The following is a 57,207-nucleotide window of genomic DNA, read 5'->3' as shown; positions in this document are numbered from 1 at the left end:
ACGTACGAGAACCAGCGGGCCGAAGAGATCATCGGCCTCCCCGAGAACGAACAGGAGTCGGAGGCGATCGGCACGGATATTCGTGACCTGCCGTCGATCGCCGAGACCGGGCAGGCCGACCTCTTTACGCGGCTCAAAGACGGCGAGACGATCGAGTTCGAGTTCCCGTTCGAATCCATCTACGGCAAGGAAGCGTACTTCACCGGGCGTGGCGTCCCGCTGTACCGGGACGACGAGTTCGAGGGTGCGATCCTGATGGCCATCGACATCTCGGAGCGCAGACGACGCGAACGGCAACTCGAGCGCCAGCGCGACGAACTCGAGACGCTCAACCGGATCAACGAACTCCTCCTCGAGATCACCCGTGACCTGTTCGCGTCGCCGACGCGGACCGAGATCGAACAGACGGTCTGCGATCGACTGGCCACCTCCGATCTCTACCAGTTCGCCTGGATCGGTGCGCCCGAAACGGGCGGGCAGCGGATCGTTCCCCGTGCCAACGCCGGAATCGACGAAGGGTACGTCGAGACCGTGACGGTCACGACCGCGGGGGAGGAGACCGGGCAGGGGCCGGCCGGCCGCGCCTTCCGAAGCGGCGAGGTCCAGGTGAGCCAGAACATCCGGACCGATCCGACGTTCGAACCGTGGCGTGACGCGGCCCTCGAGCGCGGCGTCGAGTCCGCCGCCGCGGTGCCGCTGGTCCACGGCGACCGGACGTACGGCATCCTGGCCGTCTACGCGACTCGTCCGCTCGCGTTCAGCCGGCGCGAGCAAAGCGGGTTCGAGGTTCTCGGCGAGGCTGTCGGCTTCGCCATCAACGCCATCGAGGAGCACGCGCTCCTGTTTGCGGACACGATCGTCGAACTCGAGTTCGAGGTCACCGACTCCGGGCTGGTGTTCGTCCGGGCGTCCGATCGCCTCGCGTGTGAAATCGACATCACCGGCTACGTCGAGTCGGCGTCGGGGACGTGGAGCGTGTACCTCACCGTCGACGGCGCCGAGCCGGCGGCCGTCCGCGAGGTCGCGACGGCGGATCCGGACGTGGAGCGAGCGCGGGTCGTCGCCGACGAAGGCGAGACCGGACTGCTCGAGTTCGCGATGAACGGCCCGGCGGTCACCGAACTCGCAGAACACGGGGCGATGCTCACCTCGGGATACGCCGACGACGGCCGGGGGCGGTTCTGTATCGAAGCGCCGCAGACGACCGACATCCGACAGCTGTCCGATCGGCTACAGACCGCGTACCCGAAGTCGACGCTGGTCGCCCAGCGGGAATTCGATCGGCCCGTCCAGAAGCCGATCGAGATCCGCCAGTCGATCGCGGACCGACTGACCGACCGACAGCAGGAAGCGCTACAGCGCGCCTACCACGCCGGCTACTTCGAGTGGCCGCGTCGGAGCACTGCGGGCGACATCGCCGACTCGATGGACATCTCCGAGACGACCTTCCACTATCACCTGCGGAACGCGCTCGAGACGCTCGCGACGGCCTTCGTCGGGGAACTACACTAACTCCGCGGGGCGAGTTCACCCACCTCGGCTCGAGGGGCCCGGAAAAATGTTGGTTCGCTCCTAGTCGTCGGAGTCGGTCCTGAGCGGGGTCCCGTCCGGTCGGAGGACCCACCACACGTCGTTGACGCCCTGTCCCTGGACGTCGCCCGGCTCCTCGTCTCGCGAGAAGTAGTACAGGGGCCACCCGTTCGCCGTCACCTGGCGCTCGCCGGTGTCCCGCTCGAACGTCTCGAGGTCTGCGGTCACGCCATCGCCGGCGACCGGCTCCCTGTCGCCGTCGACAGTTAGTGGCGGCCAGGCGTCCGCACAGTCACCGCTACAGGCGCTTTCGCCGGCATTCCGTGTATCCTGGTCGAACATGTAGACCGTCATTCCCTCGGGGCCGACCAGGAGCTCGCCGTAGTCGGGATGGTCGCGGACCCGGACGGTCGGTTCACCCACTTCCGAGGGTGGTCCCTCGGGCGCTTCGATCAGTTCGTAGCCGAGTTCCTCGACGACTGCGCTGAACGGAACCGTACCCGCTCTCTGGATGGTCATCGCGTCCAGCGCGTCCGTTCCGAGGATCCCGGCGGGCATCAGGTTCGGCCACTCGCAGCCCTCGTTTTGCTCGCTCATCTCGTTGAGCCCGGCACTGACGTCCTCCCTGCTTGGCAGGTCCTCGACCGTCCTCGCGTACTCCGGCAGTTCCGCTTCCTCGAGGGTTCCGACGACGACCCGCATCACCATGCCGAAATCGAGGTGGGGAGCGCAGTAGATGTCGTACACTCCCTCGTGGTCGAAGCGGTACAGCCAGGCCGACCCCGGCCCCTGGACGGGCGACGAGAACGGCTCGGCCCCGTCAGGAACCCGCTGGGGCAGTCCGATCTCGGGATGCATGGCGGTGACGGTGTGGTCGGGGCTGGCGAACGTGAACTGCACGACGTCACCGGAATCGACACGAAGCCCGGTGGGGTCGAAGTAGAGGAACGGCGGCTGATCCGGTCCGGGTGGAGCGACGTCCAACGTGATTTCGTGGTCCGGTTCGATGGAGTCCGGAATCGCTGCGGCGTCCCTCGCCGGATAGCCGTACACGGGATGGATCTCCCGGGTCTCGGACGCCGTGTCGGTGCCGTCGCCCTCGTCGGTCCCGTCGTACCCGTCGTCTTCGTGGGATTCGTCGTCTTCGTCCCCTCCAGCAGTCGTGATACCGGCGCCGGCCGCGAGTGCGGTGCCGGCACCGACCGCTTTCAGGAGCGGTCGCCGTTCGAAACCGAGCCGGTCGCCGGTCGGTTCCTCGGTCGATTCGTCCGTTTTCTCCGCGTTCGAGCGTGTCATCGTACCACCGTTTTCGATCGTTGGCAGGTCGTGCCGGACGAATCCCACGCCGATTCAGCCGAGTCCGCATGCTGGGATCCGTGCGACACGACGCGTGTTCAGTACCGCCTAATGGCCTTGACAAACCCCCCTCTAGATAGTGCTAGGACCGTCGGAGAAGGGCGCTCGACCGCTCGCGTGCCATCGTGTCTGGTCCTTCGATGGTCCTCGAACGGGAGTCGAACCCATCCCAGATAGGGGTCCGATACCTAGTACTAATTTGAACGGTGCTTTTCGGTTCCGCCGATCGGACCACCACCTGCTCTCCACAGGGGAGCGTGACTACCCATGGCAACGGAACCACAAACCGCGAAAGCCGTCGTTCGGCGATACACCGAAGAGGGGTACAACGAGGAGAACCCGGCGGTCATCGAGGAGACGGTAGCGGACGACGTCGTCGTCCACGGACTCCACGGGGTCGACGGGTCCCTGCACGGCAGCGACGCGTACCTCGAGTGGGCGGGCGACCTCTTCAGAGCGATGCCGGACGCGGAGGTCGAGACGGAGGCGTTGATCGCCGAGGGGGACATGGCGGCGGTCCACTGGACGATCAGCGGTACCCAGGAGGGGCAACTGGGGGAGCTGCCGGCAACGGGTGAATCCTTTACCATGCGCGCCCTCGCGTTCTTCCGGATCGAAGACGGCGAGATCGTCGAGAAGTGGTACAACCCCGACGAACTGAGCATGTTAGAGCAACTCGGCCTGGCGGACTGATCGCACGCGAACGGCGAGGCGACGACGCCGGCCATCACGATCCGACCCCAGCACACGCTCGCCCGGGCGGGCCTGGTCGCCAACCGCTAGACGGCGGCCGGCGCTCGTGAGGGGGGTTCCGGCCTCACCGCGTCGAACTCCGTCGAAGGGGCCCCATTTCGTCCCGCGTGTAGGTGGCTTCGTACCCGAGCAGGCGCCCGATCGGCGCGAGCGTGGCGACCATTGCCCGCTGGAGGATCCGAGGCTGGTCGGTCGAATAGAAGTACCCAGGGTACGCGTCCTGGATCACCGCGAACTGAAGCGGATTCGGGACCCCCTCCTCGTCGGTCCGACCGGCCTGTGCGAGCGTGTACAGCGTCTCGAGGGCCTCGGCCGCTCGAAGCCCCGGACGCGCTTCGTAGCGTACGCGGGCCGGCTCGGGGGTCGGGTTCCAGTGACGGTGGGGAACGGTAGCGGGAATGACGACGTCCTCGCCCTCGGTGAGCGTCGTTTCGGTTCCGTCGATACCGACTCGCAACGCTCCGTCGACGACTTCGAACCGTTCGTCCCACCGGGGATTGACGTGCCGATCGGCGAGGTCGGCGACCCAGCGGGCGTGTGGGAGATCGACGCCCCCCTCAGAATCCGGCGCAGGGTGAACCGTGTACTCCAACCGGAGCGGATCCGTTCGGGGATCCTCCGGGCGTTCGACGATCACGAACGGGTCGACGGTCGTTACCTTCGACCTGTGGTCTGTCATCGGTCTATGGCTAAGGGGTTGGTCGTAGCTGGTCGTTCGAAGCGCAGGGGTCCTCTCGTAACAACGACCGCGACTGTTCGCTTAACCGCTGGCTCTAGATAGCCCTAGACGGCGGCCGTACGAGCGGTGCTGTTCAGGTTCACCGACCGAGCGAGGAACCGGGGAAGCACCGGGACGTCTAGAACAGAGTTGAGGGGAGATTTACGACGGAACGGGGCGTCTGATCACCACGAGGGGTGCTACTGATGTCCAAGGACCACGCGGAAAACGACCGTGATCGAACATGAGCGTGACACCACACGTCCCGGGCATGACCCCCGGCGCGCCATCGCGGAATATCGTCCTGGGAGCGGCGTACCTCTCCACCCTGGCCGCGATAGCGAGCACGCTGCTCACCGTCGCAGCGAGCTATCGTCCCCGGGAAGGCTGTTGATCGACCTGCGAGTTTTTCGCCCGTCCCTCGATACTCGGCCAGCGATAGTTCGAGGGGTCACATATCCGAGCCCACGCCCGCGCGACCTGCATACGACGCCCGGAGACGGAACCGCGGGCGGCACTCACGGGGAAGCAGGCATGACCGATCGTCGCCCCCCACGCGAGCATCCTCCCCGTCGCTCGGTTCCTCCCGACTCCCTGCTGGAATCGGCCCTCGAGCAGTTCCGCGAGGAGTGCCGGCGCTACAACGAGGCCGTCGGCAGTTACAACACGCATCTCGACAACCACCGGGACCGTCGGGACCTGCACGACGTCCCGTTTCGCTCCCCGATCACCGCTCACGACGCCTTCGAGGCCGCCAATGATGGCGACAGGGTTGCCGTCGAAACCCTCCTCGAGGACCTCATCGATCGGGCCCATCTGGACTCCCAACTCCGTCGGCATCCCCGGGTGTATCCGATCCACGTCGAAGCCACCGAACATCTGGATCTCGCCCGCGACGGACTCGTCACGACCCTCGAGGAACTGCTCCAGCACGCGGAGGCGATCGACGGGTAACTGCACGTGGCCCTAGCGTTATCTAGAGTCCGCGTTTAAGCGGCTCACTAGTCCATGGTGGACCGGGTGACCCACCGATGGCAGAACCGAATCAGGAGGTCGAATCACTACTCGGCGACTACGTAGACGTCTGGAACGAAGCGGACTACTCGAAGCTCCCCGACGTCGTCGACGAATCGGTCGACGTCTTCGATCCGGGCGCTCCCGGCGGAGAACTACACGGGCACGACGCGCTCGAGGGATTCGTCCGCGAGATCCGGACGGGATTCCCGGACTTCGAGGTCAGGCTCGGCGACGTGCTCGCCGCCGCCGACGTCGTCATGGCGGAGTGGACGGCCACCGGGACGCACGAGGGCGAATTCAACGGGATTCCGCCGACCGAACGCGAAATCGAACTCGAGGGGATGGACAAGTTCCTGCTCGCGGACGGTAAAGTGCAGGAGCATCGGATATACTACGACCGCCAGGAGATGCTCGAGCAGCTCGGCGTCGCGGAGCAGTGAGGGGGCCTCACGATACGCTGATACGGTCCCGGGGACACAGCCGGCGTGAACTCTCGAGCCCCTTTCAGGACCTAGAATCGTCCCGTACCAGCTAACCGAACGATAAAAGGCCACGAGCGAACTGGGCGGGGACATGGAAGTCGTCGGCCGCCTGTTGGCGCTGCTCGTGGTGTTGCTCCTCGGGACCGGGCTCCGGTCGTCCGGAATCCTCGACAGCGGCCGAACCGCCGCGCTGAACGCCGTCGCCTACTACGTCGCGTTGCCCGCGCTGATCTTTGTCTCGACGTACGACCAGCCGATCGCCGGACTCCTCTCGCCGGCGCTGCTGGCCGGTCTCCTGCTCGTCCTGTTCGGGACGGCCTCGATCGCCTGGGTCGTCCACCGGAACCGCGACACTGCGGCGCGACGCAGCGTCGCCGTCGTCCAGTCGTACCACTCGAACATCGGCTACCTCGGGTTGCCGCTGGTCGCGGCGACCTTCGACGCCGACGTGACCGCGGTCGCGAGCGTCGTCCTTGGTGTCGTCACGCTGATGCAACTGCCGTTGACGATCCTGTTGCTCTCGACGATCAACGGGGCCGACGTCTCGCTCGCTTCGGAGATACGCGGGCTGGCGACCAACCCCGTGTTGCTCTCGCTACTCGTCGGTCTCGCCTTCGGATCGACCGCGGTTCCGTTCCCGGCAGCCGCGGCGACTGGGCTCGACTACCTCGGCGCGCTGGCGCTGCCGCTCGCGTTGCTCTGTGTGGGTGCGTCGCTCGAGGTGGACCTCCCCTCGATCGACCCCGGGGCGACGGGGTCGGTCGTCGCGCTCAAGATCGGCTGTATGCCGGTGCTGGCCTGGGTCGTCTTCTCCCTGCTGGAGGTCGACCCGGCGACGTTCACCGCGAGCGTGGTCATGCTGGGGACGCCGACCGCGGTCTCGACGTTCGTCTTCGCGACGGAACTCGGGGGCGATGCGGAGTTCGCCTCGCTGAACGTCTTCACGACGACGCTGGCCTCGATCGCGACGCTGTTCGTGTTGATCGCGCTGCTCGGCTGAGCCCCGGCGTCGAGAACCGAACCGCGAGCGCGTACTGACTACTTCGAGAACAGGTTCTTGAGTCGCCCGAGCAGCCCGGCGGCTCCGTCGTCGGACCCGTCTTCTCGATCGCTCGTGCTCGAGGCGTCGGTATCGGCAGGAGCCTCCCCGGCGGGATCGATCGACCCTGCGAGCGGGCCGGCATCCTCGCTGGCGCTTCCAGTGTCGCCGACGCCGCCGGTCTCGAGGTCGTCCAGCGAGAGGTCGACGTCGTCGATCTCGGGCGTCGGGTCCCGGTCCTCGCCCGCTTCGGCGGCGCGAACGTCGGCGCCGGTGACGTCGCCGCGTTCGATGCGGGCGGCGAGTTCTTCGGGATCAGGGTCGGGATCGGGGTCGGCGTCGGCTGTGGAGCTGTTATCGGATTCGAGACTCGAATCGCCCGCCGGACCGGACCCACCGTCGTCTCCGGCCGGCGTCCCGCTCGAGTCGGAGAGGGCGGCTGCGGCGGCTTCGACGTCGGCTTCGGTTCCGGTTCCGGTTTCGCCCGTGGTCCCGTCGTCCTCGTCGCCGTCGTCTTCTTCCTCTCCCTTCGAATCGTCGCCCGGATCGCGGTCCGGTTCCGGCGTCTCGCCGGTGTCTATCTCTCCCGTCGACGACTCCGCGTCGTCGGCTCCGTCTGTCGGCTCCCTGCTCGAGCCCTCGAGGCCCTCCGTGCTTGGGTCGGCATCCGCGTCGACGTGTGACTCGTCACCGGCCTCGAGTTCGGGGCTTGGATCGGGGTCCGTGTCGGAATCGGAATCGGAATCGGAATCGGATCCGCCGATCGACTCGAGGATGTCGTCGACGCTCCCCTCGGAGACGACCCGCTGGGGGCCGCCGCCGGTCTCGATCCCGCCCGCGGGACCGTCGCCGTCCGGGTCCCCCTCGTCGTTCCCGTCGGCCGTCGGTTCTCGTTCGTCGCTCATTGTGTGGTGGAGGCGGGCGCGACACCATAACCTTTCTCCCACGTCCTCGAGCCGATCAAGAAACGTTCCGGGTCCCTGCGGTGGACGGTGTGGGTCCCTCAGGGCTCCGCGAGCGCGGGCCGAGCGCGAACGACGTTGACCACTGCGCCGAGCAGGATGATGATCCCTGCAAAGTAGAGCCAGGTGACGAACAGCAACACCGCGCCGACCGCGCCGTAGGCCTGGTAGCGCCCGGCGTTCGACGCGTAGAGCTGGAACCCCGCCTGCAGGACGGTCCAGCCGACGGCCGCGACGACCGCCCCCGGCAGGACCTCGCCGGCTCCGACCGATATCGGCGGGAGCACGTAATAGATCGGCAGGAAGACGAATACGAGACCGAGCAAGAGGGTTACCCAACTCAACAGCCCAGCGAACGGAACACGGCCGGCGGCGAACCCGAGAACAGTTCCGATCACGATCATCAGCGCGAGTGCGCCCACGCCAGCGAGGATGACGACGAGCCCGTCCCGGACCTGCTCGAGCAGCGAATCCGACGACACCTCGTCGTAGATCATATCGAACGCGAGGCTGAGGCCACGAAACACCTTGAGCGCACCCCAGGCGGCGACCGCGAGCGCGACGACGGTCGCCTGGGCGCGTCCGGCCTCGGTCGCCAGCGCCTCGGTAACGAGGTCTTCGCCGGCCTCTGGGAGGAAGTCCCCGGCGACCAGGATCAACCGTTCCGCCGTGGCCTCGCCGCCCAGCAGCGAGCCGGCCACGAGCGCGAGCAGTACCATCGGAATCAACGACACGAACGCGTAGTAAGCGAACGCGGCAGCCAGAAACGTGATATCGCGGTCGCTCGCCGTGCGATAGATCGCGACGAGCGTTCCCTTCCCGTCCATAGTGGTCCTTCGACGAGGAGGTCCAAGAGTGTGACAGGTTCGTACAGTAGCTGATACTGTAAGCGGGGAGTCCACGATGGAAGTCAGACCGATCGTCAGGTCACCCGTTAAGCCGCCAGACAGAAGTTGTGCGACGCGTAGACCGCGCCGTCGTCGTCGATGTAGACGCCGACGCCGCCCCGGTCCCACCCGTGCGAGGAGTGTTCCTCGAGGATCGCCTCCCGGTGTGCGGTCGAGTTCATCCACTGATCGACGAGTCCGGTCGCGACGCCTTCGGCGGTCTGGTACTCGACGACGTCGTCCCCGCCGGGACGGTCGACCGGCCGGTCGACCCACGTCAGGGCGATGTTCTCGCCGTAGGCCCGGCAGTAGTCGTCGACGGCGGTGAACCGGTCGTAGGGCCCTTCGTCGTCCGGGTTCGTGTGCGCGAAGTAGTCCCGCTGGGCCATGTCGTAGCTGTGGGCCCGGGCGACCGAGGCGACGGTGCCGTCCCACTCGATGGGCTCGAGGTCGTGGGCCGCGCGACGGTCGTTGACCTCGGCGTGGACGAAGTCCTCGACGGTCGCCGACGAGATGGGCTCGACGTCGGTCTCGTAGGTCGACTCGCCGGGATCGGCCGGATCCATGACGTCGGGGTTGCGCTCGCCGGCCGGCGGGGGCTCGGCGCTCGGGCTCGGACTCGGCCCGTCGACGATCTCGATCTCGTCGGCATCCGCTATGTCCTCGACGGTCTCGAGCGCCGTCGGGCCGAGCAGGAGGCCGCCGAGGACCACCGTTCCGAGCACGACCGCGAAGAAGGCGAGGCTGAGCAGGGTACGGACGAGTGCGCGATCGGTGCGCTGTGGGGTACCGGTACCGAGCAGGGCGTCGTCGCTCGAGGAGGTCGGGCGGACCGAATCCGATTCGGTGTCCGACGGGCCCGTCCCCGTATTCGTCTCCGGGCCCGCGTTCGTGTCGGCGTCCGGTTCGGGATCCGTTCCCGGGCGGCTCATTGTCGGAGGGTAGGGCGCCGTCCGCATGATTGCGACGGTCCGTTGCAGCCGCTGATAGCCGCCCGGGAGAGGGCCGATGGCGGGCGATTCCGGGCCGCTTCGCGTTCGGAGTCCGTATTGTCACCGTCGTCGGGACCGGGATCGACCCCGATCCCTACCCCTACGTCGACCCGTCGGTCCCGCTTCCGAAGATCGTCTCGTGAAAGCCGATCACCAGTCCCGGGACGACGGCCATGAAGAGGTGTTCCTCGAGCGGGATCCCCGCAATGTCGATCCCCGTCCGGAGCTTGATGTCGAAGATACCGACGGCGAGGGTGTATCGGTCCCAGACGTACGCGACGGGGTACAGCGCGAGGATCGTCACTGCGGCCTTCCGGAGGGCGTTCTCCCGGCGCAACAGGAAGACGGCGATCGCGCCCCAGAACAGTTCGGTGACGAGGTACGTGTACCGGCCGAAAACGCTGATGTCGGGTTTCGATTCCATGCGTGACCTACCACCACGTTCGAGGGTATCGGCAAAGAGCGTTCCCGACGCCGGTGGGAACAGGCAATATCTTCAAAACCCCGGCGGCAGTACATCCACCTACAACGATGAATATCGCTGATATCGCCACCCAGGATTACATCGAAGTCGACGTCGGCACGCGCATGGGGAAGGTCCCTTCTACCTTCGAGAACGGCGGCCCCAAGGGAATTATCGTCAAAAACGACGGGGAATACGAGGGCGTCATCAGCGAGCGGGAAGTCCTCCAGTCTCACGTCGAAGACGACGCGAAGGTGGCGGCGCTCATCAAGCCCAGCCGGAACGATCCGTCCCCGCAGGTCGACCGGGAGGAAGACGTCCGGGAGACCGCACGTCTGCTGATCGAGAGCAACTCGAAGGTCGCCCCGGTCTTCGAGAACGGCGACCTCTGGGGTGTCATCTCCGACGACGCTATCCTCGAGGCCGTCCTCGAGAACCTCGATACGCTGACCGTCGAGGACGTCTACACCGCCGACCCGGTCACGCTCCAGGAAGACGACGGCGTCGGGAAGGCGATCAACCACCTGCGCGAACACGGTATCTCTCGTCTCCCGATCCTCAACGAAAACGGCTATCTCTCCGGTGTCGTGACGACCCACGACATCGCCGACTTCGTGATCCGGAAAAACGAGACGACGACGACCGGCGACCGCGTCGGCGACAGCCAGCGGCTGCTCGACGTGCCGGTCTACGACATTATGAACAGCCCGGTCGAGACGACGACGCTCGACGCCAGCGTCGAGACGGCCGTTGAGACGATGCTCGACCAGGACTTCGCCGGGCTGATGGTCACGCCGGAGGACGACGACCGGGTCGTCATCGGCGTTCTCACCAAGACGGACGTCCTGCGGGCGCTGACCTTCACCGAGGAGGAGCGCATGGACGTCCAGATCACGAACGTCTCCCTGCTCGATACCATCTCCCGGGAGTCCGTCCACGAGAGCATCGAGGAGGTGTCGGACAAGTACGCCGACATGCAGGTACTGCACGCCCACGTCCGCTTCAAGGAACACAAGGAGAAGCTCCGTGGCACGCCGCTGATCCACTGTCAGATCCGCCTGCGCACCAACAAGGGCCAGGTCGCCGGCACCGGCGAGGGCTACGGCGCGGAAAACGCCTTCCGCGTCGCCCTCGAGAAACTCGAGCGCAACGTCCTCGAGGTCAAGGGGGTCACCAGCGACGAGGAGTACCGCGGCCAGCTGCTGCGGAAGCTGAACGAGCTGTAACGGCCGCCGCCGACGTCGGCTTCGACTTCGATTCGGGCCCGTCCGGGCCGTTCTGATTTTCGACTCGGGTTTCGTGCCCGGACTCGAGTTTCGTGCCGCCTCTCGAACCCGATCAGAACCGCTGTCCGTCTTCGCCGCCCTCGAGACCATTATCGGTGATCCGGAACTGGACGGAGTCGCCGGCCGACTTCGAGCGGTGTTTCTCGAGCGTCGCGCGACGATTCCCGCCGCGGAAGCGCTCGAGGCGGAGCACGACGCCGGTCCAGTGCTCGAGGGTGTTCCCGCCGAGCGCGCGGGTGCGGTCGGAGTCGGGATCCGAGAAGACCTGGTTCGTGAGCACGACCGCGAGGTCGTGTTTTCGGGCCAGCGAGAGCAGGTGGGTCACCTGTCGGGCGACCCGGCGCAGCGCATCGCCCTCGTCGTCGTCGCCGGTCCGCTCGAGGCGGTAGAAGCCGGTCGCGCTGTCGAGGACGATCAGGTCCGCCCGCTCGGCGAACTCCTCGGCGTCGCGGACGGCCTCGGCCTGTTCCTCGAAATCGACGGCGTCCTCGATGACGATCCGGGAGGCGACGTCCTCGACGGTGAGGTCGTCGGATGCGGGCGAATCCGGCTCGCCGGCGCCGTCGGACTCGACCAACGCACTCGAGTCGGCTGTGCTGGCCCCGTCGCCGTTGACCCGCGCCGAGAGCAACTGCTCGAAGCGGTCGACCGACACCCCTTCCGTATCGATGTAGACGACCGTCCCGCCCGCGGCGGCCGTCTCGACGGCGGCCGACAGCGCGAGGTTGGTCTTCCCCGCGGCCGGCGGGCCGTACAACTGCGTGACGGTCCCGCGCTCGAACCCGCCGCCGAGCAGGTCGTCGACCGGATCACAGCCGGTCGGAATCGCCTCGTCGTTCACGGTCGGCTTTCGAACGGTCGCCGCAAAAACCCCCCGGAACGGACCGCAGGAAAGGTCGAACCCCACCGTACGACGGACTCGAGGCGGGCGGTGATCCCGGCCGTTCGGAATACGTTTATTCGCCCCGGCGACGAACCTCGAGACGTGATCGTCGTCGCAACGTCGGACTTCGAAGTGTACCACGGCGTCGTCAACGAGCTGCGGGACCGCGGGACCGAGTTCACGACCGTCGAACCCGACGACCAACTCCCCGAGGGGACGACCGTCGTCATCACCGCGGCCGACCACGCGGAGGACTTCCCCGACGCGACCACGATCGTCGCGGACCCCGACGCGCCCCGGCGGGCGGTCGACCAGGCGCTGACCGCGGTCCGTGGCGACGGCGGCCGCACGATCATCGGCGTCGATCCGGGTCGCAAGCCCGGCATCGCCGTCCTCGCTGGCGAGATGGTCGTCGCCGCGTTCCAGGTCCCGCTCGCCGACGCCGTCGACGTCATCCAGCGCGAAGTGGCGGAGGCCGCCGACCCCGTCGTCCGGATCGGCGACGGCTCCCGCCTCCAGGGTGCACAACTCGTCAACGACCTCGAGGACGTTCGGGTCGAACTCGTCGACGAGACGGGGACGACCCCCTACCTCGGGACCGGCGGCCGGGGGATGGAGGACGTCCTCGCCGCGGTGAACATCGCCCGCCTCGAGGGCGAGGTCGTCGATGCCCGCGAGATCGAGCCGACGGCGGGGGAGCTCCAGGTGATCAAGGATCGGTCCAGGGAGCAAAGCGAGACCAACCGGGCGATCGACGAGGTGCTCGCCCGGCGGGTCGCCGCGGGCGAGTTGACGATCGAGGAGGCGCTGGCCGAGCACAGAAACGACGGCAACGGAGAAGGCAGCGACGACGATGACGGGGCGGGCGAGGAGCGTTCCGCCGATTCGGAGTGATCCCCTCATCGCTCGTCATGCGAGCGGAGCCTCGGTCAACCGATTCGCGCTGTCCAGTACTCACGCCCCGGAAAAGACTCGATCGAGTTCCTCGAGGTCAAACAACGACCAGTTATCGTTGAGATCCTCGGCGAGGCCCTCGACGAATCCGCTTCTCGAGAACAGGGCGAACCGCTCGGACCGGTCCCCTGGTCCCCACCGAACGCTCGCAGCCTTTGCCCGAAGATCGTCGACGAGTTGGTGGCCGACTGGCTCACTGGTCCACTTACATTCGGCGAGCAGGAGCCGGTCATCACCGGGTGCGAGGCCGACGATATCGATCTCCTCCTCTCCGTACCACCAGCGGCCGATCTCGGAGTACGGCTCGAGTTCTTCGCATCGAACCAGTTCCCAGACGGCCTCTTCGCAGATGTCTTCGAACGTCGTCGCGACGTGCGTGGGGAGGTCCGGCTCGATCGTGCCATCGAACACGACGGACGGCGCTTCTTCGATGCTGGACCGATTCGGCTCGACGTAGCGGAACCAGAACCGGAGGAACTCATCAGCGACCCGGTACCGGGAACGCTTTGACTTCTTCCCGGATGCCGTAACCGGAACCTCACGATCGAGGAGTCGGAGCCGGCGAAGCGTCTGGAGATACTTCGACAGCGGTCCGGAATCGATGCCGGTGGCTCCCGAAATTTCGTTTGGCGTCGTGTGGCCCAGCGCCACCGCCTCGAGGATGCTCAGGTACCGCGCAGGGTTTCGAAGTTCGGTCCGAAGCAGGAACTCCGGTTCGTTGTACAGCATTGCCGTCGGTGAGAGGATATGCGTCTGGATGTTCTCTGCGAGGGACCGCTCGTAGTTGAAGAGCGTGAGGTACATCGGCGTCCCGCCGGTGACCGAGTACGATCGGACCGCATCCACAATATCGTACGAGATGACGTCCCGGGCCTGCTGAAACGAGAACGGTTGCAGATCGATCTGTCCAGTCCGCCGACCGTAGAGTGGACTTTCGTGGCCGAGCACCTCCGATTCCATCGTACTCACGCTCGAGCCACACAGCACGAGCATCGACGCAGTCTCCTGGAGCTGTTCGTCAACGAACGCCTGGATATAGGAGGGGAGTGAGTCGTTTTCCTCGACCAAATACGGGAACTCGTCGATGACCACGACTCGATCCTCCGTTTCGAGTTTCTCACCGAGATACTCGAACGCGTCGTCCCAGCCGTCGATTCGTGGCACGCGCTCCTCGAACACCTCGGCGACTTGTTCGACGAATTTCTCACGTTGGCGATCCTCCGCCTCCTGCGCAGCGAGATAGTAGAGATGAGGCCGATCAGCACAGAACTCTTTGAGAAGCGCTGTCTTTCCAACACGGCGGCGTCCGTAGACGACGTAGAAGGCGTGACCGGGCGATGAATACGCGGTCTCGAGCGAGGCAAGTTCGTCTTCCCGATCGTAGAAGGTCATACTTTGCCTAATGATTATCACGATAATGACTTGGGCGTTTTGGTGATCTACTACCTGTAGTAACAGAACCGTATTCGAGTGTTGACAGTAGAGCTCGAGCGCCGTCACCCGATTCGAAAACCAGTCCGCTCAACTCGAGGCCGACACCCACAGCTCCCTGACCGTCGGTCGGGTGATCACCCACCAGCCGACGGCACCGCCGAGACAGCCGACGAACGCCAGCCAGCCGTCCGTGGTGCCGCCGGTGACCACGAGCGCGGCCACACCGAGTATCGCCGCGCCGGCGAACGCTTTCGTCGGATCCTTGCCGGTGAGTGTCGCCGCGAGGATGAGGTAGCCGACGCCGAAACCGATCGAGGCGACGACGTCGACGAGGTAGTGGACCCCGAGCGCGAGCCGGGAGACGGCGACGAGACCGATCGGGACCGCCGCGAGTGCGAGCCGACGGCGGCGCGTCCACCGCGTGGACCACAGCGCGAGCGCGGTCCAGCAGACCGTCGCGGCCATCGTGTGGCCGCTCGGGAAGCCCGGCGTTTCCTTGGGAATCGCCCGCAGCGACGCCGGGGGCCGGGGAAGGCCGAAAGCGGACTTCAACGCGAGCGTGAACGCGAGCCCGCCGAGGACGACCGCCAGGACGAACGCCGTGCGATCGGAGAGGAGTCGATCATCGCCGTGGCGGAACGACCGGTAGGCGTCCGTACAGGCGAGAAGCAGCAAGACGGCGCCGACGAGCAGTTCGTCACCCAGTAGCGCCACGAACTCGAATAGGGGGACCGACCACTCCGGGAGCGTCTCGCGGAGCAGTTCGGTGACGCCGACGCCTCGAGTCATGGGTATTGGGTCGGGGGAGTCAGGAGGTCCTGCAGATGGCTTCTCATCGTCGTCTTGCCTACCTCTTTTCTTCGTTTACCTTCTTCCTTTCTGTCGCACTTCACTGATTCTCTATCCATACGTATGTAGGAACGCGATTTCTTTATACAGATTTCCGCAGGAAGAATTTCGTTACGTCTATTACGTAACGTAACGCATCCTATCGTAACGATGAAAACCGTCACAACTCGAATACCTGAAGACGACGAAGAGTTGTTAGCAGAACTTGAACAAGAGATGGCCGCAGACAGGTCAGAGGTTCTTCGCCGCCTCATTCGGGACGGCCTTACTGACTGGCGGAAGGAGAAGGCACTCGACCAACTTCGAGAACACAAAGTCACTCTTCGCCGTGCGGCTGAAATTGCCGACGTAACGTATGTTGAGATGCTTTCACTCGCCGCCGAGGAGGGCATCGATACCGGATACACAACTGACGAACTCGAACGAGACCTCGGGCGAATTTGATGGTTGTTGTTGATTCGTCTGCGCTAATCCCGCTTTCGTGGGTGGGCCGTCTTGACCTCATCTCGGCCACCTGCGATGAGATACGGACAACTGAGAGAGTGAGAGACGAAGTTCTCACCGAGGGGAAGCGAGGAACTGCATCGCTTAAATCATTTCTTGATGACGTTTCGATTTGTGAGACGCCTCCTGAAGCTGAGGAAGTGGCATCGTTGGAGGGTGTTGCGGTAGCCGATGCGTCAGTAATTTTGCTGGCAGATGATGGAGAGGAAATTCTTCTCGCTAACGACAAGGGTCTTATAGAGGTTGCCCGGAGTCACGATGTCGAGTGTTGGTGGGTGACAACGTTGTTGCTTAAATGTACGAAAGAAGGAGTATTGACTTCCACAGAAGCAAACGAGGTCTTGTATGACCTCGTAGATTCAGGGATGAATCTTCATCCGAAAGTGTACTCTCAAGTACAACAAAAACTCCGGGAATTAGGGGATTAATACTTAATTGACTAATCGTTTCTTGGAGCCTGTAATTGTATTTTCCGTGAGAAAATTATAACGCCGAGGCTGGAATTCCCTGACACGAACGAGAACCGTATGGGATCGAAAACGCACACCTCGTCGACGTCCGCTGACCGCAACGGCGACCACGACGATACCGTCCCTCGAGCAGTCCTGCACAAGAAAATCCTCGACGTCGCGGAGTCGCGTCCGGACGCATCGATGGCGGAAATCGCGAACGACGTAAGCGGCGCGACCACCTCGATCGTCGAGCAGGTGCTGGAGGAGTACGGCGACCCGGGAGCCGCCGACAGCGACGAGATCGACGAAAGCGAGGACGAGACTGGGGTGGGTGATGCCGACGAGTCGGAGGACGACGGTGTCGAGAGTGTACCCGAGACCAACTCACCAGTGGCCGACGAATCCGATCCCGAGCCGGCAACGGAGGACAGCAATCGAAGACGGGACGAGGAAGCGAGTACAGGACGTGCGGAATCCGAACCACGTGACGATGGCAACGAGGACCGCGACCGCGAGCGAGCGATGAGCGACTCCGACGGAACCGCCGAAACCGAGGCCAAATCACGTCTCGACCCGCCGATCGATCCCGAGGACCTCACCGAAAAGCAACTCGAGACGCTCCGGGAGGTCCGTAAGCGTCCGGACGCCACTCAGGCCGAACTGGCGGACACGCTCGGCGTAAGCGGCGCGACGATCAGCCAGCGGGTGAACGCGATCGACGGCTTCGACTGGTCGCGACGCCGCGAGTTCGTCGCGGCACTGTTCGAGGACGGACCCGTCGACGGTGGCGACGAACGCACCGCCCTCGAGGCCGAATCCGATGGGACTGCTGGAGCCGAGTCCCCCGAGCGAGACGACGAGCCGTCGGCGGACGGCGACGGTGAGTCGGACCCCGATCTCGAGACCTCGGCAGGCAGCGCGGAACCGACCGATGGACGGTCTCGGGACGACTCGAGCAGCGGTGGGTCCGACGGTAGCGTCGGGAGCGACTCCGAAGGAAGGTCGGACAACGCCGACGGAGCAGCGCAGTCCGTCAACCGCGAGGAATTTGCGGAGTTCGCGAGGGAACTCGAGCGGCTCACGGAGCGGATCGAGTCGCTCGAGGAGACGATCGCTGTCGATGGCTCGCGGGAGGACGAACCCGAGCCGACGGCTGGAGGGAACACTGCCGGGAGCGAGAACGGCGGGCCGAACAGCGACGACGTACTCTCGGATCCCGAACTGGCACACAAGATCGTCCACGCGTGTCTCACCGCCGACCACATCTCCGAAGAGGAGGAACTCCGAATCCTCAAGACGGTGACGGCGACCGATTCCTCCACGTGAGTTCGGCGACGGGTCTGAGCACTGGTTCGAATCGGTCCGACACCGCGGCTCTCGGTCAGAATAGGTACCTATTGTGCTAATCGCACCTATTGTACACTTTCGACGCCCGCGCTAGTATTCGAAGATCAACATTACCGTCCCTAGTACTAGATCTCCCGGTTGCGACTCACCACTAGTGGTCGATTCCAATCGGGAATGCGACTTCCCTCACCGATCTCAGGCCCACCAACGTCGAGTGTGAGACACCGGTCGGGACCCCCGATCAGTTCAGCTACCGAGGCCGCAGTCCCTTCGAGTAAACCGAATGTACACATCGGTATCCGGCAGTTACAGGGATCAGCTATTTATCCCGACTCGAGGTGGTGGTCGCACATGCAAGCTGTCGTCTTATCGGCCGGCAAGGGGACGCGCCTTCGGCCGCTCACCGATGACAAGCCGAAGGTACTCGTCGAGGTGGACGGGCGGCCGATCCTCGAGGACGTGTTCGACAACCTGCTCGAGATCGGTGCGGACGAGCTGATCGTGGTCGTGGGTTACCTCAAAGAGCAGATCATGGATCGGTACGGGGACTCCTACAGGGGCGTGCCGATCACCTATGCTCACCAGCGCGAGCAACTGGGGTTGGCTCACGCAATCTTGCAGGTGGAGCCGTACATCGACGACGATTTCATGCTGATGCTGGGGGACAACGTCTTCCGGGCGAACCTCGGTGACGTGGTCAACCGCCAGCAGGAGGATCGGGCCGACGCGGCCTTCCTCGTCGAGCAGGTTCCCTACGAAGAGGCCTCGCGGTACGGCGTCCTCGACACCAACGAGTACGGCGAGATCGTCGAGGTGATGGAGAAGCCCGACGACCCGCCGTCGAACCTGGTGATGACCGGCTTCTACACGTTCACGCCGGCGATCTTCCACGCCTGTCACCTCGTCCAGCAGAGCGACCGCGGCGAGTACGAACTCCCGGACGCGATCGATCTGCTGATCCAGTCCGGCCGGACGATCGACGCGATCCGGATGGAGGGGTGGCGCGTCGACGTCGGCTATCCCGAGGATCGCGACCGCGCGGAGGACCGGTTACAGAGCGAGTCGGGGCGGATCGGCGGGCCGCAGCAGGAAACGGAGTCGCCGGAGGTCGAGCAGACGCCCGAATCGACGACGGACTAACGCTCGAGGGAGAGAAGGCTCAGGGGGTATCCCGCTTGAGCCGAGGGTTCTCCGAGGTCGAATCTGTGCAAGGGCGGTTTTGGTGGCCTCCTCGAGTGTTTTCACCGACAGGCAGCGCCTTCTTCGACTGTGAATTCTTCTTCGGTGTCGCTCGCAATCTTTTCGGGCTCGTACTGCGGTAGGTTATCAGTCTCGTCATGGACGTCCTCCCCACGAGGCAGTCCAGTTCGGCTTCGTACTCGGTGAGACCGATGAATACGCCCGTTCTGTAGCCACTGTCTTCCTGAACGGCGCCTTAGACTGGTCACTCGAGTTTGCCACTATTGGCACAACGACAGACACTAATCTCGTATATATGTGATCCGTCCCAAGATATAATAGATCCACAGGCGTATCGGTTCACATGACCGACCGGGGCCTCGATTCGTGGACTGAAGACCTCTCGGCCCGCGAGCGCGTTCGAAAAATCGCGACGACACTTACTCAACCGCGCTCCGTCGAATGGGTCCGGGAAGAAGCGCAGATATCCTCCTGGCAGACTGCAAAGGACGAGTTGGAAATGCTGGCCGAGTTCGGACAAATACAAGCCGTTGAGGTGGACGGCAATACAAAATACGCGCCGAACTACCAGCGACGCTATTTCAACGAGTTGGCTGAACTCATCAATAACAACACTCGTGACGAACTTCGTGAAGAGATTGCACGGGTTCAGGACGAAATCGAGGAGCGGAAAACGGAGTTCGACGTCGAATCACGAGAGGATCTCGAATCGACGCTGACTGATGACAGTCACTCCAGCGAGGAAATCCGTCACCGAAACCGTGTGCTCCGGCAATGGGAACGTCGTGAGGACAACAAACGGTTGCTGAAACACGCCCTGGAACTGTACGACGACGCTCGGTCTCTCCACCCGGGACAGAACGATTCCTTCGATTCGTCGCTCCCCATCTCCCAGTGAGTATCGATGATTTTTCTCGCAAACCGAGCGAATCTCGATACACGGACGTTACTCGGCCGCCTCCATAACCTGCTCCAGACTCAAACCGACTCAGCCGATAGCCTAATCAAACAGGTCTGGTATCAGACGTCGGCTGGTAACAAGACTGGAGTACGGGCGACGATTGCTGCGCCAGCCTTTCTCGATCGTTCTTATGCGGTCGAGGAGGCCGAGTTACAGATATCGGTCGATTTTCCACCGAACCACTCCTACGATTTTTACGAGATTCAGTGGGTTGAGCCTGACCGACAGTTGATGCTCGGATGGCATCAAGACGAGACTCACATGGAGCTTGGCGAGTGCCACTTTCAGATCGACTATCGGAACGAGACCGTCCAACGGTCGAAGGCTCGGTTCCTCGATTCACATCCCCTAAACGTATTTGACCAGCGAATGGACCATCTCCTGACGATACTCGATTCGCTCGAGTGGGACGATGCGGTTCCCTCCGTTCCCGAGACGGAAGTCCGGTAACGACGTCTAGTTCTCTCTGGATATCAACAATCGTTCTGACGTCGTTATAGTGATTGGTCGAGAGCCGAGGGAAGCATCCAATAGACAGTTATGGCGCTGGATTTCTCACGGTAGTCCCGTTGTGTTCGGTTTCATGACCGGGTTGGGCGGGTCTAGGGTCCCCGATAGCGGCAATTCTGTGGGTCCGGTTGCGAGTGAGAAGGCCACGACGGATGCAGTGAACGGTGGCGAATAGCCGAGCCTGGACATAATTTAACCAGTTCGGGAAACGCAGCATATTGCGATCGAGTGGTATTTTCAACAAATTTATGCCCCTGGTACCCCCTCTACCCTACGAGATGCTTACCGGGTGGCGGTATCGTATCGTTGCGTTCGCCGGCACGGTCGCGGTAGTCGTGCTGGCGGTGGTGTTTGCGAACCACCCGGTTCTACAGGAGTTGTTCACCAGTCACGTGCCGCTGTTCGACCGACTCGAGCCTCAGGTGCTCGAGGGATGGTCACTCGGCTGGGCCGTGCTCTTGAGCGTCGCCTTCGTCGGTGGCGCGCTGTTCCCGCTGTACAAACCCCAGCCGCGGCGCGTCCTGGACACCGTCTTTCTCGCACAAAAGCGAGTGCTCGTCGGCGGGCTCGCCCTGGCTGCTCTAGGTTATTTCAAGTGGTCACACCGGCTCCCGCGTCAGACCCTCGTCATGGTCGTCGCGCTGCTCGGGATCGCGATTCCCGCCTGGTTCGTCCGGATTCGCCGACAGCCCCAGAACGACGAGGGCCGAACGCTGATCGTCGGCGACGACCTGGCGCAGATCGACCGGATCGCGCCGGCGATCGACGCGCCGGTACTCGGATATCTCTGTCCCTCCATCGTTGCGGGGATTCGCGAACGGGAGAACCCCGAGCTGGCGACCGACGGCGGGCTCGCGCTGGAGTACGACGGCTCCGAGACCGTCGAGGCGGCGGGTCGAGGCGTCGATCGGATCGGTTCGCTGGACCGACTCGGCGGCCTCTCGCGGCTCGAGGACGTCCTCCTCGAGTACGACGTCGATACCGTCGTCCTGGCGTTCCGGGAGGCGGACCGCGCGGAGTTTTTCGGGGCGCTGGACGTCTGTCACGAACACGGCGTCGCGGCCAAAGTCCACCGGGAGTACGCCGACAGCGTGCTGGTCTCCGAAAGCGACGTCGGGGAGCTAGTGGATGTCGATCTCGAGCCGTGGGACCCGCTGGACCATCTGGGGAAGCGACTCTTCGACATCGTGTTCGCGACGGTCGGGCTGGTCGCGTTCGCGCCGCTGATGCTCGTGATCGCCGTCGCGATCAAACTGGATAGTCCGGGGCCGGTGCTGTACAGTCAGGATCGGACCGCCGGCTTCGGCGAGACCTTCCCGGTGTACAAGTTCCGGTCGATGGTGCCGGAGGGCGAGTCGGCGACACCGACCGAGGACGAGGAGAACGACCGGATCACGCGAGTCGGCCGCATGTTACGTCGGACTCATTTAGACGAGTTGCCCCAGCTGTGGTCGATTTTCGTCGGCGATATGAGCGTCGTCGGACCGCGGGCCGCGTGGACCGAGGAGGAACTGCTGCTCGAGGAGGACGCGCCGGCCTGGCGCAAGCGCTGGTTCGTCAAGCCCGGGCTGACCGGCCTGGCACAGATCAACGACGCGAAGAGCACGAACCCGAACGCCAAGCTGCGCTACGACCTCGAGTACATCCGCCAGCAGTCGTTCTGGCTGGACGTAAAGATCGTCATTCGGCAGGTCTGGAGCGTACTCGAGGACGTGATAGCGATGGTTCGTCGGTGACACGAACGCCGGTTCGTCTCGACCGGAGCCAACGATTCCCTCGGCTTTCGCTGGTGACTCGAGGGGGCGAAAATCCGATTTCAGATGAGAGTCCGCAGAGCCGTCACAAACGTTTTTGAGTTCCGTTGTGGTTCCCTTTACAGAAATGGACGCTTCGGGATCGCCACGGTCGGACCGGCGAACCGTTTTGGCTGGTATCGCTACGGGCATCGGTATGAGTTCGCTCGCGGGATGTACCGGTACCTTCGTCGGGGACGAGGAGACGACCGAGGACTCCTCACAGGAGATCCACACCGATTACGAGACGACCGACGTGCAGGTGACCGACGGCGATGACGACGTACTCGGTGAAGTCACGGCGGCGATCGCGGACACGTCGGACCGCCAGTCGCTCGGATTGAGCGACACCGAAACGCTGCCCGAGGACAGGGGGATGCTCTTCGTCTACGACGAGGTCCAGGATCTCACGTTTTCGATGCCGGATATGGACTTCCCCATCGACATCATCTTCGCCGACAGCGACCGGACGATTACGAGTATCTACCGGGCTCGAGCACCCGGGCCGGACGAGGACGGGACCGAGCAGGTCTATTTCGACAGGGCACAGTACGTCCTGGAGGTCGTCTACGAGTGGACCGCCGAACGGGACGTCCAGACGGGTGACGTACTCGAGTTCGAGCTGTGACGGTCGTCTCCGCTCTCACGGAGAGGGAGCATCGGAACGCAGCGGTATCGACTGCGTGGTGACGGCACTGTGCCCGCGGACGAGCCCGCACTCACAGTTTTTATCATAGTTCGAGCGGAGGTACGGCATAATGGCCGACGACCCGGAACCGGAACGGGATCCCGCCGTAGTCGCCGACGCGGCGGCCGCCTTCCGCGACGACGCCGACGACGGCGAGGCGATCCTCGAGACGCTTCTCGAGGTCGACGCCGAGCACGAAACCTGGACGTTCGACGACCTGCCGCTCGATTCGGGAACGTTCGGGGAACTCGTCTCACGGGATCTCGTGGCGAAAACCGACGGCGAGTATCGCGTGGCGAGTCGTGAGGGTGTTCGGGCCGCGCTCGAGGGTCGGGAACTGTCCGCTGACTCGAGCGAGGGCGAGGACGAGTCGCTGTCGGTATCGCTCTCGAGTCCGATCGCGTTCGACCCGCGGGCGGCCGGAGCCCTGGCGGGGGCGCTCGTTTTTCTGGTTGCGATGCGGCTGTTGAACGTGCGATCGGTGTTTCGGGAGGGGCGGGTCGTCTCGCCGGGGAACGACCCGTACTACTACCGGTACTGGATGTCGGAGCTGTTAGCGGAGTCGAACGGGCTGACGGATTGGTCGATTCTTACGGAGATGCCCGCCGGAGCCGTGGGGAGACGACCGCTGACCCACGCCGCGAACTGGTGGTTCGCGGAACTGCTGGGCGGCGACCAGTGGGCCGCCGACATGGTCGCCGCCTGGCTCCCCGTCGTCGCGACGCTCGCGCTCGGCGTGCTCGTCTACTGGCTCGCCGTCGTCGTCACCGACGACGTCCGCGTCGGCGTCGCGTCGGTGGTCCTGCTCGCGCTCGCGCCCGTTCACGCCGTCTACTCGGGCGTCGGCTTCCTCGAGCACCGGCTCCACCAGTACTTCTGGCTCGGGGTCACGTTGCTCGCGCTGGCGTGGCTGGCGGTCGACGTCCAGCGACGGCGGGACAGGCTGGAGCCCCGTGCGGCCGCTCGCGAACACCTGGCGTGTCCGTGGGCGTGGGTCGCCGCGCTTGCACTCGGGGTCGCGCTCCCGCTGTCGGCGTTCGCCTGGGGCGGCTCGATCCTGCTGTTCGTCCCCGCGGCCGGCTACGTCGCGCTGAAGGTCGCGATCGACGCCCGTGACGGGCTGTCCCCCGGGCTGGCGAACGCACCGCTCGTGGCCGGGCTGGTCGTGAGTGCGCTGCTCTCGGCGTTCCTGCACTTCCGCTGGGGCTGGCACGAGTCCTTTACCGGGATACTCCCGGCCGTGGTGGCCGTCGGCGCGCTGGCCGTCGTCGGACTGGGAGAGGCCTGGCGACGCGTTGACTGGCCCATCGGCGGGCTGGTCGGCCTCGAGGCGGTGCTGGCGGCGGCTGGACTCGTTGCCTTCCGATCGGTACGCCCCGAGGACTGGGCCCGGCTCTGGGAGCGAGCCGACGACCTGTTCTTCCGCGAGCACTTCGGGGCGACCGAGACCGGCTCGCTGTTCGCGACGAAGAACTCGGTCGTCCTCGAGCCGCTGGCCCAACTCGGCCTCAACTTCTACATCGCCCTCGCCGTGCTCGGCTGGGCCTGCTGGATCGCGTATCGCCGGTACGAGCCGGGCTGGCTACTGCTGTCGATCTACACCGTCTTCTGGCTCGTCCTGGCCGCCTTCCAGGTGCGGTTCGCGGCACAGTTGGCGATTCCCCTGTCGGTACTCGGCGGTCTGGGGCTGGTCTACCTGCTGGCGTGGATCGATCTGGCTCGTGTGCCCAGGCGATTCCGCGAATCGGACGAGGCCGAGCCTCGCGGACTCGGGGCCGGGCGACGCGACGCCGCGGCCGACGGGGGCGAACCGGAGCCGAGCGTCGTCGTGCCCCGTGACTGGCGACAGCTCGCGACGCTGGCCTGGGTCGCCCTGCTGATCTGTGGGCTGAGCCTGCTGTTCGTGCCGTCGCTGAGCGCACAAACAGCATACAGCGACGCGGAGGTGGCGGCCGTCGACGCCATCGACGAGCACGCCACTCAGGTCGACCGGGAGTACCCCGACACCTTCGTGTTGAGCCAGTGGGGCGACAACCGGATGTACAACTACTTCGTCAACGGGGAGTCCCAGAGTTACGGCTATGCCGCCAACACATACGACGAGTTCCTGGCCGCCGAGGAGCCCGACAGCTGGTACGACCGGTTCGACGGCCGGGTCGGCTACGTCGTTATCACCGGCGACCGGGAGGAGATTCCCGCTGGGACCGCGATGAACCAACTCCACGGCGAGCTCGGTGCCGGCGGCAACGGAACCGACCCGCTCGAGCACTACCAGGTGCTTCACGTTGACGACGAGGCGACCGCGTTTGCCGTCGTTCCCGGCGCGAACGTGACGGCCGAGCTCGAGCCCGAAGAGACCGTGACGGTCGAAACCGAACACGAGGTTTCCGGTGAAACGATCGTATACGAACGGGAGGTGACGACCGACGAGGACGGTTCGCTCGCAGTAACGGTGCCGTACCCCGGCGAGTACAGTGTTGACGGAGAGACACTCGAGGTTTCGGAGGAGGACGTCGAGAATGGGGAGACAGTTACAGTTGAATGACAAACTACTGTGTCAACTACCTCGGGGTCAAGCCCCGAGGCTTGTCAGTGGACTCCCGTTCTAACCGAGTAACTCGGCAGGCGTGTAGTCGCCGTTCACGTTCAACGTCCCTGACTTGAGGGCCAGTTGACTGGCGGCCCATCCACCGCGAGACTTCTGCCCGCGATGGATATACCCGCAGTATCGGTTGGCGATGTTCTTCGCCGCGTTGTAATCTGCGTTCACCTCGTACCCACACGACTGACACTTGAACTCCTTGTCGTCGCGATTGTCCTCGTGAGTAAACCCACAGTGCGAACACCTCTGACTCGTGTACGCAGGATTCACCGTATCCACGAACAACGTCGTGGATTCGACCTTGTACTTCACGAGTTCCACGAACTTCGCGTAGGCCCACTGCTGGAACTTCGACCCGTCGGCGATGTTCTCGCGGATGTGGTCAAGATTCTCGAAAATGATGCCGTCCACATCTGCGTCTTGGGCTTCCGCGATGAGGTCGTTGGCGCGGTTGTGCAACCAGTCCAGCGACCAATCCGAGAAGCGGCTACCGATGGACTGAATCGTCAGGTGCGCTGACCGTGTACCCGTCTGTTGCAGGCGTTTGCGGCGCTGCTCGTACTGGTCACGTTTGTGGGTGAGGTAGTCTGCACTGCCGATGAACTCCCCAGTACTGGTGACGGCGAACGCGCCAGTCACGTTCAAGTCCACGCCGAGAACCACTCCGTTCTCGGTGGTGTCATCACGTGACTCGCTTTCTTGGCGTTCCGTCCCGTCAACCTCGTAGTCGGGATTCTTCAGCGTGACGTGCAGGTAGAACGTGTCGTCCTGCTCGCCGTACTGAAGTGTGGCACTCGACGCATCCCAGTCGTCGCTCTCGTAGTACCGTCCGAACGGCGTGTCCTCGCGCTCGTCTTCGGGCGGGAGAACGTATTCGCAGGTAACTCTACCGTTTGGAGTGGAGAGCGTGGCGTGGTCGGCGTTGAACGTCGCACTCCGCTTGTCGTAGACGACGCTCCACGAGTCGAACTTGGGTTGACTCGTTTTCTCGCCTTTCTTCAACTTTTCGACGCCTGCATCGACGGCTTCGATGGCGCGTCGGATGCCTTTCTGGACGAGGTTGGCAGTGAGGTTGGTTTCCTCACGTAGCTCGTCGTAGAGGGCGTTTTCGGCTTTGTTCTTACTGGTGATGCAGTAGTCGTCGTAGCGCCACGCCCACTCGCTGGTGCAGTTGGTGCAGTGCAGGAATTGGGTTTTGGTTTGATGGAGGTCGCCACGACGCTCTTGTGGTACAGCGAGTTTGATGGGGACGGTGCGTCGTGGCGCGCTGTCGTCCATCTGTGGTTCACATTTGCGTGTATTGCCTAATAAAAATTTAGGTGTAGAGTGAGGAGTTGGCCTTGCTATCGAGCGTAATGAGTTTCATTGAGTGTCGGCTTCCTCCACGGGGTCAAGCCCCGTGGCATCCGCCTCGATTATTCTGTGAATATGCCCATCAGCAAAGACCGGTTCGAGGAAATCAGAAACGAAGAGAACGGGGGCGTTGGTTCGGTACGAGGAACGGATCCCGCAAAGATCCTCAACTTCCTTCGCGAGCACGCCGATAAAGCGTTCACGCAGGACGAGAACGCCAAGTGGACAGACGCGAAACAAACCACCGTCCAGCTGACACTCGTCCGATTGTGGGAGCGTGGCCGGGTGGATCACCACGGAAACTATTGGCGGATCAGTGACCACGACCAGAGCGTTGATGCCGCAACCGGACATGCAGGGACCACTTTAGCCGCTCACGAGGACGATGACGAAACTCCGTGGAGGAGGGACTGGAATGAAATCGCAGTTGACCCTCGAGAACACCGGAGTGAGCGATAACTGGAAGCGGTAAGTCGTGGCTTCGTGTAATGCTCAGAAACGCGAATTGCACGACGCGACGCTGCAACTCGCAACTGAAGAGCCGGAGCGAGTTGCTGAAATCCTGATTGAAATGCGGCGAGAGTCACGACAAGTCGGGGAACTGCGTTACTCAGTCAGTTGCCGCTGACTGCTGTTTTTGGTTAGGGACTGCTTCCTCGAGGATAATTTCGAAATCATCGACCTCCCGGTAGAGATCTTGCATCCGAATAGCGGTTTCACCTCGCGGCGTGATCTCATAGAGGCCTGACTTGTTTTTCGGACCGATCTTTTTGACGAGGCCATAATCTGTGAGCACCGGCAGCCGTGTGTTGATATTTTTACGACTTTTTCCGGTGTGATGAGCGAGATTCGGGGCGACATTTCGACCATGCTCAGCCAGTGCTTCCAGGATGAGGAAGTCTGTCGGTTGCCGCAATTTCATCTATCCTCTCTAACAATTACCTGCCACACCTGTTATTTCCGATTATGGCCATATATGGTCTCGTATATACGGTAGTAGCCGAAGCCGGCGTCGTTAATGAAACAGCACCGTTGCAACTGTGCGAGCACTGTAGTCTAGGTACGCTCGCGACGTACTGGACGCACGACCTCGAGGAGCATCTCGTGGACGAGTGACGCTCGGCCGAATGAGGCTCACGTTGTACACACGGAAACGTCTAAGTGTGCTGGCTCACAATGTACACATCATGAGTACCGATAAGAAGCGCGTGCAGTTTCGGGCCCCCAATCGGCTTATCGACCGCGCCGACGCACTGGCTGCAGTCCTCGGGGAAGACCGAACAGACGTTCTCGTGACCGCGCTTCGGGAGTATCTCCAAGACGCCGCTCACGACGACGCACTCACCCAGGAGATCGCCGCCGCCTATTACGACGACGAGATCAATTTCGAGCAGCTCAAAGCGCTCGTCGGTGCCGAAGAGGCGGCAAACCTCCGAGTGTTGAAACAGCAGTTGGACGAGGACTTCATCGACGAGGTCGCCGACGCATAGATGTCGCGGCTTATCGCAGACGCCTCTGCCCTCGTGAGTCTCGGGATCGTTACTGACGACGACCCCGATCCACTCACACTCTGTCTATCCCGGTACGAGGTCGTCGTCCCAACGGCGGTCATCGATGAGCTTCAAGAGATCGCCTCGTACGATGACGTCCATGGGCACGCCGCATCCGCCGTACTCGACCAGGCGGAGTCATTCACGACACAGTCGGTTGACCTCGATGCCGAGTTCCCGCTCGATGACGGTGAAAACGCGGCGGTCACGCTCGCGAACGATCTCGATGCTGCGCTCTTTCTCTGTGACGAGTTCAATCAACTTGGCTTGATCCACGCCTCACTCGCTGATACTCGGCTCGTCACGACACCGACACTGCTCTCGGTTCCCGTTCGCACTGAACAACTATCAGCTGCTGATGCGCGGCTGCTCCTCGAGGAGATTAGCGACGCTCGGAGCTGGGGCGCGAACAGTTACGTGCAGCGAGCTCGTTCGTTGTTCGAGGAAGCCTGACACCGAGGCTGCCGCCCCTCGTTCTCCGTCACGCATCGGTTCTTCCTCCCTCGTCGTCGATGTACTGCTCGAGGTCCTCGCCGTCACACTCCTCGCGTTCGTGAACCGTACCGGACGGTGAAGAGATGAACCAGCAGTCTTCAGGTTCGTGGACGACGTCTCCAGTCGAGAGTGTTCGAGTCCGGCGCTCGGACCGGTCGGCGTACTCATGGTCGGGGTCTGAAACGACTGCTGGCCTGAAAAGTTGCCTCAAAAGAGTTATTACTTGCCACTGGTAGGTCGGAATATGGAAACGCCATTGGCAATCTTCCTCCTCGTTTTCGGGATTCCGGGTGCGATCTGGCCGATAAAATAGCTTTTCCAACCATAGTGAAATTAAAGTCAGACATACTTCCTCCAGCCGAGACTTTTTATACGCTGACCAGGCGCAATACCACGGCGTTCACGCCGTGGATACGCGCCGTCACTTGGTGATACGTTCCACCGACAATTGCATAGTCGAGTTTCCAATCCGTACGTTCAAGTGTCAAGAACCGCTATACGATGGTAAGGTCAGGTCGGAACGGAGCGGATTCCGAACGACCGTCGGAGGCGGCCTGTCCGCCCACGTAACGAGGCAGTATCCGAAAGCCAGACGGTGAACACCGCATTCCAGAAGAGTGCAGTCGCGTGCCGTCTGTTCCAGCAAGCCCAACGATACCTCCGAGTCTGTTGACGCTGACTCGGCGTTCGCCGGGCAAAAACAACCACGAACGCCGACGATGCTGAGGATAGGAGTAACAGCCGCTTGGCACGGCTAGACAGCCACCGACCACGACGACTGGGTTAGACGCGAACTCCCGTGAAGTGGCGGCGTCCGTGGTTGCAAACCTGAAACTCCCACCGCTCGGGATTCCTCCGCGTTCACGCGGAGGAGGATGTCAAACTGCCGACGATTGATTAGTGCCCTTGATCGGTGAAACAACCGTGAACTCTTGGGATGCAGTCACCGAGTCCGAGCCACGTTATTTTTGACGGTGGCTAGCAGAGATGACAGCAATGCAGATTCTCGTCACTGGCGGTGCCGGCTTCATCGGCGGCCACCTCGCCGAACACTTCGCCGGCGAGGGGCACGACGTGGTCGTGCTCGACAACTTCGAACCGTACTACGACCTCGGGATCAAAGACCGGAACGTCGAGGCGGCACGGAACGCTGCCGAGGCAGCCGGGGGCTCGTACGAGTTGGTCGACGGCTCGATCACCGACGAGGAACAGGTCGACGACCTGGTTGCCGGGGCGGACGTCGTCTATCACCAGGCCGCCCAGGCGGGCGTCCGCAAGAGCGTCGAACAACCGGAGAAGGTCAACGAGTACAACGTCGACGGCACGATGACGCTGCTCGAGGCGGCTCGGCGGCACGATGTTGAGCGCGTCGTGCTCGCGTCCTCGTCGTCGGTCTACGGCAAGCCCGAGTACCTGCCGTACGACGAGGACCACCCCACGACGCCCGTCTCGCCGTACGGCGTCTCGAAGCTGGCGTCTGAACAGTACGCTCGAGTGTACAACGAGGTCTACGGACTGCCGACCGTCGCGCTACGATACTTCACCGTATACGGCCCGCGGATGCGGCCGAACATGGCGATGACGAACTTCGTCTCGCGATGTCTGCACGGCGAGCCGCCGGTCATCTACGGCGACGGGACGCAGACGCGGGACTTCACCTACGTCGACGACGTCAAGCGGGTCAACGCACAGCTTCTGGAGGACGACAGTGCCGACGGCGAGATCCTGAACGTCGGCTCGACCGACAACATCGACATCCAGACGCTCGCCGAAGTCGTTCGGGACGAGATCGATCCGTCGCTCGAGCTCGAGTACACCGATCCGCGAGAGGGCGACGCCGAACACACTCACGCCGACATCTCGAAGGCCAACGAGCTCCTGGGATACGAACCCGCGGTCGATATCCGCCAGGGGGTCTCGACGTTCATCGACTGGTATCGGGCAAATCAGGAGTGGTACGATCCGCTCGTGCGAAACTCCTGATCGGTAGATCCTCGTCGAACTGCTCGAGCGATTTCTCCCCGCTCCGTCGCCTCTCGTTCGCATCTGTACTGAGGGTCGTATTTATCGGAGATTCTCCGGCGACGTACACTTCATCTTCCGTTCGTGGATGTCATAACTCTCGAGCGCGATCTGCATCGCCCTCGAGATCATCGGGCGAGAGCTGGGTGGTGAGATTTCGATCGCGGGCAATCTCGAGCCACTCCGCAATACCAACGCCCGCGATTCGAGCCGCCTGGTTCGCCGAGACGTCGCCCGACTGGTACCGTTCGATCGCTCGTCGAACGCGAAGTTCGGTCAACTCCTCTCGAAGCGCCTTCCGAATGACCGTACTCTTGTCCTCGTCAAGCAGTTCGGCGACGTCGATCAACGCTTCCTCGTCTTCGTCGGGAATACGGGCGCTAATCGATGGCACGTTTACAAGCGGTATAGGAGAATGCCCCGGGGCTTGACCCCGAGGCGATTCACAGACGGAATCACCGCTGAAGTGGTGGATGGACAGCTACATCGAACATCTCAAGGTCAGAATCAAACGTCATAATGTGTTCAAACCCGCGACGTTCCATCTGTACTCCGATTGTGAAGTCCGTGAACGAGGCAGCGTTGTCATCCCAATCCCTGAATCTCTCTCGGACGTGTTCGAACGTTTCTGCACCAAGAGATACAATATCGAAAAACTCACTCGTTTCGATTGCTGAAAGAAATGAAGTCACACAGGTCATATCCGCTCGTTTCTTGAGTCGAGTTGCAGCCTCATCGATGATATGTTCGTTGACAACGAATCGACGATACGGTAGTTGTTCCTCGCGAACAAATGTCAGAAAGGCGTACGCGATATCATGAAACTCTTCATCAGGATTGTACAATGCGTATAAAAACTTCGGACCAAGAACACACGTTCGCGGAACGGATCCATCATTGCTATCGAAATGACCGGGGGTGATCGTCCCAATAGCTGTTTCGACCCCGGTCATTCATCTGGCTCCTGAAGCGTCACATTTTCAGTATCACTTTTCCATGCTTCGACAAGATCGTCTTCATCACGAAGTGTTGTCCGATTATGATCGGACGACCGTTCTCGAAGGTTATCGACGGAGCGGAACAGGTCGTCCGTGGTATCAACTTGCTCCTGTTGTTCAATCCACGTTGCTGTGGCTTCTCTTAGTGCTTCTCGTATCGATAAATCACGTTGTTCTGCGATCTGGCGGAGCCGTTCATATTCATCATCAGGGACCTCAGTCTGGATATGAGTCATTCTATCTCATGAGTTAATTTGTGGCCATGGATGAAAAATCTTTCATGGCCATCGTCGGCCTGTGTGTGGAGTTGACCGAAACGGAGTATCGCTTGAGTCTGCGGGCCGGCCCGACGCAAGCGTTCCAATCATGAGAGGTCGTCCGGAAGGAACGATTCGGAGGTGACGTTTAGGCGGAGCTGGTACTTGCTATCACGGGTGCCCTTCGCTTCTCTCGTTGGATCGAGCAGTGGATAGCCAGTCGTGAAACTCTCGACGAGGTCCCAGTACTCCGGAAGCTCGATGTCCAACTGATCCGCGAGGTACACGATTCGTTTCGTTGCGGCACCATTCCCAACCCGCCGTAGGTACTCAACGACTCGTTCCCACGAACATCGTGTTTCAACAGCATTCTGTATTGCTTTCGCAACCTCGCCGATTCCGCCACAGAACTCCGGGTGGTCGGCACAATCGACCAGCGTCTTCTCGATGCTCGAAATATCCACCTGGTTCGACCCGACTGCAGTCGGTTGATAGCCGAAGAGTTTCTGCTCAGTGACCGACACCGGTCGATACGTCAGCCCGTGTATTTCGCGCTCTTTCGCGCGCTCTGTCGTTACGATGTACACCGTGCGGGACATCTGCTTCGTGAGTCCGTGGTGATTCAGCGCGCTCCAGTACCCGATGTACATCGGCTCCACGAGTGCGGATGCGATCACGAACTCGTGTTCGGTATACACGCCGTTCTCCCCCGCAGCGAGCGGCAGGATGAGATACTTCCCGTGCACGATCCGCTCCAGCCATCCTTTCTCCTTGAGCGCGTACGCCATGTCCTTGGCAGACTTCCGCGGGATGTCGAGAACGTTCGCGATGTCACTGATAGAGATGATCTGTCGGCTCTCGTTTGCGAGCCGTGACAGTGTCTGTGACTCACGTGTCGACAGGCTTTTTCGTTGAGTTTCTTCGTTGTTTGTTGGCTCCATAGCCGCTCAGGCTACATAGATTCTAAATCAGGTCAGAAACTTTTTATTTTGGTTGAGGATGCGATGCCGTGCGTGCGCAAAGTTGAATCTCGAGAGTTCCAACCGTCCGTTTCAGCGACGTTGAGCATCATACACGCCGAATTGTACCGTTCGGGCCACAGTTCATCTTTCGTTCTTGCATTCTCTCGATATAATATGAAATATATTATGCCGCTCGTGGGTGTGTCATCGCACGAATGTTTACGGGCTGGCGGTACCGGGTAGTGAGTGCCCTCGGCGTCGTCACGTTGACCGTCGGGGCGGTACTCGCCGCGAACCACGAGCTCTCGCAGTCCCTGTTTACGACGTACGTCCCCGTGTTCAACCGTCTCGAGCTGACCGTGCTATCCGGCGAGGGGCTCTACTGGGCGATCGCGTTGAGCGTGCTCGCGGTCGCCGGGGCGCTGGTGCCCCTCTACAAGCCCCAGCCCCGACGGGTACTCGACACCGTCTTTCTGGCGCAACAGCGGGTCCTGGTGGCCGCGTTCGCGCTCGCGACGCTTGGCTATTTCAACTACTCGTATCGGCTCCCGCGGGCGACGCTGGTGATGACGTTCGGCCTGCTGTCGGTGGCGATTCCGGGCTGGTTCGTCTGGATCCGGCGTCGGCCGACCGACGGGTCGGAGCGCGTGCTCGTCGTTGGAGACGATCTGGAACAGATCGAGGAGATCACGCCGTCGATCGACGCGCCCGTGCTGGGGTATCTCTGTCCCTCCGTCGTTGGCGTTCGCGACGAACTGGCGTCGCTCGAGCCGGCTGCGGACGGTGGTGTGGCTGTGGACTCGGCGGCTGAGAGTACGGGCGTCGGGCGTCCACATCTCGAGTCGCTGGACCGGATCGGCGGGCTGTCGCGGCTGGAAGATGCCTTGCTCGAGTTCGACGTCGACACCGTCGTGCTGGCGTTTCGCCACGCCGACCGCGCGGAGTTCTTCGGGGCCCTGGACGTCTGTCACGAGCACGGCGTCGACGCGAAGGTCCACCGGGAGTACGCAGACAGCGTACTGGTGTCGGAGGGTGCAGTTGGGGAGCTAGTCGACGTCGACGTCGAGCCGTGGGATCCGCTGGACCACCTGGGGAAACGGCTGTTCGACGTCGTGTTCGCGGGGGTCGGCATGGTGGCGTTCGCGCCGCTGATGGGCGTGATTGCGGTTGCGATCACGGTCGATAGTCCGGGCCCCGTGCTCTACAGTCAGGATCGGACTGCAGGGTTCGGTGAGACGTTTCCGGTGTATAAATTTCGGACGATGATTCCAGAGGGTGAGTCGGCGACGCCGTCTGATGACGAGGAAAACGATCGGATCACGCGCGTCGGGTGTGTGTTGCGCCGGACGCATTTGGACGAGCTGCCGCAGTTGTGGTCTATTTTTGTCGGGGATATGAGCGTCGTCGGGCCGCGAGCTGCGTGGACCGAAGAGGAAGTCCTGTTGGAGGCCGACGCGCCCGCCTGGCGGAAACGGTGGTTCGTGAAACCCGGGTTGACCGGATTGGCGCAGATTAACGACGTTACTAGTACTGCGCCCCGGGAGAAGTTGCGCTACGACCTCGAGTACATTCGGCGACAGTCGTTCTGGTTCGATCTGAAGATCGTGGTCAGGCAGATCTGGGGTGTACTCGAGGACATATGGAAAACGCTTCGGCTGTCACAGAGGGATGAATGATGATCGTCAGTATATGAGTACGAACTCGCACCAGACGTTTCCCCAGAGGAATTTGAGGCCGCAGTAGTCGAGGCGGAATCGCGGAACTTATTTGATCTTCCTGGTCTGTACGACTATTGGTTCCTGAGTGGTATCAAAGGTGCACGTGTCGATCAGTATACAGCGGTCTGGCAATATGAAAGCCGAGAAGCATGGGAAGCACTATGGGGGCCAGTCAGTAACCCAAAAGCAAAAAAAGAGTACCCGGAGCCATGGCTTGAGTGGGAGGACGAACTACTCGAACCGTTACTCGCAGAGGATCCAGACGAGATTCGATTTACCTCATATCAGTCTCTTCAAACCTCAGAATAACAATACCGAAGTAGTCTGGATCTGGTTACGTATATACGGAATGACTGACGACTCGATTCTCGTCGTGACTCAGTACTTTCCGCCCGAAACGGGCGCTTCTCAGACTCGGTGGGACGAATTGACCAGACGGTGGTCAGACGAGGCGTCGGTGACGGTCCTGACGTCTGCACCGGATTACCCAGAGGGAGAGATCTACGATGGCTATGACAATGATTGGCTGCACCACGAAAAACGAGGTGACGTTGATGTCTATTACACCAAGACGATCACGTCCTCCAGTGGGAATTTAATCCGACGTAGCCTGAAGTTTGTCTGGTTCATGCTTCTCTCGATAGTTGTCGGCCTACGGTATACTTCGCCAACAGTTGTGGTTGCAACGTCTCCACAACCACTTACGGGGGTATCAGCATGGATTATTGCCCGTGTCAAACGAGCTACGTTCGTCTTCGAGGTTCGTGACCTGTGGCCCGAGTCGATTCTGGCCGTCAGTGACTTCGATAATGAGATTATCATTTGGACGTTGGAACGCACGGTTGAGTTCTTGTACCGCCGATCCGATCGCCTTGTCGTGGTGTCGCGGGCGTTCATCGACCCGATCGTTGAGACCGGAGTAGACCGATCGAAAATTGCATACCATCCGAACGGAATCGATCTCGATTTCTACCAGACTGAAGAAAGGGATTCTCAGGTAGTCGACGAACTTGATGATGAATTTACGATCTCGTACGTCGGTACGATCGGACGAGCCCACGGACTATCGGTCGTTCTAGAGGCAGCCCCACAACTGGAGAACGTTCAGTTCGTGATCGTTGGCGACGGTGCTGAACGTGAGGAACTCGAGTCCCAGGCTCGAAACCTCGAGAACGTCGTGTTCACGGGACGCCGACCGAAGGAGGAAGTTCCGGCGATACTAGAGCATTCGGACGTTGCACTTGTCCACTTGAAGCCTCGCGAGGTCTTCGAGACCGTAATCCCCTCAAAATTGTTGGAGTCGATGGCAGCAAGCCTTCCCGTAATCTTGGGTGTCCATGGTGAGGCCGAACGCATTCTCACAGAGGGGGAAGCTGGGATTGTTATGGAACCTGGCAACGCTGAGGAATTGACTGCAGCAGCGGAACAGCTCAGGGACAATCCCGCTGTAAGGGAAGAATTCGCTGCTTCGGGACGAGACTACGTCGTCAAACACTTCGACTGGGACACAATTGCGGAAGAGTATCTGGCAACGGTTGACCGTTGACTCTAGAAGACCTGGCCGTAATGAATACCAATTTTTAAGTCCAATCAACGGATCCAGTGACACGACGAAAGCTCAGAGATATGTCATCTGATCTTAGCTTCATACTGGGTACGAGACCAGAGATCATTAAGCTCTCTCCGGTCATTCGCGCCTGCCAACAACGGGACGTACCGTTCTCGCTTATCCATACTGGACAGCACTACTCCGACGAACTCGATTCGGTGTTTTTTGAACAGCTGGAGTTACCAGCACCGGAGTACAATCTATCGGTCGGGTCGGGAAGCCAGGGAAAGCAGACTGGGGAAATGATTGTGGAGATTGAATCTGTCCTGGAAGAAGAGCAACCTGACGTCGTGCTAGTGCAAGGCGATACTAACTCAGTGCTAGCGGGAACAATTGCGGCTACGAAAATAGAGGGAATCGAAGTTGGTCACGTTGAGGCTGGTCTCCGAAGCTTTGACCGAGAAATGCCTGAGGAAATCAACCGACGGTTGGCTGACCACTCCGCTGATTACCTGTTCCCACCGACAGAGACTTCCCGACAACAGCTTCTTTCTGAAGGTTTACCCGACGACTGGATTACTGTTACCGGAAACACGATCGTCGATGCTGTAATGCAAAATGCCGAAATAGCCCATGAACAGAGCTGTGTGCTATCGGAATTAGGGGTCGAAGAAGAGTTTGGATTATTGACGGCCCACAGGGCCGAAAACGTCGACAACCGAGATAGATTTATTTCGCTGCTTGAGGGGGTAGCGAAGGCAGCTCGGGAGCAGGAACTTCCGGTTGTGTATCCGATACACCCCCGGGCAAAGAAGCGGATCGCAGAGTTTGACATTGATGTACCGGAAGCGATCCGAATCATGGAGCCACAGGACTTCCTCGATTTCCTCGTATTGGAAGACGAAGCGACGATCGTCTTTACTGACTCTGGCGGAGTGCAAGAAGAAACTTGTATCCTACAGACGCCCTGTGTGACGCTCCGAGACAACACTGAGCGGCCAGAGACTGTCGAGGTTGATGCGAACCGAATCGTCGGCGTTGAACCCGACGACATAGCTGAGGGTACTCGGGAGATGATCACAGTAGAATCCGAGTGGGAGAACCCCTTCGGGGACGGAACGTCGGCTGAACAAATTCTTGACGCGCTCGAATACGACCGAGAGTAATCGAAACACATGACAGACAACGGTCCAACCATATGTGTCCATGGCCTCGGGTATGTCGGGTTGCCAACGGCGGCGATGTTTGCGAACTCCGGCTACGAGGTCGCCGGGTTCGACGCCGATCCAGATCACCGACAGAAGCTCGAGTACAAGCAATTCTCGTTCGAGGAACCAGACCTCGAACGTTTTGTCAGCCGCGCACTCGATGACGGTCTATCGATAGTTGGTGATCCAGAGCCGGCGGATTTCCACGTGGTTTGCGTGCCGACACCCTACGATCGGGACCTCGATCGAACCGATCTTTCGTATGTCGAGGCAGCGGGAGAGGCGGTCGCAGAGTTGCTGCAACCGGGGGACGCGGTGGTTCTCTCTTCGACGGTCCCACCTGGGACGACAGCAGGTCGACTTCGAGAAGTCATCGAACGTTCGGGGTTATCGGCATCTGAGGATGTTTTGCTAGGATACAGTCCAGAGACTGTGTTACCTGGGAATACGCTGACAGAGCTCCGTGGGAATGATCGGCTAATTGGTACTGTCGGTGGTCGGTCTCCGGATCGGCTCGTCGCGCTGTATGACTCCTTCGTTTCGGGAGATATCCGAACGACAAATGCTACTACTGCGGAGTTTGTCAAGCTCATCCAGAACGCTTATCGGGATGTCAATATCGCGTTTGCAAATGAAGTAGCAAAGCTATCCCACGAATTCGGAATCGATTCGCGAGAATCGATCGCGCTCGCGAACGAACACCCGCGTGTAGACATTCTTCATCCTGGTCCCGGCGTCGGGGGACACTGTATCCCGATTGATCCATTGTTCTTGACACACGGCAACGACGTCCCGATGTTGATCGAGACTGCCCGAACAGTAAACGACGGGATGGTCGGGTTCATTGAACAGTTGCTGGAAGCAGCGCTCGGTGAACTGGAAGGGACGACGGTGACGCTACTTGGTGTCGCTTATAAAGGTGGCGTGTCGGATATTCGAGAAACCCCGTCACTCGTGATCGCCGAACAGTTGCGTGAGAAGGGGGTCGACGACGTTCGGTTGACGGATCCGTACGTCGACGGCAACGATGTCGAGTACGAGCTATTCTCGATCAAGGGGGGTCTGGATGGGGCCGATGCTGCCGTACTCGTGACGGATCATCCTGACTATGGTGCGCTCTCTCCAGAGGCTTTCGCAAGTCGAATGCAGGGAAAGGTGATGATAGATACTCGCGCTATGTTGGATCGGGATCGATGGGAAAGGACCGGATTCGACGTGTATCAGGTATAGGGTCGAGTAGACGATGACAGATTACTTAACGCTCCTCGGGACTGCACTCAATAAACAGCCGAGACAGTTGTTTGGAATCATAACTCGTACTGCCAAGTCGTCAGTGTTGTCACGCTTGCCGATAGATGTCGACGCTCGGTACGAAACTCGGATTCCCAAGGATTTCACGCCCCGTACTGAGCCGATTCGTCAAAATACCGTTCGTCTCCAGGAGAGCACCGCTGAGAAGCGAGATGAGTACGCGAGGGAGGCAGAAGTAGCTATCGGCGGGGAAATCACGTTCCTCAACGAAACGGTATCGTTTGAGGGTGGGAAAGCCGTGTCAGTAGATGCGCCGAGAGTGCTAGAGCAGTCGCTTCACTGGAAGCTCAAGTGCTGGGGGTTCGAGCATCTCGAGCCGGTTTGGTTGTCGTCTCACGATCCTTCAAAGATTTCTGACGACGATATTGCAGTCCATCGGGCGTGGCTCGATGACTGGATAGGCGACCATCCGATCGCCACCGACACCCGGTATTTAAGACGATACTGGATGCCTCACTCGGTCTGTCTCCGCATCCTAAATTGGGCGCGGTACGATTCCTTGTTCGCAGAGCATCTCGACAAAGAATTTCGCAAGGAAATCCGGCGATTCGTTTACAAGAACGCAGTCTTCCTCTCGGACAACGTTGAACACGGAGTGGGAGGGAACCATCTCGTTGAGAATGCCGTTGCGCTCGTTGTAGCCGGAGTGTACGCCGACGAGCCGACCTTGTGGAAGCAGGGGCGTCGGATCTTCGAACGGGCTGCCGAGACCCAGTTCTTCAAAGACGGTGGGCATATCGAACGAAGTCCGATGTATCACCTTATCGTTTGCCAGCGGTTCCTAACGGCAGTGGATCTGCTGGAGTCAATTGGCGACGGATCCGAGAAAATTCGGAGTGCCGCAAACGACGGAATTGAGTTCCTAGAACGGCTTCAGCCGCCGGATGATCGGATACCTCTTTTCAACGATTCCGTGTTCGGGGAGGCACTTCCCCTTTCGTCGTGTCTTGCATATGCGAAAAGTGTTGGAATTGAGGCCAGTTTGGATCACAATAAGCAGACGCACGAGAAATCACTCCCAGAATCAGGATTTTACTGGTTCGGAAATGACGACACTCGCCTGCTCGTCGCTGCGCATGAGATAACGGTTCCACATCTTCCTGGGCATGCTCACGTTCATCCCGGACAGGTCTGTCTGTGGGTGGACGGCAAGCGGGTATTAACGGACACGGGTGTGTTCGAATACGCGGCCGGTCCCCGTAGACAACGTGCTCGAAGCGTTCGGAGTCATAACACGGTCCAGGTCGGCGACACAGAGCCAGTTCGACTAGCATCTTCGTTCTGGTTGTTGGGAAGTTTCGGTCCGGAAGTAGAGTATCAGAAGAATAACCGCCTACGAATGGCTTACGAAATTGGCGGTATCGGTCGACCGAGGTATGAACATGAACGGCAGATTGAATCAGAATCGGATCGATGGCGTATTACTGATCAGATCAACTCCGAGGAGGGACCGGTTGTAAGTCGTTTTCACGTTCACCCCGAGTGTGAAACCTATTTTGACCAAAATAACGAATGTGTTACTATAGAAGATGCTAACGGAACACCGATAGTGGAAGTAGAGATATTCGATTACGCCGAAGTCGACATCGATACAGCTCCGTACTATCCGGAATATGGTGAGGCACAGTCTAGACCGGTGATTGTAGTGTCTCGAGAGACCCCGGGAACATATGGAGTTCATCTTTCGGAACTGGACTGATGATCTCGACCGGACTCGAATTACGGTTTTCAATTGGTACGATATACAAATGATAACACAAAAACCACAGAAGACGAAAGAGGTGATATAATGCGGCAACTCCAGCAGAACTTTGACAGCGGCGAGTTGGAACTTGTCGAGGTTCCAGACCCGCGTGTCTCCTCGAACGGAGTTCTTGTCGACACTCGGTATTCACTTGTTAGTGCCGGAACCGAGCAGATGCTGATCGATCTGGCAAAAAAGAGTCTCTTAGGAAAAGCCAAAGAACGTCCAGACCTCGTGAAACAGGCTATTGAAAAGGCTAGAAGAGATGGACTTCAGGCCACGTATCGATCGGTGAAATCCCGCCTTGACAAGCCCCTTCCTCTCGGTTACAGTTGCTCCGGGCGGGTGATCAACGTCGGCGACGATGTGACGGGTCTCTCGGTCGGAGATCGCGTCGCCTGCGGTGGTGCTGAATACGCGACTCACGCAGAGGTCAACCACGTCCCGGAGAACCTCTGTGTCCAGGTCCCCGACTCGGTTGAGCTCCGAGATGCGGCCTTCACGACGGTTGGAGCGATCGCGCTGCAGGGGATTCGCCGGCTCGACCCGACGCCGGGTGAGAAGATCGCGGTGATCGGGCTCGGTCTGGTCGGTCGACTCACAACACAGCTATTGTCCGCCTATGGTCATCCTGTGTTTGGAATCGATATCGATCCGTCGAAGGTCGAGGAAGCGACGGAACTCACAACAGGGGCCGTAATCGGAGTTGACGATGTGGAACAGGTGGCGGAAGCGTTCAGTGGTGGTCCAGGTGTCGACGGCGTGATCATCGCGGCGGCAACGGATTCGGCTCAGCCAGTAGAGATGGCCGGCGATATCGTCCGAGAGAGGGGACGGGTTTCTGTCGTCGGTGACGTGGGGATGGACATTCCAAGAGAGCAGTATTACGAGAAGGAACTGGATTTCCGCGTCTCTCGCTCGTACGGCCCCGGCCGGTATGACCGGGAGTACGAGGAGAAAGGACACGAGTATCCGATCGGACACGTCCGGTGGACGGAAAACCGAAATATGGCAGAGTTCGTCCGGCTCCTTGAGGAAGGTAGGGTCAATCTCGATAATCTTGTCTCCCACACTTTCCCGTTCAACGACGCACTGGAAGCGTACGACCTGATACTAGACGGTGGTGATTATACTGGTATCGTGCTAAAATACGAGTCACGGCATAGGAAACAGAATCGACGGCTCGATCTCGAATCAGTTTCAAAGCGCCCCATGAGTGGGCAGCTATCGGTCGGGATGATTGGAGCCGGGAACTTTGCGACCAGTACATTGTTACCAACAATCTCGAAGATCGATGATTTGAGCATCACGGCAGTTGCTTCAGCGACGGGGATAAGTGGAAAGACAGTCGGAGAGAAGTACGATGCCGAGTACGTCACAACAGACTATGAGGAAATCATCGAAGACGAGTCAATCGATCTCGTAGTAGTTGCGACGCGGCACAATCTTCACGCGGAAATCGCCGTCAAAGCGCTTGAAGCAGGGAAAGATGTTCACGTCGAGAAACCCCCAGCACTGGATCGGGAAGAGTTGCAAGCGGTCGTCGACGCAGAGCAAGCATCCTGTGGGCGGCTTATGGTTGGCTATAACCGACGGTTTTCTGAACCAGCGAGAAAAATCAAAGATCAGCTTTCGAGTCGGAGTGCACCCTTCATGGCACAATACCGTATCAATGCTGGGCCTGTTCCATCTGATCACTGGACGATCGATCCCGAAGAGGGAGGCGGCCGTATCGTCGGAGAAGTATGTCACTTCGTGGATCTTCTTCAATTCTTTTCGGGATCTGATCCTGAGCGAGTGTATGCTGTCGGGCCAAACATTCCTAATGATTCGCCAACCCCGCAGAACGTACAATCGATCATCAAGTTCCAGGACGGTTCAACTGGAACGATCACGTATACAACATTGGGCAAGGAATCAGAAGGAAAAGAGTCTATTGAGATATTTCATCAGGGAGAGACATTTAGAATTAATGACTTCAAGACTGGTCGTCTCGGGTTAGGTCAATCAAAAGGATTTGAAACCGAATTTCAAAAGTTTGCTGATGCGATTCAAAATGGATTATCGGCACCTATTCCGATACGAGATATCGTTGAATCTTCGCTCTTGACGTTCGCGATCCAGGATTCGATGATGACCGACACACCGACGGAAATTGATCGAGAATTATAAGAGACGTTGGAATAATATTAAATAATATAATATAATATAATATGACACTCAATCATATTCGGACACTCTATCGTCGTACCCCAGAGATCTTTCGAAAGCCAATTGAATATATACCTATTAAGTATCGTCTCGGAGGGAGTAATTTTTCTGATACATATTCGTTCTTGGATCAGTCAGAAATGTGGTCTCATGAACAATTAAATGCATATCAACGAGAGCAACTCCAAGATCTACTTCAACATGCAGTAGAGAACGTGCCCTATTACCATAATATCGAATTATCTCATGATGATCCCTTTCTAAATCTCAAAGAATTTCCGATTGTAGACAAAGACTTACTCAGGGAAAATAAATATGAATTTAAGTCCGAATCACTTAATCCGAAAAGCACGCATAACGTAACTACAGGAGGTACCTCAGGTAAACCCTTTTCATTTCTTTTGGATGATTCCGCATACGGCGCCGAATGGGCGTTCATTATGCATGGATGGCGACGAGTAGGATACTCTCCTGGAGACCAGATGATCACTTTCAAAGGAAACAATTATGAAAACACCGATAGAGAAAAATATTGGGAATATAATCCAATATATAATACTTATGAGTTTTCCCCTTTCCATTTGAATTCAAACACCATAGATCACTATATACAAAAAATCCAAAATATAAATCCTGACTACATTCATGGATATCCCTCTGCAATCACTAAGTTCGCAAAATTATCTCAAGATAATTCAAAACACCTGCCAAATATTACTGCTGTCTTGGCAGCATCTGAAAATGTCTATCAAACACAGCGCGAGATAATTGAAGATACGTTCAATACAAGATTGTTTTCGCACTATGGACAATCTGAGAAAGTCGCACTTGCCGCAGAATGTGAGTACTCAAATGACTACCACTTTTATCCACAGTATGGGGTTACAGAAATTTTGGATGATGATGGACAAGAGGTCTCGATCGGAGAACGAGGAGAAATCGTTGCTACAGGATTCTTGAATAAGTCAATGCCATTCATTCGATATCGAACAGGGGACTATGCAATCAAAGGATCAGTTGGAGACTGCCCTTGCGGACGTGAGTATCGAACCGTGGAATCCCTCCAAGGACGAGAGGAGAAAGAAAGAACTATCTTCATTGACGAATCAAACGAGGTGCCAATACATACTATCTATTATACAATGCATGGAAGTACTCTTGATGGAGTGAGCTCGATCCAGTTCTATCAGGAAAATCCTGGCGAAATCACCATTAGGATTGAACCACACAGTGATTCAACTGCCGTAGATCCTGATGAAATTATTGATGATTTACAAGGAAAGCTTGGCGAGGATTTCAATATTGAAATAAATTTCGTGGAAAGTATAGATTTAACTGAGTCAGGAAAGAAGAAACTTCTAATTCAAGAATATGAGTGATACCAATGGATATTTAGCTATTTAGTAGACAACCATATCATATGAATATAGCAGTCAACGGACTACCATTCAATAGGGGGGGAGGTACAACCTATTTAAAAAATGTACTTCCTCGACTGGCAGAGACAGATGACCAATATTACATTTTTGTTTCTAGTAACCAGTCAGATATCCCTGAAATAGATGAAGGTAATATAGAATATATAGAAATAAAATTTCCAGTGAATTTTATTCTACTACGCCTACTATATGAGCAGTTGCTTTTTCCCTTACATTTACAAAAATATAATATTGATATTTTATATTCACCCACAGATATTACAACACTGATATCACCATGTCCAACCATTATTGCATTCCGAAATCCGAATCCATATGCAGTAGATCGGTCACGAAGTCTAAAGCTTCAGTTGAGGCATCTCGTACACCGTAGTCTCGCTAAATTATCTGCTCGTCGATCATCTAAAGTAATCTTTGTATCTGAATATTTCCAGAACCTCGTACAATCATCTATTGACATTGATTCTGAAAAGTGTACCTTAATATACCACGGTATTGATGTAGATATGTTTTCTGAGCCTATTGTGCCACAAGATGACAAGGTGAAAAACATAGCTAATAAAGAACCTGGGTATATATTATGTGTATCGACGATATATCCTCATAAAAACTACGAAGCCCTAATTAACGGCTTTGCCAAACTTCCGACGGATCTGCAAAAAAAACACCCACTTGTTATTGCTGGAGGCACACCAAAACCGTCATATTTCAATTCATTAATGGATTTGGTTCAGGAACATGGTATTGGGGATGATATCGTCTTTTTAGGTCGCATAGATTACCAAGCTATACCATATCTGTTTTCTCATGCTACTGTCTCAGTATTACCTTCAAAACTAGAGACCTTTGGACATCCATTAGTGGAATCAATGGCTGCGGAAACCCCGGTAATAGCTTCAAGAACAAGTGCTATTCCTGAGATCGTTGACGACGCAGCACTTCTATTTGATCCAGATGATCCAACAGATCTCATGAAAAGTCTTGAGAAAATACTCACAAGTGAAGAACTACAAGAACAGTTAGCTAAAGATGGAAAACATCGGGCACGGGACTTTTCCTGGGAAAAAACAGTTAAAGACACCCATAAACTATTCCAATCAGTTGTATAGATCATTATTGAATATACTATCCAATTCAATAGACTGAGTAGCGAAGTTAACTTAATTGATGATCCCAGACCAGCTCAGCGACAACGATACAGTGGATTTAGAACATTGAATGTTTTTACGAATGGTTTGAACTAGATCCATGAGTTGGTAACAGCGAACGCGATTCGCAGATGGCAATACCGACGGTAGGTTCGTTGATGAAACCACTAACGAGATCAAGGGCGAATGGTCTTGACTGTATGGTACTACACATTCTCAAATGAATATCGACCAGATTCATAATTCATGGGAAAAGTAGGGCGAACGTTCAAACTCCAACGGAAAACCTGTTGAGAGGTCCAGAACTAAACAGTGCCTGAATTCGACGTTAAGCAAGTTACGACAATATCGTCGACTCAATCCAGATGTAGAATGCTATCTCAGAACCCAAACAATAATAGGTTACCAGGCAGATAGCAGTATTTGAAGAGTTCAATACCCAATAGAACGTGTACTTCTATAAAATTAGGTTGATCCAATAATGGAAAAGAAATCAAACATAAAGATAACCATATTCATTGGAAACCTTGCTATTGGTGGTGCAGAGAGGGTTGCAATCAATTTATCTAAAGGGTTTTCCGATTTAGGTTACGATGTAGATATGGTTTTATTAAATAGGCAGGGGAAGATGGTAGAAGATATACCTAACAGAGTAAATACTGTAGACCTTGGTGTAGAAAGAGCTCGGTGGAGTTTACAATCTCTAGTTCGTTATATACACAGCACTAAGCCAGATACAATAATATCTATTATGACTCAAGCTAATATCCTATCAATCATAGCGAACAAAATAGCTGGTGATCCAGCTGTCACTTTGGTCACAGAGCATACAACGCTATCAAAGAAAAATTCATTAACAGCGAAGCGAGATCGGATTTTGGCACAGATAACTTATAAATATGCAGACCATATTGTTGGTGTCTCTAAGGGGACCACAAAAGATGTGTGTAAATGGGCGAACCTTCCGCAAACTGAAGTTAAGACGATTTATAATCCTGTTTTCGAAAAAGAGTTTATTGGGAAGGATTATGATCAGCCAGCACATCCTTGGTTTAGAAATGAGAATGTCTCCACTATAATGAGTGCAGGGAGGCATGTTGAACAAAAGGACTATACAACATTAATAAAATCATTTGCTAAACTGCCGCCAGAACATAATGCGCGATTAGTCTTATTAGGAGAAGGAGAACTTACAGAAAAGTATAAAGATCTAGCAGACCAGTTAGGGGTGTCTGAGCATATATGGATGCCTGGATTTATCAAGGACCCATTTGATTATATGTATCACTCTGATCTATTTGTATTATCTTCGAAAATAGAGGGATTATCTCTAGTGCTAATTGAAGCATTGGGGACAGGTACACCAGTAGTATCAACTGATTGTCCGTATGGCCCATCAGAAGTCCTGGACGGTGGGACTTATGGTACATTGGTTCCTGTTGGTGATGAAATAGCACTCGCAAATGCAATATCTAATTCTCTTAAGAATTCAGAGAACTACGCCAGACTTCACGAACGTGCTACTGAATTTACTATTGAACGCGCAGTTCAAAAGTATGAAGAATTACTAAAAGAATGTTTATGAGAAAAGATAATTCAATGGAAGTTTCGGAACATAACTCAGAAAAATACTTAAATGAAACTATATCCTATAACATTAAATTATTATTTTTAGGGCTAGTATTTTTTATACCAGTCCTCTCAGTTTTCCGCCCTGAAGATCTAATTATACTACTATTTCTCGCGGGTATAGCCTTACCAGTACAGTTTTCATACTCCCATCTTGTCGTTCCACGATTAGCCCTGTATTTGGTCCCCTTTATAATATTTATTAGTATATGTATGGTATATCAATCAGTGTTCCTCAATATTCCAGTTGCACCCCAGTCAGTAACTGAATTATTACACCCGCTAAGAATAATTGCAATAATTGTTTTTATTTATTATTTGACAGAGGAACCTCGCCACCGTTACCATATAACATTATTAATTGTTTTATTCACGCTTTTGGCATCACTACTAAGTCTGATTCAATCCGGTCTTATTCTTTACCTAGGTCCAGAGGCAGTTCCTTTTGTAAGATATTACGCAGGAGTCCATGTGGATACCCTTATTAATCAAACACGTATTTTTGGAACAGCTGTAAATCCAAATAGGTTTGCGATTTTGCTAGTTCCTGGAATAGTAATTTCAACCTCACTCCTTTATCACCATTACTACAATAGGAATTATAACTCATGGCTCGTTTGTTTGTGTATATTTACAACAATGGTTGGTTTTTTCACATTAGTATTCACGCAGTCACGAACGGGATTAATTGCTCTTATTGCAGCCTTAGCTATATCATTTGCATTAATGTTCTATTCTGAAAATGAAGGGATTGGAAAGATACTATTTTTCGTAATCTTCGGAATTATCTTGTTTACCCTACTCCTATACTTCGGATTTCTCCCGAATAGATATAATGTATTGCTCCAAGTTCGTGATCTCTCTACACTAGGAATTCGCTTCGAAATTTGGAGGGATCTATTTAGAAATTTTGAAAGTAACACAGTAACCTATTTTATAGGTCATGGGCCAAATTGGTTATATTTCAAAGAGTTTGGAGGAACTGATGGTGAATGGATTTCAATTATATTTCGATATGGGATTAGTGGCGCTTTTGTTTTCACACTCTTTTATGCAGCGATTGTGCGAAGATCCACGTTAGTATTACACGGAAATGGTAATGGGGATTCTATAGATAAATTACTCGCGTCAGTTTCAATTGGGCTGGTAGCAGCTGCAATATTATATGGTATCACAGATCAGATAGTTTATAACCAGCGCATTATTACGCTATTTGTTACTATATGGGCAACTACTGTCCATGCCAGTGTTCGAAAAGATTCCAAAGTTTGACTTATAGGTCGGAAGTGAGTTCGGAGTTGGCTATCTTAAAGTAAAACTCCCTTCAGGGCGCTGTCTAATTTAGCACTATATGATGATTGTGTCTTGTAGTAGTGTAGGAACTGTTTCTCTGCCGCTGGCCCAATTGGCCACCCACAAGGATGGTCGATCCGTATTTTGAGAGTATGAAACCACTTTCAATCAGGTCTCTCGACATGGTCAAGCTCAGTCCGGGTCGAGGGAGCAGGCCGATAGCCGTAGCATTCGATGAAAATCACACCTCGGAGAGATCGTCTATCTCGGTTAATCTGTGAACAAATTCAGCGGCAGGATCGGCGCTTCGTCGTCCAACCATTGCATTAAGAATCAACCATGAGCATAAATTCTCCTAAATTCGTCGCGTAAGACCCGTTGAGCAGGCCTGTGAGTTGCATGTCCAAGACTCTACGACTTGCTCGGTTCTCAACCGCCCTAACTAGACGATCCAATAGAGTGAAAGTGGATCCGTTACAACGAAGTACTTTTGAATCACTTGTATGCAGCATAAGAAATGACCAAGAACATAGTATATGCAACTGATGAAAATTATTGGATCCCGTTATATAATTCAATATACTCTTTATTGGAAAATAATAGATCGATAAATGCTAACATATATATAATATGTAATGAGAAAAATGAAATGTTTGACGAGAATATTGATTATTTACACGATGTTCACGGCGGCATAAATATAAATTATATTACTATAAATGACGATCTGTTTGCTGATTATCCTGAACCAAGGCATTTGACTAAAGGTATTTACTACCGGATACTATTAGGTACACTACTGCCAGAGGATATAAATAAAGTTCTATACATTGATTGTGATACATTAATAGTTAGTTCAATTGGTGATCTGATGAATAAAGAATTGGAGGGAGCTATGATTGGAGCTGTGCCTCATTTAGAACTCATTTCCCCTTTTGAAGGATTATCGATTGATAATTTATGGTATAATACAGGAGTGATGTTAATCAACTTGGAAAAATGGAGGGAATGTGAGATCGAAGAAAAATGCCTTGAATATATTGAAGAAAACCATAACATGCGATTGCCGCTCCAAAAGATATTGAATGAGATCATTCATGAAGAAGGGTTTTGGAAAACATTTCACCCAAAATACAACATGATGCAAGAATGGATAGAGAAATATGATGAAAGTGACCACGAACTGGACCCGAAAATAGTTCATTTTACTGGAGGTAACAAGCCTTGGTATTACAGAACTGTTCGTCCATTCAAACAAGATTGGTGGGACTATTTAAGTAAAACCCCCTATCACGATTATCAACCTAAGGATTATAATTGGAAAATTATTATTGTACACCATATAGATAAAAAATTAAAACAATACCCGGCTCTGAGGGATATGATTAAACCCATTTATCAATACTTTTAGTGTTTGTGTTCTGATGTGCAGGGGTTATGATGGCTTCAATTCAAGAGCAAAACGATTAACTGATGAGTGTTGGTTGATATCCGAATAACTATGACCAAATTTTTGAATTTAGGGTCATTGCTACGTAAAGCGAGGGACAGGATTTATAGAGGCCATCTCCGTCAAGCAGTTCGACATACAGGCCTTAATAATTATCTTTCAGGCCCATACTGGAAGTTAGTTTATCGACTTTCAAACAATATACAGGGATATACAGTTTCAAACCAAACGGCAAAATTCAAGATTAATAATTATACTGAGTTTATTCGTTTTCGCGATCTTTCTGGGGAAGAATCGATCTTAGAGGATTTACTCTGCTCTCTTGAGCCAGATGACATAGTTTACGATGTAGGTGCGAACGTCGGCACCTATACCTGTTTTATTGCCTCAAAACTCGGACCAGGACAGATTGTCGCCTTCGAACCGGAACCACAGAATGTAGATAGGCTACGTGAGAATATCAAATTAAATAATACTGATGCCAATGTTATAGATATAGCTCTCTCAGATTCTGATGGAACAATTGATCTATCACTTTCAGGTAACGAAGCGGGAGAAGGCGAGCACATGATTGCTACCGACCAAGAGACAGAAACGATCGAAGTTAAGATGGCTCGAGGTGATACAATAATTGACCGACACGGACTGCCGAATCCAACGGTCATGAAGATTGATGTCGAAGGTGCAGAGATGTTAGTACTCCGTGGTTTAAGTGAGACGTTCCGAAATCATGTTCGGCTCGCATATATTGAGGTCCATCCAGAGAAACTTCCTAAATTCGGAGATAGCGCATCTGAGGTGCATGTATTCCTTGAGGAATCTGGATTCGATGTTACCAAGATTTCCTCACGCGGAAGCGAATTCTTTTTACGAGCGTCGAGATAGCTGTAAAGGAGAATGCGAACGAATGTGCTCCGAGGATTCATCTCAATCCTTGGAGCAAAAGTCACTGTACTCCTCATTGGGTTACTAACAACACCCATTCTCGTCCGCTTACTTGGTAGCGCCCAATACGGCGATTACGCGTTCCTCCTTTCCGTTTTAGGAGTCACCATGGTTCTCGCTAATGCGGGAATTTTCGATGGAATGCGAAAGTACATTGCAGAGGAAAGAGATCACCCGAATTGGACCGAATATGTCTTTGGATTTTATCTCCGTATTGCGTTTGGACTAGCAATATTTGTGTCCATCATCTATGCTGTTTTCTCATGGGCAGGTTTCTCCAAACAATTGTTCAGTCCAGAATTTACCGTCTATTTTTATCTTCTCAGTAGTTTAATCATAATCCGTCAAACGTACTCGCTTGCTCGTGGAGGACTAATGGGACTTGGATTCGAAAACCAAAGTGAACCGCTTAATATACTGAGAAAAGTAATCTTTGCTCTTATAGGACTCTCACTTACTTATTTTGGACATGGAGTTGTCGGTATTCTCACAGGTCATGTCATTGCTAGTCTCACTGTTTCATTTCTAGCATTTAGAATATTATCCAATCGAATCAACCTTAGGAAAATTTTCGATAAAACCCCTCCTGACTTTCCAAAACAAGAATTACTCTCATTTAATGGTCTCAGTGTCATTCTGATATTACTCACTTCTTCGCTATACCATATTGATATTCTCCTGTTAAGGCCACTAGCCGGTAGCGAAGCTACCGGGTATTACCGTGCTGCGCTCACCATTGCCGAGTTCCTATGGTTTGTTCCTAACGCACTGCAGATGGTTCTCTTACATTCTACATCAGAACTTTGGGCAAAAGGGCGGACAGATCGAATTACAATGATGGTTTCCCAAATAACTCGGCATAATCTCTCACTTGTTATCTTACTCGCGATTGGCCTCGCAGTACTTGCTGACGATTTTGTTCCCTTTTATTTTGGATCCGAATTTGAACCAGTCGTCCTTCCGCTCCTTCTCCTGCTTCCAGGTGTCATTGGATTTTCACTTGCTCGCCCGATATTCGCAGTAGGTCAAGGGAAAGGAGAACTTCCGATCTTAATTGTAGCAACTGGAACTGCCGCGTTAGTGAATCTTTGTCTAAATATCTTACTTATTCCTCGATATGAAATGGTAGGTGCTGCAATCGCAACAAGTATTGGCTATGGTTCTATGATGATCCTCCATATATATGCAGCACGACAAATAGGCTATAATCCGATAGCTGATCTTCGATTTTGGAGGATTACAACTGTTGCCATGATCGCCGGCGTAGTTATTTTCGGTGTTTCCTCAGTAATTGACTCATCTCTTCTTTCTCTATTAATTGTTCCCCCCATTGGATTTATGGTCTACGCAACCTTGATGATCAAATTCGAAATAATTCACAAAAGCGAAGTTAATAAAATTATCCAACAGCTTCCAAACTCAATTGAGAAGTATATAACTACATTGGTTGAAATTGCCCGATAGCCATTCAACAGCTATTCTAGTTTAAGAGGAATTCCTACCCCAACAATAATATCTGTATTATAATTACCTTGTTTGTTGTTGTATTTAATTATATAGTTGAATTTTCGACTGGGCATGGGTCAAAGAGTCCTCGAAGCTACACCTAACCTCATAGCCGCGTGCGCTTCTAACCAGTTTATCATCCACTCGAGCGCCCGATCACTCCTGGTCATGAACTGTTCTTTGCGACAGTAACCGCCTGCCCGGTTAGCACATCCTCCTCGGTAACAGTTACCGTCTTGTTGCCGACCGAGTACTCACCACCATAGGGAACAGTCACTGTTCCTTGCCCATTGTCGCCAATAACGGTCTGGCGCACGTACATGAACGATTCGCCGGACACAGATACCTCCATCTCGAGAGACACTTCCTCACCCGACTTGCCAGACACTTCGAGGGTTGCACCGGGAACAACTGCATATGCGACAACGTCGTCGTCAACGAAAAGCGTCTGATAGTGTGCGACGCCATCTGTTTCGTTCCCACCAGCACCATACTCGTCAAACAACTGCGAGTACGTTCTCTCGGCCGGCATCTCGCTATCAACGCTGGTCACGACGACGTAGCCGACGCGACCCTCGAACTGGTCGTACCAGCTGTCGGCATCAGAATCCGTGATGAACTCCTCATAATTACTTTGCGCGTAGCCGTACCTCTCTGACTCCCCGTTCACGAAGTGATTGTACATCCGGCTGTCGCCCCATTCGCTCAGCACATAATTCTCCGGATACGCCCGCTCGTTCGCTGCGGCGTGCTCGTCGATCGCCTCGAGCGCCGCCACTTCCCCATCGCTGTAAGTAGTATCGGCGATCAGGCTAGGTACGTAGACCAAGCTGAGTCCGAACACCAGCAGTCCGATCCCGACGACGTAGACCGTCGCCCGTCGATCCGGCAGCGAGATCGAGGGCTCGAGTTGCCCGCCGTCGGAGGCGACTGATGGCGCGCCCGCACGGTTACCCGTCGGCGACGTGCCGCGAAGCAACGCTGGCCGTCACGCCAGGTCCACCGCCGAGAGCACGTAGACGACGCCGAAGCCGCCCAGAATCGCGAGCGGAATCGCGAGTTGCCCGGCGAACCGTACCTGAATGCCGGCCAGCACGAGGAGATACCCGACGTAGGTCCCGACGAGCAGCCAGCCGGGTTCGTACCGCCGATACACGACCCAGGCGACGAATCCGAGCACGGCCAGGCCGAGGTAGAAGCCGACGCCGAGCTGGTACAGCGGTCCGAAGAAGACGGCGTACTCCGTCGAGAACAGCGACCCGGTTTCGGTCGCGAAGTCTCGAGCGATCAGATCGTCGATCCACGACCTGGCTTCCAGCTAGTCTTCGGGACGCAACCGACGGAAGGCGTACAACCCGGCGACCGCGACGAGCGCCTCGACGGCCAGCAACCCGCCGAGGTGGATCTCGAGCCGGCGCCATAACTCCCCGGCAGCTGTCACAACGAGCCCGCCGGCCAACACCATCGCGGGCGTCATCGAGACGAACTGCGCGTGCCAGCCCCAGCGGACGTTCAACGCGATCGAGATCGTACTTCCGATAAGCAGGCCGCCAAGGACGGGAAGCGCCGCGAGGACCGGAGAGATGTTTTCTCGAGCGTCCATCGCAGCCCGCAACGCGATATAGCCAGCAAGAGGAATCAGCAGTAACGGCGAACCGCCCCAGGCGTGCGTACCGGCGGCGACCGAGATTCCGAAGACGATAGCGACGACCCACGTCGCAGGTGCTCGAAGATGCCCATAGACACAATCGTGGTCCTGTCCGCCGTTGCCGCCTACGGACTGCCGTTGTAGATCGACGGCAAGCCAGCCCAGCGACAGCAGCGTCACTCCGAGCCAGAAGTACTGATGCAGATTGTGATCAAGGAAACCGAGGCTCGTGTACACCGCATTGACGGGCATCACGGCGAAGACGAGTACCGATGCTACACCGACGCGCACGTCTCGCGTGAGCAACACGGCGAGCTTGTAGATCAGCAGTCCGAGCGCGACCGACGCGACGACGGGCAGCCACGCAGCGACCGTATCGGCCGCTCCCTGCCCACCGCCGAGCAACTCGGCGAAAAACCAGTTGGTCGCGTGCGTGGCCGGACGCCGCCCCGAGATACCGTGCGGTGCATCCACGAACACGCCTTAATCCGTCAGCCCCGACGACTCGGTAAGTCGATCTTCCAGCCAGTAGCGAAAGTAGTAGGGATCGTTCCCCGGCGACACGACGTACCCGCGCTGAAAGACGCTCCCGTAGGAGAGCATGCGAGCCACGGCGACGACAACCAATGCGCCGACCAGCGCCGAGAGCGCCCGGAGATCGACTTCGTAGTCGAGGGCAAATCCGCGGTCCGTTGCTCCCATCGACGTAACCTCTTCCCCGGCGAGGACGGCCCTCACCGTCTCGATGTCCGCCACCCGATACTCGCCGTCGGCCTTCTCCACGATTCCGCGAGAAATCAGCTCCCTGAACGTCCCGGAATTGAGTGCCACATCGTCGAACGTCCACGTCTCCGACGCCACGTCGACCTCGAAGACGGCCTCGAGCGCCTGTTCCCCGTCGTCGCGGTCCGCGAGGAACGAAGTGGTCGCCTCCGCGACGGCCTGCGGGTCGGCGTCGTCAGTCATTGCCCATCAGGTGCGGCCACGGGTTCATCACGTTTTCGCTCTGAGCTACACCTTCTCAGAGGCACTATCTATTAGACAAAACCTGGATTTACTGCTCTAAATCGTCGTCGGGATCCAACTCACTAGCATTGAGGTTCCCTTCGAGATACTGTTCACCAAATTTAGAAATTTCGTAATACCCGCGTTCGACTCGTGTGACAAGCCCGTACTCGACAAGAACAGAAAGACGTCTAGTCACCTCTTCTCTGCTCCGATCGATATTCTTGCTAATCACAGCCGGAGAGAGGACCATACCCGATGAATGCAGTGCCTCGAGTATTCTTTCATCTGTTGGCAACTGCATCCAACTATCGGGTTGACGCATAGTCCCAATACATCTGGGCCAATTCATACAGGTATCGATACACGAAATGCTAATCAACAATAGCTGATCGCAAGATCACTAATAGGTGAGAAGATTTATTAGGGATCCTACTGAATAATCAGTTAACGGGAGACTCATGTCCCCGATCATATGGGGCTAGGAGGAACGTAACGGGACCCGGTGCTGTGACACCGGATCCATCGTGGCTCCCGTACCTACGCTACGGAAGCATGTTCGAAAACGATTCACGGGGCCTTGAATGCCCCGACCAGACAGATGCATCGCCCATAATCACCAACCAGGCCCCAACATCAACCAATACAGCCTGGACAGCCCTCTCTGGACTACAACGCGATCTCCTCGCAACGGTCGCATCACTCGAGAAGACGACCCACTGCCCAGACCAACCGACTATCAAGACAAGCCTCGAGAATCAATACGACGAACTTCTCAATAACCATATCCAGCAGTCTCTCAACGATCTCCATGCGGACGACGTAATCGAATCCAAAAATCAGACGTACTACCTAACCCAGCAGGGACGGCACCTCCTTGAGGCGTATACACAGTATCTCGTCACCACCTGCTACACCGACCAGCTCGTCCTCCATCTCGAGCGCCCAATCATCCCAGGCGATCTCGAACAACTCTATACCAGACTCGAGGAGGTGATCCGCCGATGACCGACCGCCTCACCCTCCAGTGGCGACCGACCCACGGCCCGCCACGACGATACACATTCAAGCGCGGGGACGACACTTGGCACCGCATCGAGTCGGTCTGGACCGGCCGCGAGTGGCGCGTCACCGGCTCCGAACCGACCGACACCCCAACCATCGAGACGACCACGACCCTCGACACACCAACGACACCGCCGACACTCGAGACCCTCACAACTCACATCCAGAACACGTGGACCACTGACGACCCCGTCGTCCTCGCGTTCGGTACCACCTCACCCGACGTCGTCGCCTCCGTCGACGGTGATCTCCGACAGTACACCGACCAGCACCGGACCTGGAAGTCGATCACTACAGACGAACTCACCAATGTACTCCAGAGATCCGGGCTCCCGGAGATCAAACCCCTCTCGGAAACGCCGTACGAACGGTCGCAGTTCACCACCTCACCGGAGGTCCCGGCCGACGATGATTGAACGATCCCTCTCAGCCGTCGGCCTCCTCGAGCAGGCGCTGGATCACGTCGTCGAACGTCTCGCCGGGGTTCTTGCGCACGTTCAGCTGTCGCCACGTCTCCTCGGTGACCTGGATGGTCGTGATATCGTCGGCCATACTCGAGCAAGACCGGCCGACCGGTATAATCCTATTGAACGCCAGTCCCGAACAACTATAGGACTATACGACACTACGGCTGAACTATAGGACTATAGAACAATGGAAGAACCGAAGTCCATTCCCCTGACTGCAGAGACGCTGGCCGCCCTCGAGCAGTACACCGACGAAGACGTCGAAACCGTCCTCGAGACGCTTCTCGAAACCGCCGACGACCACCGAATCCCCGAGCCCACCTCCGACCCCGCGTGCGAGCCACCGTACGACGCGTACGTCGAGATCCTCGAAGGGATCGACACTCTGGCACACGACCTTCTCCAGGAGATCGCCGCCAGCGAGGCGCTCGACGACGACACCAAGCGGGAGGCGAAGCGTCGCCTCCGGGAGGTTCGCGCACAGGTCGATCCCCTCCTGCTGACCTTCCGTCGCCAGACGGACGACGGGACCGTCAGCGACGGTGGAGTGGCGATGCTCACTCGCCGCGGCA

At 57.0% G+C, this 57,207-nt stretch carries 53 protein-coding genes and 2 pseudogenes (2 of these 55 only partly in view); 36 read left to right on the top strand and 19 right to left on the bottom strand.

The genetic code is table 11. The features are described 5' to 3' along the window. Window positions 1-1,512, top strand: the 3' portion of a protein-coding gene (locus CHINAEXTREME_RS14570; protein WP_238593295.1) for a bacterio-opsin activator domain-containing protein. It extends 843 nt beyond the left edge of the window; the window shows 1,512 of its 2,355 coding nt (coding positions 844-2,355); the start codon falls outside the window, past its left edge; it ends in the stop codon at window positions 1,510-1,512. Window positions 1,513-1,572: 60 nt separating this feature from the next. Here CHINAEXTREME_RS14570 and CHINAEXTREME_RS14565 read toward each other — a convergent pair whose 3' ends face one another. Continuing rightward, complete coding sequence (locus CHINAEXTREME_RS14565; RefSeq protein WP_238593294.1) at window positions 1,573-2,826, bottom strand: plastocyanin/azurin family copper-binding protein; 1,254 nt, start codon at window positions 2,824-2,826, stop codon at window positions 1,573-1,575. Between the two features lie 327 nt (window positions 2,827-3,153). On the opposite strand from CHINAEXTREME_RS14565, the gene CHINAEXTREME_RS14560 reads away from it, so the two are divergent. Then, on the top strand, window positions 3,154-3,579 hold the full coding sequence (locus CHINAEXTREME_RS14560; RefSeq protein ID WP_007143844.1) for an ester cyclase: 426 nt from the start codon (window positions 3,154-3,156) through the stop codon (window positions 3,577-3,579). A 124-nt stretch (window positions 3,580-3,703) separates the two neighbouring features. Here CHINAEXTREME_RS14560 and CHINAEXTREME_RS14555 read toward each other — a convergent pair whose 3' ends face one another. Further along, window positions 3,704-4,318, bottom strand: coding sequence for a cupin domain-containing protein (locus tag CHINAEXTREME_RS14555; RefSeq protein WP_007143845.1), 615 nt, complete (start codon window positions 4,316-4,318; stop codon window positions 3,704-3,706). Window positions 4,319-4,601: 283 nt separating this feature from the next. Between CHINAEXTREME_RS14555 and CHINAEXTREME_RS21530 the strand changes: the two genes are divergently transcribed. From CHINAEXTREME_RS21530 to CHINAEXTREME_RS14540, 4 genes are all read left to right on the top strand, one after another. Next, a complete protein-coding gene (locus CHINAEXTREME_RS21530; protein WP_156875545.1) occupies window positions 4,602-4,751 on the top strand; it encodes a hypothetical protein in 150 nt (49 codons plus the stop codon). 140 nt (window positions 4,752-4,891) lie between these two features. Beyond that, the gene (locus tag CHINAEXTREME_RS14550) at window positions 4,892-5,311 is read left to right on the top strand and encodes a hypothetical protein (RefSeq protein ID WP_007143846.1); all 420 of its coding nucleotides are present in this window, start codon (window positions 4,892-4,894) and stop codon (window positions 5,309-5,311) included. Window positions 5,312-5,388: 77 nt separating this feature from the next. Then, complete coding sequence (locus tag CHINAEXTREME_RS14545; protein ID WP_007143847.1) at window positions 5,389-5,814, top strand: ester cyclase; 426 nt, start codon at window positions 5,389-5,391, stop codon at window positions 5,812-5,814. 133 nt (window positions 5,815-5,947) lie between these two features. Continuing rightward, window positions 5,948-6,856, top strand: a complete 909-nt coding sequence (locus tag CHINAEXTREME_RS14540; RefSeq protein ID WP_007143848.1) for an AEC family transporter — start codon at window positions 5,948-5,950, stop codon at window positions 6,854-6,856. A gap of 38 nt (window positions 6,857-6,894) precedes the next feature. Here CHINAEXTREME_RS14540 and CHINAEXTREME_RS14535 read toward each other — a convergent pair whose 3' ends face one another. The 4 genes from CHINAEXTREME_RS14535 to CHINAEXTREME_RS14520 all read right to left on the bottom strand — a co-directional run bounded on the left by CHINAEXTREME_RS14535 (window position 6,895) and on the right by CHINAEXTREME_RS14520 (window position 10,160). Then, on the bottom strand, window positions 6,895-7,800 hold the full coding sequence (locus CHINAEXTREME_RS14535) for a hypothetical protein (protein WP_010546837.1): 906 nt from the start codon (window positions 7,798-7,800) through the stop codon (window positions 6,895-6,897). A 98-nt stretch (window positions 7,801-7,898) separates the two neighbouring features. Beyond that, the gene (locus tag CHINAEXTREME_RS14530; protein ID WP_007143850.1) at window positions 7,899-8,684 is read right to left on the bottom strand and encodes a YihY/virulence factor BrkB family protein; all 786 of its coding nucleotides are present in this window, start codon (window positions 8,682-8,684) and stop codon (window positions 7,899-7,901) included. Window positions 8,685-8,791: 107 nt separating this feature from the next. After that, a complete protein-coding gene (locus CHINAEXTREME_RS14525) occupies window positions 8,792-9,676 on the bottom strand; it encodes a CAP domain-containing protein (RefSeq protein ID WP_007143851.1) in 885 nt (294 codons plus the stop codon). 160 nt (window positions 9,677-9,836) lie between these two features. After that, window positions 9,837-10,160, bottom strand: a complete 324-nt coding sequence (locus CHINAEXTREME_RS14520; protein WP_007143852.1) for a lycopene cyclase domain-containing protein — start codon at window positions 10,158-10,160, stop codon at window positions 9,837-9,839. 107 nt (window positions 10,161-10,267) lie between these two features. Between CHINAEXTREME_RS14520 and CHINAEXTREME_RS14515 the strand changes: the two genes are divergently transcribed. Continuing rightward, window positions 10,268-11,425 (top strand): CBS domain-containing protein, encoded by a 1,158-nt coding sequence (locus CHINAEXTREME_RS14515; protein ID WP_007143853.1) that lies wholly within the window; start codon window positions 10,268-10,270, stop codon window positions 11,423-11,425. Window positions 11,426-11,537: 112 nt separating this feature from the next. On the opposite strand, the gene CHINAEXTREME_RS14510 is transcribed toward CHINAEXTREME_RS14515, so the two are convergent. Further along, complete coding sequence (locus tag CHINAEXTREME_RS14510) at window positions 11,538-12,326, bottom strand: AAA family ATPase (RefSeq protein WP_029601735.1); 789 nt, start codon at window positions 12,324-12,326, stop codon at window positions 11,538-11,540. A 144-nt stretch (window positions 12,327-12,470) separates the two neighbouring features. On the opposite strand from CHINAEXTREME_RS14510, the gene CHINAEXTREME_RS14505 reads away from it, so the two are divergent. Beyond that, window positions 12,471-13,262 (top strand): hypothetical protein, encoded by a 792-nt coding sequence (locus tag CHINAEXTREME_RS14505; protein WP_089789938.1) that lies wholly within the window; start codon window positions 12,471-12,473, stop codon window positions 13,260-13,262. A gap of 60 nt (window positions 13,263-13,322) precedes the next feature. Here CHINAEXTREME_RS14505 and CHINAEXTREME_RS14500 read toward each other — a convergent pair whose 3' ends face one another. Both CHINAEXTREME_RS14500 and CHINAEXTREME_RS14495 read right to left on the bottom strand, forming a co-directional pair. After that, the gene (locus CHINAEXTREME_RS14500; RefSeq protein ID WP_007143856.1) at window positions 13,323-14,714 is read right to left on the bottom strand and encodes an ATP-binding protein; all 1,392 of its coding nucleotides are present in this window, start codon (window positions 14,712-14,714) and stop codon (window positions 13,323-13,325) included. Between the two features lie 129 nt (window positions 14,715-14,843). Next, the gene (locus tag CHINAEXTREME_RS14495) at window positions 14,844-15,545 is read right to left on the bottom strand and encodes a phosphatase PAP2 family protein (protein ID WP_007143857.1); all 702 of its coding nucleotides are present in this window, start codon (window positions 15,543-15,545) and stop codon (window positions 14,844-14,846) included. A 210-nt stretch (window positions 15,546-15,755) separates the two neighbouring features. Between CHINAEXTREME_RS14495 and CHINAEXTREME_RS14490 the strand changes: the two genes are divergently transcribed. The 8 genes from CHINAEXTREME_RS14490 to CHINAEXTREME_RS14450 all read left to right on the top strand — a co-directional run bounded on the left by CHINAEXTREME_RS14490 (window position 15,756) and on the right by CHINAEXTREME_RS14450 (window position 25,605). Then, complete coding sequence (locus tag CHINAEXTREME_RS14490; protein WP_007143858.1) at window positions 15,756-16,049, top strand: UPF0175 family protein; 294 nt, start codon at window positions 15,756-15,758, stop codon at window positions 16,047-16,049. Continuing rightward, window positions 16,049-16,537, top strand: a complete 489-nt coding sequence (locus CHINAEXTREME_RS14485; RefSeq protein ID WP_076738748.1) for a hypothetical protein — start codon at window positions 16,049-16,051, stop codon at window positions 16,535-16,537. Before CHINAEXTREME_RS14490 ends, CHINAEXTREME_RS14485 begins: the two co-directional genes overlap by 1 nt. 99 nt (window positions 16,538-16,636) lie before the next feature. Continuing rightward, window positions 16,637-17,887 carry a winged helix-turn-helix transcriptional regulator gene (locus CHINAEXTREME_RS14480; RefSeq protein WP_007143859.1) on the top strand — a complete coding sequence of 417 codons (1,251 nt, stop codon included), beginning with the start codon at window positions 16,637-16,639 and terminating at the stop codon, window positions 17,885-17,887. 372 nt (window positions 17,888-18,259) lie between these two features. Then, a complete protein-coding gene (gene aglF, locus CHINAEXTREME_RS14475; protein WP_007143860.1) occupies window positions 18,260-19,048 on the top strand; it encodes a UTP--glucose-1-phosphate uridylyltransferase AglF in 789 nt (262 codons plus the stop codon). A 403-nt stretch (window positions 19,049-19,451) separates the two neighbouring features. Then, a complete protein-coding gene (locus CHINAEXTREME_RS14470) occupies window positions 19,452-20,006 on the top strand; it encodes a DUF7342 family protein (protein ID WP_007143861.1) in 555 nt (184 codons plus the stop codon). 851 nt (window positions 20,007-20,857) lie between these two features. Then, window positions 20,858-22,315, top strand: coding sequence for a sugar transferase (locus CHINAEXTREME_RS14460; protein ID WP_007143863.1), 1,458 nt, complete (start codon window positions 20,858-20,860; stop codon window positions 22,313-22,315). Window positions 22,316-22,529: 214 nt separating this feature from the next. After that, entirely contained in the window at window positions 22,530-23,000 is a 471-nt protein-coding gene (locus tag CHINAEXTREME_RS14455) for a DUF192 domain-containing protein (protein ID WP_007143864.1), read from the top strand. A 130-nt stretch (window positions 23,001-23,130) separates the two neighbouring features. Then, window positions 23,131-25,605, top strand: coding sequence for a hypothetical protein (locus tag CHINAEXTREME_RS14450; protein ID WP_007143865.1), 2,475 nt, complete (start codon window positions 23,131-23,133; stop codon window positions 25,603-25,605). A 60-nt stretch (window positions 25,606-25,665) separates the two neighbouring features. On the opposite strand, the gene CHINAEXTREME_RS14445 is transcribed toward CHINAEXTREME_RS14450, so the two are convergent. The 3 genes from CHINAEXTREME_RS14445 to CHINAEXTREME_RS14435 all read right to left on the bottom strand — a co-directional run bounded on the left by CHINAEXTREME_RS14445 (window position 25,666) and on the right by CHINAEXTREME_RS14435 (window position 27,937). After that, on the bottom strand, window positions 25,666-26,940 hold the full coding sequence (locus CHINAEXTREME_RS14445) for an RNA-guided endonuclease InsQ/TnpB family protein (RefSeq protein ID WP_007143866.1): 1,275 nt from the start codon (window positions 26,938-26,940) through the stop codon (window positions 25,666-25,668). An 84-nt stretch (window positions 26,941-27,024) separates the two neighbouring features. Next, window positions 27,025-27,369, bottom strand: a complete 345-nt coding sequence (locus CHINAEXTREME_RS22025) for a hypothetical protein (RefSeq protein ID WP_049918426.1) — start codon at window positions 27,367-27,369, stop codon at window positions 27,025-27,027. A gap of 256 nt (window positions 27,370-27,625) precedes the next feature. Continuing rightward, window positions 27,626-27,937 carry a winged helix-turn-helix domain-containing protein gene (locus tag CHINAEXTREME_RS14435; protein ID WP_010546836.1) on the bottom strand — a complete coding sequence of 104 codons (312 nt, stop codon included), beginning with the start codon at window positions 27,935-27,937 and terminating at the stop codon, window positions 27,626-27,628. A gap of 107 nt (window positions 27,938-28,044) precedes the next feature. On the opposite strand from CHINAEXTREME_RS14435, the pseudogene CHINAEXTREME_RS22650 reads away from it, so the two are divergent. The 4 genes and pseudogenes from CHINAEXTREME_RS22650 to CHINAEXTREME_RS14415 form a co-directional block, all read left to right on the top strand. After that, a pseudogene (locus CHINAEXTREME_RS22650) lies at window positions 28,045-28,131 on the top strand (DUF7558 family protein); the annotation flags it as partial. Window positions 28,132-28,202: 71 nt separating this feature from the next. Then, a complete protein-coding gene (locus tag CHINAEXTREME_RS14430) occupies window positions 28,203-28,505 on the top strand; it encodes a hypothetical protein (protein WP_029601732.1) in 303 nt (100 codons plus the stop codon). Then, window positions 28,506-29,018, top strand: a complete 513-nt coding sequence (locus tag CHINAEXTREME_RS14425) for a PIN domain-containing protein (RefSeq protein WP_007143870.1) — start codon at window positions 28,506-28,508, stop codon at window positions 29,016-29,018. A gap of 1,038 nt (window positions 29,019-30,056) precedes the next feature. Further along, entirely contained in the window at window positions 30,057-31,043 is a 987-nt protein-coding gene (locus CHINAEXTREME_RS14415) for a GDP-mannose 4,6-dehydratase (RefSeq protein WP_007143871.1), read from the top strand. Between the two features lie 130 nt (window positions 31,044-31,173). Here CHINAEXTREME_RS14415 and CHINAEXTREME_RS14410 read toward each other — a convergent pair whose 3' ends face one another. From CHINAEXTREME_RS14410 to CHINAEXTREME_RS14395, 4 genes are all read right to left on the bottom strand, one after another. After that, window positions 31,174-31,476, bottom strand: coding sequence for a UPF0175 family protein (locus CHINAEXTREME_RS14410; RefSeq protein WP_007143872.1), 303 nt, complete (start codon window positions 31,474-31,476; stop codon window positions 31,174-31,176). A 61-nt stretch (window positions 31,477-31,537) separates the two neighbouring features. Continuing rightward, on the bottom strand, window positions 31,538-32,035 hold the full coding sequence (locus CHINAEXTREME_RS21520; protein ID WP_076738747.1) for a type II toxin-antitoxin system VapC family toxin: 498 nt from the start codon (window positions 32,033-32,035) through the stop codon (window positions 31,538-31,540). Then, the gene (locus CHINAEXTREME_RS14400) at window positions 32,032-32,316 is read right to left on the bottom strand and encodes a ribbon-helix-helix protein, CopG family (RefSeq protein WP_007143874.1); all 285 of its coding nucleotides are present in this window, start codon (window positions 32,314-32,316) and stop codon (window positions 32,032-32,034) included. The genes CHINAEXTREME_RS21520 and CHINAEXTREME_RS14400 overlap by 4 nt, the downstream gene beginning before the upstream one ends. Before the next feature lie 128 nt (window positions 32,317-32,444). After that, window positions 32,445-33,278, bottom strand: a complete 834-nt coding sequence (locus tag CHINAEXTREME_RS14395) for a type IV toxin-antitoxin system AbiEi family antitoxin domain-containing protein (RefSeq protein WP_007143875.1) — start codon at window positions 33,276-33,278, stop codon at window positions 32,445-32,447. A gap of 236 nt (window positions 33,279-33,514) precedes the next feature. Here CHINAEXTREME_RS14395 and CHINAEXTREME_RS14390 point away from each other — a divergent pair, with 236 nt between their 5' ends. The 13 genes from CHINAEXTREME_RS14390 (at window position 33,515) to CHINAEXTREME_RS14325 (ending at window position 52,408) form a co-directional block, all read left to right on the top strand. Continuing rightward, window positions 33,515-34,975, top strand: coding sequence for a sugar transferase (locus CHINAEXTREME_RS14390; RefSeq protein WP_007143876.1), 1,461 nt, complete (start codon window positions 33,515-33,517; stop codon window positions 34,973-34,975). 391 nt (window positions 34,976-35,366) lie between these two features. Next, window positions 35,367-36,563, top strand: coding sequence for a glycosyltransferase family 4 protein (locus tag CHINAEXTREME_RS14380; RefSeq protein WP_010546833.1), 1,197 nt, complete (start codon window positions 35,367-35,369; stop codon window positions 36,561-36,563). Window positions 36,564-36,643: 80 nt separating this feature from the next. Next, window positions 36,644-37,732: a non-hydrolyzing UDP-N-acetylglucosamine 2-epimerase gene (gene wecB / locus CHINAEXTREME_RS14375; protein WP_007143878.1), complete on the top strand. Its 1,089-nt coding sequence runs from the start codon at window positions 36,644-36,646 to the stop codon at window positions 37,730-37,732. Between the two features lie 9 nt (window positions 37,733-37,741). Next, window positions 37,742-39,004 carry a nucleotide sugar dehydrogenase gene (locus CHINAEXTREME_RS14370; RefSeq protein WP_007143879.1) on the top strand — a complete coding sequence of 421 codons (1,263 nt, stop codon included), beginning with the start codon at window positions 37,742-37,744 and terminating at the stop codon, window positions 39,002-39,004. A 13-nt stretch (window positions 39,005-39,017) separates the two neighbouring features. Next, window positions 39,018-40,784, top strand: a complete 1,767-nt coding sequence (locus CHINAEXTREME_RS14365) for a heparinase II/III family protein (RefSeq protein ID WP_076738746.1) — start codon at window positions 39,018-39,020, stop codon at window positions 40,782-40,784. A 90-nt stretch (window positions 40,785-40,874) separates the two neighbouring features. After that, entirely contained in the window at window positions 40,875-43,001 is a 2,127-nt protein-coding gene (locus CHINAEXTREME_RS14360) for a bi-domain-containing oxidoreductase (RefSeq protein ID WP_007143881.1), read from the top strand. A gap of 254 nt (window positions 43,002-43,255) precedes the next feature. Further along, complete coding sequence (locus tag CHINAEXTREME_RS14355; protein ID WP_238593292.1) at window positions 43,256-44,419, top strand: phenylacetate--CoA ligase family protein; 1,164 nt, start codon at window positions 43,256-43,258, stop codon at window positions 44,417-44,419. 41 nt (window positions 44,420-44,460) lie between these two features. Further along, window positions 44,461-45,588 (top strand): glycosyltransferase family 4 protein, encoded by a 1,128-nt coding sequence (locus tag CHINAEXTREME_RS14350; protein WP_076738745.1) that lies wholly within the window; start codon window positions 44,461-44,463, stop codon window positions 45,586-45,588. Between the two features lie 520 nt (window positions 45,589-46,108). Beyond that, window positions 46,109-47,212: a glycosyltransferase gene (locus CHINAEXTREME_RS14345; protein ID WP_007143883.1), complete on the top strand. Its 1,104-nt coding sequence runs from the start codon at window positions 46,109-46,111 to the stop codon at window positions 47,210-47,212. Next, a complete protein-coding gene (locus CHINAEXTREME_RS21515; RefSeq protein ID WP_162276103.1) occupies window positions 47,209-48,528 on the top strand; it encodes an O-antigen ligase family protein in 1,320 nt (439 codons plus the stop codon). The genes CHINAEXTREME_RS14345 and CHINAEXTREME_RS21515 overlap by 4 nt, the downstream gene beginning before the upstream one ends. Window positions 48,529-49,066: 538 nt before the next feature. Next, entirely contained in the window at window positions 49,067-49,960 is an 894-nt protein-coding gene (locus tag CHINAEXTREME_RS14335; RefSeq protein WP_007143884.1) for a glycosyltransferase family 8 protein, read from the top strand. Between the two features lie 90 nt (window positions 49,961-50,050). Further along, window positions 50,051-50,884 (top strand): FkbM family methyltransferase, encoded by an 834-nt coding sequence (locus CHINAEXTREME_RS14330; RefSeq protein ID WP_238593291.1) that lies wholly within the window; start codon window positions 50,051-50,053, stop codon window positions 50,882-50,884. A 12-nt stretch (window positions 50,885-50,896) separates the two neighbouring features. After that, window positions 50,897-52,408: a flippase gene (locus tag CHINAEXTREME_RS14325; RefSeq protein WP_007143886.1), complete on the top strand. Its 1,512-nt coding sequence runs from the start codon at window positions 50,897-50,899 to the stop codon at window positions 52,406-52,408. A gap of 208 nt (window positions 52,409-52,616) precedes the next feature. Here CHINAEXTREME_RS14325 and CHINAEXTREME_RS14320 read toward each other — a convergent pair. Both CHINAEXTREME_RS14320 and CHINAEXTREME_RS22280 read right to left on the bottom strand, forming a co-directional pair. Then, window positions 52,617-55,064: pseudogene (locus CHINAEXTREME_RS14320) on the bottom strand (MFS transporter). Between the two features lie 88 nt (window positions 55,065-55,152). Beyond that, entirely contained in the window at window positions 55,153-55,428 is a 276-nt protein-coding gene (locus CHINAEXTREME_RS22280) for a winged helix-turn-helix domain-containing protein (protein WP_029601727.1), read from the bottom strand. A 185-nt stretch (window positions 55,429-55,613) separates the two neighbouring features. Between CHINAEXTREME_RS22280 and CHINAEXTREME_RS14310 the strand changes: the two genes are divergently transcribed. After that, entirely contained in the window at window positions 55,614-56,111 is a 498-nt protein-coding gene (locus CHINAEXTREME_RS14310; protein WP_238593290.1) for a PadR family transcriptional regulator, read from the top strand. Further along, window positions 56,108-56,584, top strand: a complete 477-nt coding sequence (locus CHINAEXTREME_RS14305) for a hypothetical protein (protein ID WP_007143889.1) — start codon at window positions 56,108-56,110, stop codon at window positions 56,582-56,584. The genes CHINAEXTREME_RS14310 and CHINAEXTREME_RS14305 overlap by 4 nt, the downstream gene beginning before the upstream one ends. Before the next feature lie 10 nt (window positions 56,585-56,594). Here CHINAEXTREME_RS14305 and CHINAEXTREME_RS21510 read toward each other — a convergent pair whose 3' ends face one another. After that, the gene (locus CHINAEXTREME_RS21510) at window positions 56,595-56,720 is read right to left on the bottom strand and encodes an antitoxin VapB family protein (protein WP_076738743.1); all 126 of its coding nucleotides are present in this window, start codon (window positions 56,718-56,720) and stop codon (window positions 56,595-56,597) included. 102 nt (window positions 56,721-56,822) lie between these two features. On the opposite strand from CHINAEXTREME_RS21510, the gene CHINAEXTREME_RS14295 reads away from it, so the two are divergent. Beyond that, window positions 56,823-57,207, top strand: the 5' portion of a protein-coding gene (locus tag CHINAEXTREME_RS14295; protein ID WP_007143890.1) for a hypothetical protein. 86 nt of this gene lie beyond the right edge of the window; 385 of the gene's 471 nt are visible here — the first part of the coding sequence; the start codon lies at window positions 56,823-56,825; its stop codon lies beyond the right edge, outside the window.

It is taken from the genome of Halobiforma lacisalsi AJ5, assembly GCF_000226975.2.
In the GTDB taxonomy this organism is placed as follows: Archaea; Halobacteriota; Halobacteria; order Halobacteriales; family Natrialbaceae; genus Natronobacterium; species Natronobacterium lacisalsi.
Note: the sequence above shows the minus strand (reverse complement) of the source record. Positions and strands in the feature narration are given on the sequence as shown.

Excerpts from the sequence above, each read along its gene's own strand:
- CHINAEXTREME_RS14565 (WP_238593294.1), bottom strand. The coding sequence starts at position 2,826 with ATGACACGCTCGAACGCGGAGAAAACGGACGAATCGACCGAGGAACCG.
- CHINAEXTREME_RS14560 (WP_007143844.1), top strand. The coding sequence starts at position 3,154 with ATGGCAACGGAACCACAAACCGCGAAAGCCGTCGTTCGGCGATACACC.
- CHINAEXTREME_RS14555 (WP_007143845.1), bottom strand. The coding sequence starts at position 4,318 with ATGACAGACCACAGGTCGAAGGTAACGACCGTCGACCCGTTCGTGATC.
- CHINAEXTREME_RS21530 (WP_156875545.1), top strand. The coding sequence starts at position 4,602 with ATGAGCGTGACACCACACGTCCCGGGCATGACCCCCGGCGCGCCATCG.
- CHINAEXTREME_RS14550 (WP_007143846.1), top strand. The coding sequence starts at position 4,892 with ATGACCGATCGTCGCCCCCCACGCGAGCATCCTCCCCGTCGCTCGGTT.
- CHINAEXTREME_RS14545 (WP_007143847.1), top strand. The coding sequence starts at position 5,389 with ATGGCAGAACCGAATCAGGAGGTCGAATCACTACTCGGCGACTACGTA.
- CHINAEXTREME_RS14540 (WP_007143848.1), top strand. The coding sequence starts at position 5,948 with ATGGAAGTCGTCGGCCGCCTGTTGGCGCTGCTCGTGGTGTTGCTCCTC.
- CHINAEXTREME_RS14535 (WP_010546837.1), bottom strand. The coding sequence starts at position 7,800 with ATGAGCGACGAACGAGAACCGACGGCCGACGGGAACGACGAGGGGGAC.
- CHINAEXTREME_RS14530 (WP_007143850.1), bottom strand. The coding sequence starts at position 8,684 with ATGGACGGGAAGGGAACGCTCGTCGCGATCTATCGCACGGCGAGCGAC.
- CHINAEXTREME_RS14525 (WP_007143851.1), bottom strand. The coding sequence starts at position 9,676 with ATGAGCCGCCCGGGAACGGATCCCGAACCGGACGCCGACACGAACGCG.
- CHINAEXTREME_RS14520 (WP_007143852.1), bottom strand. The coding sequence starts at position 10,160 with ATGGAATCGAAACCCGACATCAGCGTTTTCGGCCGGTACACGTACCTC.
- CHINAEXTREME_RS14515 (WP_007143853.1), top strand. The coding sequence starts at position 10,268 with ATGAATATCGCTGATATCGCCACCCAGGATTACATCGAAGTCGACGTC.
- CHINAEXTREME_RS14500 (WP_007143856.1), bottom strand. The coding sequence starts at position 14,714 with ATGACCTTCTACGATCGGGAAGACGAACTTGCCTCGCTCGAGACCGCG.
- CHINAEXTREME_RS14495 (WP_007143857.1), bottom strand. The coding sequence starts at position 15,545 with ATGACTCGAGGCGTCGGCGTCACCGAACTGCTCCGCGAGACGCTCCCG.
- CHINAEXTREME_RS14490 (WP_007143858.1), top strand. The coding sequence starts at position 15,756 with ATGAAAACCGTCACAACTCGAATACCTGAAGACGACGAAGAGTTGTTA.
- CHINAEXTREME_RS14485 (WP_076738748.1), top strand. The coding sequence starts at position 16,049 with ATGGTTGTTGTTGATTCGTCTGCGCTAATCCCGCTTTCGTGGGTGGGC.
- CHINAEXTREME_RS14480 (WP_007143859.1), top strand. The coding sequence starts at position 16,637 with ATGGGATCGAAAACGCACACCTCGTCGACGTCCGCTGACCGCAACGGC.
- aglF (WP_007143860.1), top strand. The coding sequence starts at position 18,260 with ATGCAAGCTGTCGTCTTATCGGCCGGCAAGGGGACGCGCCTTCGGCCG.
- CHINAEXTREME_RS14470 (WP_007143861.1), top strand. The coding sequence starts at position 19,452 with ATGACCGACCGGGGCCTCGATTCGTGGACTGAAGACCTCTCGGCCCGC.
- CHINAEXTREME_RS14460 (WP_007143863.1), top strand. The coding sequence starts at position 20,858 with ATGCTTACCGGGTGGCGGTATCGTATCGTTGCGTTCGCCGGCACGGTC.
- CHINAEXTREME_RS14455 (WP_007143864.1), top strand. The coding sequence starts at position 22,530 with ATGAGTTCGCTCGCGGGATGTACCGGTACCTTCGTCGGGGACGAGGAG.
- CHINAEXTREME_RS14450 (WP_007143865.1), top strand. The coding sequence starts at position 23,131 with ATGGCCGACGACCCGGAACCGGAACGGGATCCCGCCGTAGTCGCCGAC.
- CHINAEXTREME_RS14445 (WP_007143866.1), bottom strand. The coding sequence starts at position 26,940 with ATGGACGACAGCGCGCCACGACGCACCGTCCCCATCAAACTCGCTGTA.
- CHINAEXTREME_RS22025 (WP_049918426.1), bottom strand. The coding sequence starts at position 27,369 with ATGTCCGGTTGCGGCATCAACGCTCTGGTCGTGGTCACTGATCCGCCA.
- CHINAEXTREME_RS14435 (WP_010546836.1), bottom strand. The coding sequence starts at position 27,937 with ATGAAATTGCGGCAACCGACAGACTTCCTCATCCTGGAAGCACTGGCT.
- CHINAEXTREME_RS14430 (WP_029601732.1), top strand. The coding sequence starts at position 28,203 with ATGAGTACCGATAAGAAGCGCGTGCAGTTTCGGGCCCCCAATCGGCTT.
- CHINAEXTREME_RS14425 (WP_007143870.1), top strand. The coding sequence starts at position 28,506 with ATGTCGCGGCTTATCGCAGACGCCTCTGCCCTCGTGAGTCTCGGGATC.
- CHINAEXTREME_RS14415 (WP_007143871.1), top strand. The coding sequence starts at position 30,057 with ATGCAGATTCTCGTCACTGGCGGTGCCGGCTTCATCGGCGGCCACCTC.
- CHINAEXTREME_RS21520 (WP_076738747.1), bottom strand. The coding sequence starts at position 32,035 with ATGACCGGGGTCGAAACAGCTATTGGGACGATCACCCCCGGTCATTTC.
- CHINAEXTREME_RS14400 (WP_007143874.1), bottom strand. The coding sequence starts at position 32,316 with ATGACTCATATCCAGACTGAGGTCCCTGATGATGAATATGAACGGCTC.
- CHINAEXTREME_RS14395 (WP_007143875.1), bottom strand. The coding sequence starts at position 33,278 with ATGGAGCCAACAAACAACGAAGAAACTCAACGAAAAAGCCTGTCGACA.
- CHINAEXTREME_RS14390 (WP_007143876.1), top strand. The coding sequence starts at position 33,515 with ATGTTTACGGGCTGGCGGTACCGGGTAGTGAGTGCCCTCGGCGTCGTC.
- CHINAEXTREME_RS14380 (WP_010546833.1), top strand. The coding sequence starts at position 35,367 with ATGACTGACGACTCGATTCTCGTCGTGACTCAGTACTTTCCGCCCGAA.
- wecB (WP_007143878.1), top strand. The coding sequence starts at position 36,644 with ATGTCATCTGATCTTAGCTTCATACTGGGTACGAGACCAGAGATCATT.
- CHINAEXTREME_RS14370 (WP_007143879.1), top strand. The coding sequence starts at position 37,742 with ATGACAGACAACGGTCCAACCATATGTGTCCATGGCCTCGGGTATGTC.
- CHINAEXTREME_RS14365 (WP_076738746.1), top strand. The coding sequence starts at position 39,018 with ATGACAGATTACTTAACGCTCCTCGGGACTGCACTCAATAAACAGCCG.
- CHINAEXTREME_RS14360 (WP_007143881.1), top strand. The coding sequence starts at position 40,875 with ATGCGGCAACTCCAGCAGAACTTTGACAGCGGCGAGTTGGAACTTGTC.
- CHINAEXTREME_RS14350 (WP_076738745.1), top strand. The coding sequence starts at position 44,461 with ATGAATATAGCAGTCAACGGACTACCATTCAATAGGGGGGGAGGTACA.
- CHINAEXTREME_RS14345 (WP_007143883.1), top strand. The coding sequence starts at position 46,109 with ATGGAAAAGAAATCAAACATAAAGATAACCATATTCATTGGAAACCTT.
- CHINAEXTREME_RS21515 (WP_162276103.1), top strand. The coding sequence starts at position 47,209 with ATGAGAAAAGATAATTCAATGGAAGTTTCGGAACATAACTCAGAAAAA.
- CHINAEXTREME_RS14335 (WP_007143884.1), top strand. The coding sequence starts at position 49,067 with ATGACCAAGAACATAGTATATGCAACTGATGAAAATTATTGGATCCCG.
- CHINAEXTREME_RS14330 (WP_238593291.1), top strand. The coding sequence starts at position 50,051 with ATGACCAAATTTTTGAATTTAGGGTCATTGCTACGTAAAGCGAGGGAC.
- CHINAEXTREME_RS14325 (WP_007143886.1), top strand. The coding sequence starts at position 50,897 with ATGCGAACGAATGTGCTCCGAGGATTCATCTCAATCCTTGGAGCAAAA.
- CHINAEXTREME_RS22280 (WP_029601727.1), bottom strand. The coding sequence starts at position 55,428 with ATGCGTCAACCCGATAGTTGGATGCAGTTGCCAACAGATGAAAGAATA.
- CHINAEXTREME_RS14305 (WP_007143889.1), top strand. The coding sequence starts at position 56,108 with ATGACCGACCGCCTCACCCTCCAGTGGCGACCGACCCACGGCCCGCCA.
- CHINAEXTREME_RS21510 (WP_076738743.1), bottom strand. The coding sequence starts at position 56,720 with ATGGCCGACGATATCACGACCATCCAGGTCACCGAGGAGACGTGGCGA.